Consider the following 56,423-nt stretch of genomic DNA (forward strand, 5'->3'; position numbering starts at 1 on the left):
AGCACTGTGGCGATGCCCCGCTCCTTGGCCACCGAGACCAGCGCGGCGGTGACCGCGCGGACCTGGGTCACCCCACCGGGCACCCCCTCGGTGCCGGTGGTCGAGATGGTCTGTACCGAGTCGAGCACCAACAGGCCCGGCTTGACCGCGTCCAGGTGACCGAGCACCGAGGCGAGGTCGCTCTCCGCGGCGAGGTAGAGCTGCTCGTGCAGGGTGCCCATCCGCTCGGCGCGCAGGCGCACCTGACTGACCGACTCTTCGCCGCTGACCACCAGCGAGGGGGTGCCGGCGCCGACAGCCCACTGCTGCGCCACATCCAGCAGGAGGGTCGACTTGCCCACGCCGGGCTCGCCGGCGAGCAACACCACGCCACCCGGGACCAGGCCCCCGCCGAGCACCCGGTCGAGCTCGCTCACCCCGGTGGGCACGGCGCGGGCCGGAGCGGCGCTGATGGTGGCGATCGGTCGGGCCGGCTCGGACGGCATCCGGGAGCTGACCACCCGACCGGAGACGGTCGGGCCGGTCACCGTGTGCTCGACCACCGCCCCCCACTCGCCGCACTCCGGGCAGCGCCCCACCCACTTGGGCGGCTGGTGCCCGCAGGCGTCGCACTGGTAGGCCGGACGCGGCTCGCGGGCGGCGGACCGACCACGGGCGGCACCGGCCGTGCCGCCACGCGGAGGGGTCGATCGGGAGGTGGTCACATCAGGACGCTAGCCCTCGCGTACGACGAAAACACCCCGGCGTGGTGGTCACCACGCCGGGGCGTTTGTCGATGTGCGGGTCGGGTCACTCGTGGGTGGTGCCGCCCTCGTTGCCCTCGTAGCCACCCTCGCGCTCGATGATCGGCGACGGAGGGGCCGCCGGGGTGAGCGGAACCGCGACCGGCGCCTGCCCGGTGACCGTGTTGCCGTTGCCGAAGTCGAAGGTCACGACGACGTTCTGGCCGGAGCGCAGCGCCTCGGTCAGGCCGATCAGCCGGAGCTGCGTGGTGGCCTCGGAGTTGAACTGGATGTAGCTCAGCGGCGCCAGCTCGATCCGGGCCGGCTGGCCCGGGGCGGAGGGGCTGGCCGAACCGGACGCCCGCGCCGACTCCGGGGCGGACGGGGTGGCCGAGGACGATCCGGTCTCGGAGGGCGTCACGGACGGGCTCGGCGAGCCGGACGTCGAGTTCGACGGGCTGGCCGAACCGGACGGCGACGGGCTCATGGAGGCGGACTCCGAGGCGGACGGCGACGGGCTCGCCGAGCCGCCGCTGATCACCACCTCGCGGGCGCTCTCCGTGGTGACGGTGACAGTCACCGTCTCCTTGGAGTCGTTGTAGATCACGGCGCCGAGCCCCGCGTCCTGGCCGGCCTGGTAGCCCTCGGTGCCCGGGAAGTCCACGAGCAGGCCCCGCACCGAGAAGGAACCGTTGCTGGTGGTGAGGCTGACGCCCTGGACCGACGGCTCCTTCAACGCGGTCTCGGCGATCTGACCGGTGCCGCATCCGGAAGCCAGCAGACTGGCCGCCGCAATCCCGGACAGCAACAGGGCCGCCCGCCCGGATCCCCTGATCGAGCGCGTCACGTCGGTCCTCCTCGTCACAATCCCACCCGGGCCGTACGCCGGGCACGGTGGCCATACCCGCGCAGACCGCGCTCCAGGGTAGTTGGGACTGATCGAGGCCCGCACGCGGACCCGGCAATGCCACCTGCCCGGGTGGCGTTCACACCACCCGACCGCTCGCCACCAGCAGAACCACGTCGATGAGGGCCACCAGCATCACCGCCCGGAAGGCCGCCACCGGCCGCCGGCCGGCCCGGATCGCCGAGCGCCCGGCGTACCAGCTCAGCGGCGGCACCACGGCGGCCGTGCCGACCGCCGCCCAGCCGACCGCCGACGGCGGCCCGGGTGGTCCGAGGACCAGTGTCGCGGTCGCCGCGAGGAGGAGACCCGCCGCGGCCACCCGGCTGCCGGCGGCGCCCAGCCGGTGGGGCAGGCCGCGCACGCCGGTGCGGGCGTCGTCGGCCAGGTCGGGCAGCACGTTGGCGAAGTGCGCGCCGGCGCCCAGACAGGCTGCCGCCGCCACCAGCCAGACCGGCGGGGCCGGCTGACCGGGCAGCGCCAGCACCACGAAGGCGGGCAACGCGCCGAACGACACGGCGTAGGGCAGCACCGAGAACGCGGTGGCCTTGAGCGGCCAGTCGTAGAGCAGGGCGGAGACCAGGGCGAGCGTCAGCCAGAACGCCGCCACCGGGTTCGTGGTCAGCGCCAGCAGCGGGCAGGCCACCGCGGCCGCCGCGGCGGCCCAGGCCGTGACGCGTCGACCGACCGCGCCACTGGCGACCGGTTTGTCGGTACGCCCCACAGTGGCGTCCCGCTCGGCGTCCAGCGCGTCGTTGGTCCAGCCGACGGCGAGCTGGCTGGCCAGCACGGCGAGCACCACCGAGACGATTCCGGCCGGCCGGTGGCCCACTCCCCAGGCCAGCAGACCGGCCACCGTGGTCACCGCCGCGGCCGGTTCCGGATGGCTTGCTCTGACCAGCCCTAACACCCTCGACGACATAACGGAAGTCTGGTCGTTACCGAGCAGTCGTGCCACGCTCGGTTCCATGCGAGACGTGGCTGCGGCCGGGGCGCCCACCGGTCCGAGGGTGCTGCCGCGAAACGATCCGCGTCAGTACGACGATCTGGCCGGTGAGTGGTGGCGGCCGGATGGAGCGTTCGCGATGCTGCACTGGCTGGCCGAGGCCCGGGCCGCGCTGGTGCCGCCGGCCACCCGTCCGGGCGCGGTGCTTGTCGATCTGGGTTGCGGCGCCGGCCTGCTCGCGCCGCACCTCGCCGGCAAGGGCTACCGCCACGTCGGGGTGGATCTGACCCGCTCGGCGCTCGTCCAGGCGGCCGAGCACGGGGTGCGGGTGGTCCAGGGTGATGCCACAGCGGTGCCGCTGCCCGACGGCTGCGCCGACGTGGTCTCGGCGGGTGAGTTGCTGGAGCACGTGCCGGCCTGGCCGCGCGCCGTGGCCGAGGCGTGTCGGCTGCTGCGCCCGGGTGGCGTGCTGGTGCTGGACACCCTCAACGACACGGCGCTGGCCCGGCTCGTCGCGGTCCGGATCGCCGAGCGGCTGCCGACGGTGCCCCGAGGCATCCACGATCCGCGGTTGTTCGTGGACTCCCGGGCGCTGGTCGCCGAGTGTGCCCGACACGGTGTCGATCTGAGCCTGCGGGGCATCCGTCCGCAGTTCGGCGGCATGCTCGCCTGGCTGCTGCGCCGCGTCCGCGCGAGCCGAACGGCCGGTGCGGTGCCCGCCGGCCGCGCCCCGCGCATCGTGCCGACCCGGTCCACCGCCGTGCTGTACCAGGGCCGGGGGGTCCGCAAAGGATAGTCGGGCCGTGGCGGGGTATGGAACGCCGAGGAGGAACGAGATGACGGTGCACGCGCTTGAGGCAGCACGCCGGTTGGCGCCGCGGTTCGCCGCGCGGGCGGCCGAGCACGACCGGGACGGTTCCTTCCCCGTGGACGACTTCGCCGACCTGCGCGAGGCCGGCCTGTTCGGGCTGATGGTGCCCCGGGCGCTCGGCGGTCTGGGCGCCACCTTCGCCGAGTACGCAGCGGTGGCCACTGAGCTTGCCCGGGGCAACGGTGCGACAGCCCTGGTGTTCAACATGCACGCCTCCGTGACCGGCGCGCTGGGCGCGGTCACCGAGGAGTTGGCCGAGGCGCTTGGCGTACCCGACGAGGCGCTGGCCGCCCGCGACCGGCTGCTCAGCGCGGCGGCGCAGGGCTCCTGGTACGCGGTCGCGATGAGCGAGCGTGGCGCGGGCGCGCGGCTGTCCCAGCTGACCACGGCGTACGAGCCGACCGACGGGGGCTGGCATCTCAAGGGCAGCAAGACCTTCTGCTCCGGCGCCGGGCACGCGGACGGTTACCTGGTGGCGGCGCGCAGCTCGGCCGACCAGTCGGTGGTCTCACAGTTCCTGGTGCCGGCCGGCGACGGGCTGACAGTGGAGCCGACCTGGGACTCGCTCGGCATGCGCGCCACCTCCTCCCACGACCTGCACCTGGACGTCACAGTGCCCGCCGATCGGCTGCTCGGTGGGGTGGAGGGGCTCGCGCTGGTGGTCGCCCAGTTGATGCCGCACTGGTTGGTGGCCAGCTACGCGGCCGTCTACGTGGGGGTCGCCCGTGCGGCGATCGACGCGGCGGCCGAGCACCTCAACGCCCGCAACCTGTCCGGTCTGCCGGCGGTGCGGGCCCGGCTGGGTCGGGCGGACGCGGCGACGGCCGCCGCGCAGTTGGTGGTGGCCGAGGCGGCCCGCCGGGTGGACGAGGCGCCCGGTGACGAGGAGACCAACCGTTGGGTGTGGCGGGCGAAGCTGCTCGCCGGCACCACTGCCGCCGAGGTGGCGGCGTCGGTGCTGGAGGCGGCGGGCACCTCGGCGACCCGCCGTGGACATCCGCTGGAGCGGCTCTACCGCGACGCCCGCTGCGGCTCGCTGCACCCGGCCACGTCGGACGTCTGCGCCGACTGGCTCGGCATCGCCGCGCTGGGCGGCGACCCGGATCGTGACGGATCGGCACCGCGTTGGTGAGCCCGCCGCACCGGGCTCGCACGGAGGAACGACCAGCCGAGGTGGCTGGTGGGACGGCCAGGGGGAGGACAGCATCTGACGAGAGGTGGGGATCGTGTTCGTACCAGTGATCGCGGGGCTCGGGACAGCGCAGCCGCCGTCCGCTTCGCAGGACGAGTTGTGGGAGGGTTTCTTCTCCCGGCACTTCTCCGGCACCACCCGGTCGTTGGCCCAGCGAATCTTCGCCAACTCGGGGGTGACCCGGCGGCAGGCCGCTGTCAATCCGCTGCTGGAGGACGTCTCGGACTGGCCGACCGAGCGTCGGATGCGCCGCTACCAGGTGGAGGCGCTGCCGCTGGGCAAGGAGGCGGTGGGTAGGGCGTTGACTGCCGCCGGACTGAGCGCCGGCGACATCGGGCTGTTCATCGTCTGCTCCTGCACCGGGTACGCCACCCCGGGGCTGGACATCCTGCTCGCCCGGGACCTGGGCATGGCCGCGGACACCCAGCGGATGTTCATCGGCCACATGGGCTGTTACGCGGCGTTGCCGGGGCTCGGCGCGGCGAGTGACTTCGTCACCGCGCGGGGGCGACCGGCGCTGCTGCTCTGCGCGGAGCTGACCAGCCTGCACATCCAGCCGTCCAGCGCCCGGGTGGACACCCAGCAGATCGTCTCCCACGCGCTCTTCTCGGACGCCGCGGTCGCCGCCGTGGTCGTGCCGGGCGGCTCGGGGTACGCGGTGCGCGAGGTCACCGCCGTCACCGACACCTCGACCGCCGACCACATGACCTGGGACGTCACCGACGCCGGGTTCCGGATGGGGTTGTCGCCCAAGGTGCCGCAGGTGCTGTCGAGGCACGTCCGGGGGCTGGTCGACGATCTGTTGGCCCGGCACGGCGTCACCAGCTCCGAGGTGGACGGTTGGGCGGTGCACCCGGGCGGGCCGCGGATCCTCAACGTGGTGGAGCGGGAGTTGGCGCTGCCCCCGCTGGGGCTGGCGGCGTCCCGGGCGACGCTGGACGAGCACGGCAACTGCTCGTCGCCGACCGTGTTGCTGATCCTGGACCGGTTGGGTCGGGCGACACCGGCGGCTCGGCGCATCGTCATGCTGGCCTTCGGCCCCGGCCTCACCCTGTACGCCGCCCTGCTCGATCGACAGGACTGAGGCTCCGGCCGGTACGCTCACGGGGTGGATGCGACGGCGGACGATCGGCTGCGCTCGGTGGTGCTGTTCGGCGCGGCGGTGGCCGTCCTGGTCGTCGGCGGCTGGTGGTGGCGTGCCGCCGCGCCCACGTCGACGGCAGGGACGGCTGTCCCTTCGGCGGCGGCGGTGCCATCCGTCGGGCCGAGCGTCAGCACCCCGCTGGAACGTCTCCTCGCGGCTGAGGAGCCCGATGAGCGGTTGACGGTGCGGATGGACCCGAACACCGGCGAGGTCCTCCGGGTGCGACGCGGCCCGCTGGCCGTGGTCGACCCGGCGACGGGCTCGATCACCGACATCGAGGGCGACCCCGGGGTGCTCTTCTCCGGGGGTGACCTGCCCCCGTTCCAGGAGACGATCTGGCGGGAGCAGCGGGACCTCGCCCCTGGCCAGGAAGTGACCCGGCAGGCCGGCAACCACGGTGCGCGCTACCTGCTCCAGTACCGGTGCACGCGCCCGGGCACGATGGTCGTGACGAGCACCGGGGCCGGAATCGTCGGCCGGCCGCGCATCGACTGCGACGGCATGATCGCCAATGCCGAGGTGCTGCCCGGTGGCGGGCCGTTCCAGGTGTCGCTGTCGGCCGTCGACCGGCCCATCGACATCGAGGCGCAGCTCGTCGCCCTGCCCCCTCGCTAGCAGGGCCGCTCAGGCGGCAAGGGCGCTCAGGTCGCTCCGGTAGGACTCGATCGTGCCCAGGTCGGGTAGCACCCGGGTCACCGTGCCGGCCCGGTCGACCAGCAGGGCTGTCGCGGTGCCGGGGCGGGCCGGCTGGCCCAGGAACGAACGCAGGCCTCCGGCGGGGTCGGCCAGGGCGCGAGGCTGCCGCTCGATGGTGGGCCCGGCTGGGGCCATCCGCCCGCCGGTGACGGTGACCACGGAGACGCCGGCGGGCGCGACCGCCAGGGCATCGGTGACCCGGTCCGGGCAGGGGCAGCCGTCCAACAGAATGATCATGGCGGGTAGCAGGCCGCGCAGTGGCACGGGTGCGTCGTCCGCGTCGACCAGGTCCAGTGCGGGCAGCGGCCGGCCGACGAGGGTCGCGGGTGGCGCGTAGGGGGCCGGGGTGGGCCGGTCGGCACCGCGGTTGGCGCGGGGCCAGGTGACCACCAGCAGGCCGGCCAGCGTGGTGAGGACCGCCACCAGCAGGACCGCCAGTGGCAGACCCAGGGCCCGGTGACCGCCCGGGAGGTCACTGGCCCGGCGCAGCTCACGGCGGACCTGAGCGGCCTCGGCGGCCAGCGCGGAGGCGTCGTCGGGAACCACCACGCGGCCCCATTCGGGCGGTAGGCCGGGCAGGCCGTCGGCTGGCCCGTGACCCTCTGCGTCCGGCTTGCCCATCGGACCTCCTGGAAGCGTCTCGAGAGCGGAGTGCGGCTCGGTCTCCAGGGTCCCGCACCAGGGGCTCCTCCCGCTACATCTGGGCGCGGTCCTGCTGGCCGGGCTACCATGGGAGGAGCGCATAGCCCTTGATCTCGACGTTCTGTTCACCCGTACCGGGCAGTCATTTGCGCGTTACGGAGCGTGTTCGAACCATCGGTTTGACCGCCTGTCAAGCTGAAGCAAGACCTCTCACAGGGCCCCTGAGCTGCGCCAACGGTCAGGACATCGGTGAGACATCGGTGCCTGAGCGTGTTACCCTAGACACAGCGAAAGGGGTTTCGAACCTATGGTTTTCAGTGTCGGCGAGACCGTTGTTTACCCCCACCACGGGGCCGCACTCATCGAGGCAATCGAGACTCGGGTCATCAAGGGCGAGCCTAAGCAATACCTCGTCCTGAGGGTCGCGCAGGGTGACCTGACGGTCCGGGTGCCGGCCGAGAACGCCGAGATCGTGGGCGTCCGCGAGGTGGTCGGCGAAGAGGGCCTCGGGAAGGTCTTCGACGTTCTGCGGGCTCCGCACACCGAGGAGCCGACCAACTGGTCGCGGCGTTACAAGGCCAATCTGGAAAAGCTGGCTTCCGGCAACCCGCTGAAGGTCGCCGAGGTCGTGCGTGACCTGTGGCGCCGGGAGCGGGAGCGGGGCCTCTCTGCGGGCGAGAAGCGGATGCTCGCCAAGGCCCGCGACATTCTCGTCGGCGAGGTCGCGCTGGCCGAGAAGAGCACCAAGGATGAGGCGGAGACGCTGCTCGACAAGGTCCTCACCGAGGCCTAGTCCGCACAGCATCGTCGTACCCACTTCGTAGTGAAGAAACCACCGAGGACCGCGACGTGACCGCGCAGCTCAATCCGCGCGGTGACGTCGCGGTCCTCGTGCCTGCGGCGGGTGCCGGCGTACGACTCGGCCCCGGCCGACCCAAGGCGCTGCGCCTGCTCGCCGGTGAGCCGCTGTTGGTGCACGCCGTGCGTCGACTGGCCGCCGCACCGTCGGTGCACACCATCGTGGTGGCCGCGCCGGCCACCGAGGTGCAGGCCGTCCGCGAGTTGTTGGCCCCGGTCGCCCCGGTGATCGTGGTGCCCGGCGGTGCCGAACGGCAGGCGTCGGTGGCCGCCGCGCTGGCCGCGGTGCCCGCCGGCCCGACGATCGTCCTGGTGCACGATGCCGCCCGAGCGCTCACCCCACCTGAGCTGGTCGAATCCGTTGCGGCGGCGGTGCGTGGCGGGCGTGACGCGGTGATCCCGGTCCTGCCGGTCGTCGACACGATCAAGGAAGTCGACGCCGACGAGGTGGTGCTCGGCACCGTCGACCGTTCCGCCCTGCGTGCGGTGCAGACCCCGCAGGGTTTCCGTCGGGCCGTGCTCAGCGCCGCCCACGCCGCCGCCGGTGACTCCCTCACCGACGACGCCGGGCTGGTCGAGAAGCAGGGCGTCGCGGTGAGCTGCGTGCCCGGCTCGGAGTACGCACTCAAAATCACCCGACCGTTCGACCTGGCTCTGGCCGAGCACCTGCTTGCCGCAGCCGGTTGACGCGTACCCTCTGATCATGATCGTTCCCCGGGTGGCCATCGGCACCGACGTGCACGCGTTCGAGCCGGGTCGGCCCTGCTGGGTGGCCGGGCTGCTCTGGCCCGACCAGGACGGCCTCGCCGGGCACTCGGACGCCGACGTGGCAGCGCACGCCGCCTGCAACGCGTTGCTCTCCGCCGCCGGTCTCGGTGATCTCGGTTCCGCCTTCGGGGTGGGCCAGCCGGAGTGGGCCGGCGCGTCCGGGGTGGCTCTGCTGACCGAGACCGCCCGTCGGGTGCGCGCCTCCGGCCTGGAGATCGGCAACGTGTCCGTGCAGGTCATCGGCAACCGCCCCAAGATCGGCCGCCGCCGCGCGGAGGCGCAGGAGGTCCTCTCCGCTGCTGTCGGCGCCCCGGTCACCGTCTCGGCGGCGACCACCGACGGGCTCGGCTTCGCCGGCCGTGAAGAAGGCTTGGCCGGGGTCGCTGTGGCCCTGGTGTACGACGCGCCGGCCGCCTAAGCTCGCCGCGATGTCCAGCGACCCCGCCCCCGACCAGTTCGCCGCCGACGGCTACGTCCAGCGGGCCCAACTCCTCGCCGAACTCGGCCGCTACGACGAGGCGGCCGGGGAGTTGGCCTACGGGTTGGCCCTCCAACCGGATGACGTCGACGCGCTCACCATGCTGGCCCGGGTGCACCTGGCCGCCGCCCGCCCGGCCGAGGCGCTCACCGCCGCCGACACGGCCGTGGCCGCCGCACCGGAGGCCCTGCCGCCGCTGGTCGCCAGGGGCATGGCCCTGGCCGACCTGGAGCGCTACGGCGAGTCGGCGGCCACCGCCGATCGGATCCTCACCCTCGGCCCGGCCGACGCGTACGCCCAGCGGAGCGCCGCGGCGATCCTGGCCGGCGCCCGCAACGGTCAGCCGGCGCTGAACGCGGCCTGGCGCGGTGTCGAGTTGGCCCCGCAGGAGCCCCAGGCGCACCTGGTGCTCAGCCTGGTCGCCGCCCGCCTGGACCTGTTCGACCTGGCCGAGCGGGCCTACCGGGAGGCGCTGCGGCTCGACCCGCGGATCGGCGAGGCCGGCCACGACGTGGGTGTCATGCGGCTGGAGGAGCGCCGCTGGTCGGAGGCGTTGGAGCACGTCGCCGAGGCGGTGACGGTCAGCCCGAGCCGGATCGACTCGCGCCGAACCCTCGCGTACGGGCTGCACCGCCTGGTGCTCTACGGCGCGGGCTGGTCGTTGGTGGCGGCGGTGCTTGTCGCGTTCGCGGCGTCGGCGGGTGACGGGTTCTCCCGCGTCCTGGCGGTGCTCGCCGCCCTGACCGGCGGGATCATCGTCTGGCAGCTCGCGGCCCGGCTGCCCGGGCTGACCCGAACCGTCCTGCCCGCCCTGCTGCACTCGGACCGGGCGATGGCCCTGGCCGTCTACGCTGTGGCCGCCGCGCCGCTGCTGCTGCTGGTGTACGCCATGGTCGGCTCCCCGTGGCCCCTGGTGCTGGCCATCGCCACCACGGCGGTAGCCGAGTTCGCGGTATTCACCAGAACCGCCATCCGCTAGCCGCGACGCGCCCAGGTCCAGGCGTACCCCTCGTCTTCGCAGGAGCTGGCGGCGTCGCAGAGATCCAGCGGGCGGAAGGTGTCGACCATGACGGCCAGCTCGTCGAAGTAGTCCGCGCCGATGGAACGCTCGGCGGCACCCGGCTGGGGGCCGTGGGTGAAACCGGACGGGTGCAGGGAGATCGAACCCTGCTCGATGCCGGAGCCGCGCCGCGCCTCGTAGTTGCCCCCGGTGTAGAAGAGCATCTCGTCGGAGTCGACGTTGTGGTGGTTGTACGGCACCGGGATCGACTGCGGGTGGTAGTCCACCTTGCGCGGCACGAACGAGCAGATGACGAAGTTGGGCCCCTGGAAGGTCTGGTGCACCGGCGGGGGCTGGTGGATGCGGCCGGTGATCGGCTCGAAGTCGTGGATGGAGAACGCCCACGGGTAGAGGTGCCCGTCCCAGCCGACCACGTCGAACGGGTGGTGGGCGTAGACGTAGCGCGTCCAGCCGCGCCGGTGCCGCACCAGCACCTCGACCTCCTCGCCGTCGACGAGCAGCGGGGCGTCGGGGCCGCGGACGTCCCGCTCGCAGTACGGCGAGTGCTCCAGGAACTGGCCGCGTACGGAGAGGTAGCGCTTGGGTGGGCCGATGTGCCCGGACGCCTCGACGGCGAGCAACCGGACGGGCTGGTCGCCGGTGGGCACCAGCCGGTGGATGGTCGAGGTGGGGATGACGACGTAGTCGCCGGCGACCGCGTCCAGCACCCCGAACGGGGACTCGACCCGCAGGGTGCCCGACTCGACGTAGAGGCAGTGGTCGCCGGTGGCGTCGCGGAACAGCGGTGAGGGTCGGTCGGCGAGGACGTAACCGATCCGTACGTCGTCGTTGGCGAGCAGGTACTGCCGGCCGAGGATGGGGTCGGAACCGCCGGTGCCCAGTTTGTGGGTGCGCAGGTGGCGGGGCTTGAGCGGCAGGTTCGGTGCCCGGGTGAACGCGGGCGGGGTGAACTCGTCGGCGGCCAGGATCGCGGTGGGCGCGTGCCGGTGGTAGAGCAGGGACGAGTCGGAGGAGAAGCCCTCCTGGCCCATCAGCTCCTCGGCGTAGAGACTGCCGTCGGGCTGCCGGAACTGGGTGTGGCGCTTGCGCGGCACCTCGCCGACGCTGCGGTAGTACGGCATCTCGCCTCCCGATATGTCCCGTTCACCGGCCGAAGGCGTCCGATAGTCGGACGCTGTTGTCCGTTCCTCGTAGCGTCCCGTACATTCTTGTTCCGTGTCAACGCAGGTGCCAGCACTCCTCCACGGCCTGGTGGACGACGCCGCCGTCTTCCCGCCGGGCAGCGCAGTGCTGCACGACGCCCTGGTCGCCCACCGCCAACACCGTTCCGCCTGGTACGCCGACCTGGTCGGCCCGCTGCTGATCCCCGCCTCGGACGTGGCCGCCGGTGAGCTGAGCGGTCTCGTCGACCCGGGTGAGGGCCTGGTGGTCGGCGTGATCGGTGACACCGGGATCGGGAACCTGCCGTTCGCGCTGTCGTTTCTCGCCCCCGACGGCGTCACCGCGCGTCAGATAGAGGTGGCGGTCGCCAAACGCGGCGAGGACCCGCTGCCCGGCATCGCCGAGTTGCTGCGGCTGACCGACGCGCTACCGGGCGTGGAGGCCATCTACGCCGAGCTGCCGCTGACCTTCGGGCTGATGGGCGCACTGGACGCGCTCGTCGTCGCGCGGGCCGGCGGGATGCCGATCGCTGCCAAGTTCCGCACCGGCGGCCTGGCCGCCGAACTCTTCCCCACCCCGACCGAACTGGCCACTGTGATCTGCGCCTGCCGGGACCGGGGCCTGCCGTTCAAGCTCACCGCCGGGCTGCACCAGGCGATCCGACACCTGGACCCGGAGACCGGGTTCACCCACCACGGCTACGCCAACGTGCTGGCCGCGACCCTGGCCGCCGCCGACGGTGACGGTGTGCGCTCCGTCGCCGAGCTGCTGACCGTGGTCGACCCGCGCCCCCTGGTGGAGCGCACGACTGCGCGGCTGGACGGGCCTCGTCCCCTGTGGGTGGGCTTCGGCTCGTGCAGCATCCTGGAACCACTGACCGATCTGATCCGGCTTGGGCTGGTGAACGGGGGCTACGACGCATGACCTGGGTGACCGGCGCCGACGGTTCGCCGTACGGGGTGACGAACCTGCCGTACGGGGTGTTCCGGCAGAACGGGGGTCCGTCGCGGATCGGCGTACGGATCGGGTCCTGGGTCTTCGACCTCGCGGCGGCCGAGGTCGCCGAGCTGGTGCTGGCCGCCGGCACGCTGTGCCGGCCCGTGCTCAACGACTTCATGGCCCTGGGTCGTCCGCAGTGGACGGCGGTACGGCAGCGGATCAGCGAGCTGCTCACCGACCCGGCGCACCGGGACGCGGTGGAGCCGCTGCTGGTGCCCCTCGACGAGGTGGAGCTGCTGCTCCCCATCGAGGTGGCCGACTACGTCGACTTCTACTCATCCGTTCACCACGCGTCGAACGTCGGGCAGATCTTCCGCCCCGGCCAGCCGCCGCTGCTGCCCAACTGGAAACACCTGCCGATCGGCTACCACGGGCGGGCCGGCACCGTGGTCGTCTCCGGCACGCCGGTGACCCGGCCGACCGGGCAACGGGCCTCCGCCGAGGGCCCGGTCACCGGCCCATCGGTACGCCTCGACATCGAGGCCGAGGTGGGCTTCGTGGTGGGCGTACCCAGCGCGTTGGGCGATCGGGTGTCCGTGGACGACTTCGCCGAGCACGTCTTCGGGGTGGTGCTGGTCAACGACTGGTCGGCCCGGGACATCCAGGCCTGGGAGTATCAGCCGCTCGGCCCGTTCCTCGGCAAGTCGTTCGCCACCTCGGTCTCGGCCTGGGTGACGCCGCTGGACGCCCTCGCCGACGCCTTTGTGCCGGCCCCCGACCAGGACCCGCCGGTGGTGGACTACCTGCGGGACGTGCCGCACCTGGGCCTTGACCTGCGCCTGGCGGTCGAGTGGAACGGCGACCAGGTCAGCGAGCCTCCGTTCGCCACCATGTACTGGACCCCCGCCCAGCAGTTGGCGCACCTCACCGTGAACGGGGCTTCGCTGCGGACCGGTGACCTGTACGCCTCGGGCACCGTCTCCGGCCCGGACCGAGGACAGGTCGGCTCCTTCCTGGAACTGACCTGGGGCGGGGCCGAGCCGGTCACTGTGGGCGGCGAGAGCCGTACCTTCCTCAGCGACGGCGACACGGTGACCATCACGGCCACCGCGCCCGGCCCGGACGGCACCACCATCGCCCTCGGTGAGGTATCCGGCACGGTTCGTCCGGCCCGCTGAGCGGGCACCCGCCATCCGTCTCGTGCACGGGACCCGTGATCGCACCGGCTGTGCGATCACCGGCCCTGGTTGATCCGTTGATCGTCCGGATTCCGTTGCTACACCGCGCAATCCGAGCCGGGCTCTGCCCGGCCACAGCGGTGGGGCAATCCCGACGCACACGGAGGTAACGACGATGCACGATCTTGCGGGCGCGGTCTGGCGTACCAGCAGCCGCTCAAACGACCAGGGGCTCTGCGTGGAAGTGGCGGACAACCTGGTCGACGTCCATGGTCTGGTCGGAGTCCGCGACTCCAAGGACCAGGCCGGTCCCACACTCGCGGTCAGCCCGCCGGGGTGGACAGCGTTCATCGGCGCGATTCGGGCCGGCCGCTTCGAGCGCTGACCGGCGCTTCGGCGCCGGTCGACGACGACCGGTGCCGAAGCGACCGCCCAATCGGACAGCGTGGCCCCCGGGTGGCGGAAATTCCGCTCCGGGGGCCCCGTCCGGCCCTTACTCCGCGTACCGTCGGGGACACGGGAGGGTGGCATGTCGACGGTGGCGATTACCGGGATCATCGAGGCGCACGCTGTCGACGTCTGGCGTCTGCTGACAGACCTGCCGGGCCGCGCGGCCCGGATGACCGCAGCCGGCCCGATCGAGGTGCTCACCCCGGGTTCGTTCGGGCCGGGCACCTCCTGGCGCGAGGAACGGGTCCAGCCGGGCGGCGGCACGCTGACCGAGGAGTTCCTGGTGGTCGAGGTGCTCGCACCGCAGCGACTGGTGCTGTGTTCGTCCGGCACCGGCGCGGACTACCGGATCACCTGGAGCCTGCGGCCGGTCCGCCGCCGCCGTCGGGGTTGCACGGCGGTCACCGTCACTCACGAGGCGGTGCCGACCGCCCCGTACGGTCGGGTGGTGGCGCTGCTGCTCGGCGGGCTGGCCGCACGGGCGGTCGAGGCGGCGCTCTGGCGTGATCTCGCCGACCTCGCCGTCGCGGCCGGTGCCACCGGCTCCGTCGAAGCCGCCTGAGCGCCAAGCGGGCAGCCCTCGCCGTGACCTGAACGGGGTCCGGCCTCCTCCGCTGGGTAGGGTGCCGGGCGGAGGTGCGGCATGAGGTTCCCGAGAGGCCGGCGACGGCTCGCGATCGTGGTCGCGGCGCTGCTCGCGACGGCGGCCGTCGTGGTCATCGTCCACCGGGTCCTCGCACCGGCAGAGGTGAGCACTGTGGCGCGGGCCGACTATCCGACCCCGGCCCGACCGGCTGCCGGAGTGATCGGTCGGTTGCCGGTCGCCCCGTTGATCGTCGACGGGAGACTGCGGGTGTACGCCGCACATCGCCAGGTCTATGCCGACCGGCCGGTCGACGGCCGGTACCGGACCAGCCCGTACTGGTCGTACCGGCGGTGGCCGGCGGAGCTGACCGGGGTGGTGGCCAGCGGCAGCACTGTCGTCAGCCGCTGGTCCGACGGGAAGCTCGTCGCGCTCGACGCCCGGACCGGCGCGGTGCTCTGGCGAACCGACGGCCCGGAGCCGGTCGAGAGCACGGCACCGGTGCGTCGTACCTGGGCGGCGACCGTCTGGGATGCGCCAGGGCTCCAGCTCACCGACCTTCCCGACGGGCGGATCGTGCTGGTGGTGACCGGGGATGCCCAGGCGCGCGGGGTCGAGCTGCCCGGCGGCCGGGAGTTGTGGCGGGTCGAGCTGCCCGGCAGGTGCCGCAGCGATGTCGGCACCAGCGCCACCGGGCAGTTGATCGGTCTGGACACCTGCGCCGGGCCGGCCACTGTCGAGTTCCGGGACGCGGCGACGGGCGAGGTACGGGAGCGTTGGCGACCGCCGGGCGGCCCTGACGGGTTTGTGGTGACGCCGCTCGGCTGTCGTACCGGCGGGTCGGGCTGTCTGGGGCTGCGGACCGCCGGGCCGGGTGACGAGGGCGGTCGGGGTTGGTTGTTGACTGCAGGCTCGCCGGTCGCCGCCCCCGCGTTGGACCCGGCCGGCGCGGCGCTGGTGGGTGAGCAGTCCGTCGCCGTGCTCGACGGCGTCGTGGTGGGTCGATCGGCGCGTACGGGCACCGAGTTGTGGCGGTCCACGGGCCTGGGCTCGGCCCGGGTGCTGGCCGGGCAACCTGGCCGGGTGCACCTGCTGACCGAGACGAACGACCTGGTGACGCTTGATCCGGTGACCGGGCGGCAGTTGTCCCGCTTCGCGCTCAACGTCGGCTCGGATGGGACCGGCTGGGCGCCGGGGGCGGTGACCGCCGAGGACGGGTTCGTCGCGGTCGAGCGGCTCCGCAAGCCGGTCGACCCGGCTGGCGACGACAGGCGCTATTACTACACCGGCGAGGCGGTGATCCTGGCCGCCACCTGATCGTGGCGTCTTCGACAGCGGAACGCCGAACCATTCCAATCCCTTTGTCGCAAAAGGGTATGTTTTTCATGGTTCAGGTTTCCGGTGGAAGGGGTCGGCGCATGGCCAGGACGGCAGCCAACTACCTCGTGGGCGGCGCACTCGCCGCCGCCGCGAGCCTGACGTTGGCGGTGTCGCCGGTGCTGGCCGCCGCGGACCCTGCCCCGGCGCGCGGGTTCGGCGCCGTCCGGGCCGAGCCGTCGGCGGGCGGCGTGACGTTCGAGATCCTCCCGGCGACGCCGACCCCGACCCAGCCGCCGCCCACGTCCACACCGACGGCACCGCCCCAACCCACACCCAGTCATGGCGGTGAGTTGCCGGTCACCGGGTCGGGCGGGTCGGCGCTGCTTCTCGCGATGCTGGGCGCAGCCCTGATCGTCGCCGGGTGGTTCGCCGTCCGCCGCCGCCGGCTGAGCTGACGGGCCCGGCCGGAGTCGGCCGGACTGACGGGCCCGGCCCGAGCCGGCGGTCGGACTGCCCCGCCCGAATCAATGCCCGGCCGGGGTGCGCTCCCTCGGGCGGCCGGCGGGAGGTCGACCGGACCGGCGGGAACGACGGCCCAGGATGGCGAGGCCGACCACCAGCAGCAGGCCCGCGACGGCCGCCGCCGCAGTCCACCCGGAGAAGATCCGGGAGACGACACTGCCCCGTTTCCCGACCTGACCAGCGTCTGGGAACGTGATCTGCGCGGTGATGCTCCGCTTCACCAGGCCGCTCTCCAGGTTCACCTCTGCCTTCCAGGGGCCGTTCGGCAGCGTGACCGGGAATCGGGCGATGACCTGCCCGGACGCGCCCGGCGCCAGTGTGACGCCCTGCCCGACCGGAAACGGGCCGGCCCGGCTGCCGGCCGGACCATCGCTCAGGCTGACCGCGCCGGTCAGGTCGATGGCACGGCCTCCGGTGTTGGTGACCTGGACGGTCAGCGACGGTTCGCCCTCGGGGCTGCGGGCCGGGCGTACCTCGCCGATCGAGAAGTCGGAGGCGGGTTCGCCGCCGGGGCCGATATCAAGGTATATCCGGACCCCGACCCGGTGGACCTGAGTGATCTCGCCGCCGGCCCGGGGAGTTGACGCGGTGGACGCCCAGACCACCCCGTACCGCTCGCCGCGGGAGGCGGGCGGCGGCACCGCGATGGTCGCCTGGACCCGAGCCTCGCCCCGCGGTCCCAGCTCCACGGAGCGCTCGTCGAGGCTGACCCAGGAGGTCAGCTCGTTCTCGGCGCGCCCCTCGCCGAAGCGGAACGCCCCACCCTCCAGGGTTGCGGCTGCCGGGTACACGTCGACCCGACGGGTCTGGTCGGTGCGGTTGACGATCAGCAGTTGTCGCTTGATGGTGGCGCCCGGCGGTAGGTGGTCGACGATGTAGCGCAGCGCCCTGGGGTCGGTGCGGCGCTCGGTCGGGGCTTCCAGCAACCGGATCCCGATGGTGCCGTCGTCCGATCCCGCTTCCGGTTCGACCGCGCCGGCCCGGGTCGACAGACCCGGACCGGCGAGGCAGAACAGGGCGAGCGCGACCGCGATGGTCGACCGCCCCCGGGGGCTACGCCACCGAATGTGTCACCGTGCCGGTGTAGACGCCCGCGATGCTGTCCAGCGGGACGTTGACGTCCAGGGTGGGGTTCCAGGCGGCGGTGTTGCCGCCGGTGCCGCCGGCGTGGGTGAACGCGGTGAGCGGGGTGACGCTGTCCAGCGGGTCGGCGTCGCCGGCGGTGGCCTGCCCCGGCGTGAAGGTGCCGTCACCGGTGGTCGCCGTCGCCGGGCCGGACCAGTAGTCGATCTCAGACGGAAGGACCGTCTCGGGTGGTGAGCCGCCGCCGGTCTGGAAGACGCTCGCGGTCACCGAGGCGACCCAGGAGGCGTCAGCGGAACCTCGGGAGTCGGTGACCGTCACGACGCCGAGTTGGCCGGTGATGACGCTACCGGGGGCACCGTCACCGAGGTCGGCGGTGGCCGGCGCGACGATGTCGAGGGTGCCGGCGAGCACCTCGAAGGTGGCCGTCGTGTCATCCGTGGGGGCGGCGGCGGCCGGTGCCGCGAGGAAGCCCACCATCGCCGCGGCGGCCGCCCCGGCAAGACAGATCTTGGCAGTACGCACTGTGTTTTACCCCGTTCTCGAAGTGAGCCGACGCGATCCTCGGCACGTCTGGCTACTTCGAAAGATAGGGCAAATCAGGCATAAAACCGGACAAAGACCGCAACCGTCACTACTTGGTCACAGGTGATCGATCAGTGCTCAGGTCAGCGCCGCCTCCGCAGCCGTCAGGAACGCGTCGTTCTCGGCCGGGGTGCCGATGGTGACCCGGACCCCGTCCCCGGCGAACGGCCGCACGATCACGCCGCGCGCCTCGCACGCCTTGCCGAACGCCACCGCCCGCTCGCCCAGCGGCAGCCAGACGAAGTTGGCCTGGCTCGTCGGCACCTCGGGCACGAACTTGCGCAGCGCCTCGGTGACCCGGTCCCGCTCGGCGACGACCAGGGCGCAGCGGCGCTCCATCTCCGCCACCTGGGTCAGCGCGGCGAGCGCCCCGGCCTGAGCTGCCGTGCTGCTGGAGAACGGGGTCGCCACCTTACGGATGGCGGCCGCCACCACCGGCTGGGCAACCAGCCAGCCCATCCGCAGCCCGGCGAGCCCCCACGCCTTCGACAGCGTGCGCAACACCGCGACGTTCGGCCGGTCCAGGTAGTCGAGACCGTCCGGCACCTCCGCGTCGGTGACGAACTCCCGGTACGCCTCGTCGATCACCACCAGCACGTCGTCCGGCACCGCGTCGAGGAACCGGTCCAGCTCGGCCCGGCGCAGTGCCGTACCCGTGGGGTTGTTCGGGTTGCAGACGAAAATCACCCGGGTCCGGTCGGTCACCGCCGCGGCCATCGCCGCCAGGTCGTGCCCGTGCCCGGCGTCGTTGGGCACCCGCACGCTGGTCGCGCCGCTGGTCGCCACGATGATCGGGTACGCCTCGAAGGACCGCCACGAGTAGAGCACCTCGTCGCCGGGCAGGCAGGTGGCACGCACGAGGTGCTCGGCCAGCGCCACCGAACCGCAGCCGGTGGCGATCCGATCGGCGTCCACCCCGTACCGCTGGGCCAGCGCGTCCCGCAGCGCGACCACACCCATGTCCGGGTAGCGGTGCGAGGTGGTGATCGCCTCGGTGACCGCCTCCACAACGCCGGGCAGTGGCCCGTACGGCACCTCGTTGCTGGCCAGCTTGATGGCCTCCGGCAGGCCCAACTCCCGGGCCAGGTCGGCGGGGCTGCGCCCCGGCACGTAGCTGGGCAGTGCGTCCAGGTCGACGCGGGTCAGCCGCAGCGCCGGCTGGTGACGTCCGGAGTCGGTCATGGGGTGTCTCCCGGGGGCTGGTTACGGTCGTTCGAGGGGGCGGTTTCGGTCTGGTGGGGGACTTCGACGACCACCGTCTGCGCGCGCTTGTCGTGCAGCGCCTGGCGCAGGGGGTGGTCGAAGAGGGGGGAGAGAGCGTCGACGAGTTGCAGCACCAGGCCGAGCCCGGCGCAGTACCAGAGCAGAGTCGGCAGGCCCAGCGTGCTCCACCGGCTCAGCGCCCGGCGGACGCCCAGCGGCTGGTCGGCGGCCATCGGCACCGCCCGGATCCGCATCACCCGCTTGCCGACGGTCTGCCCGCCGGAGGCCATTGTCGGCACCTCGTACGCCAGCCAGAGCGCGGTGGCGATCAGCAGGATCGCCACCAGCAGAGAACCGGCCTGCTCACCGGGCATCGGCAGACCGTCGGCGGAGGTGTCGCCCCGCGCCGCGCGCCGGAAGACCTCCTGCCAGTACGGCGCCCACTCCTGCGCCCAGCGCCAGACGAACCAGCCGTTGACAACCACGTTCAGTGCGAAGACGAGGCCGAAGTCGATCAGCCGGGCGACCAACCTGCGGCCGTAGCCGGCCAGCCTGAGGCCGTGCGGTCGCGGCTCCAGCGGTCGTCCGGGCCAGCCGGGGTGACCGGCCGGTGGCGCCCAGCCGGGAGGGGCACCCGGCGGGGTCCAGCCCGGCGGACCGCCCTGCGGACCCCAGCCGGGAGGGCCGGCCTGTGGTCCCCAGCCCGGGCCGTGTCCCGGTTGCGGGCCGTACCCAGGGGGTGGGCCCTGCTGGGGCGACCAGCCCGGCGCGCCAGTCGCCGAGTCGGGGGTCGTCGACGCCGCGGGCGCGGCCGGGGTGACCGGCGCGGGCGGTGGCTCGGGCGGCGGTGGGCCGTCCGGAGGGGTGGCGTCGACAGGAATGGGCGCACCCAGCCAGCCCTCGCCGTCCCAGTACCGTCGGGTCTCAGTGTCGGCGGGGTCGACATACCAGCCAGGTTGAACGCTCACGAAGACACCTTAACGACGACCGTCGCAGCGAACTTGTCATGGAGGCACTGCTGCCACGGCTTGTCCCAGAGCTGCCAGAACCCGTCGGCGTAGCTGAGCCCGGGTACCAGTGAAGCCGCCAGGTACTGCACGAGCCATCGCCGGCCAGCCATCCGCCGGTCCAGGGTGTGGGTCGGGTCGAACGGCACCACGCGCAGCTTCATCACCTTCTTGCCGAGCGTCTGACCGCCGCGCTTGAGGTACTCCACGTGGTAAAGCCAGTAGAACCCGAGCATCACGACGAGGAGCCCGAGATGGAGCAGCAGGATCGGCAGGAAGAAATCGACGAAGAAGGTGCCCGGCTCGGGTTCCACGAAAGTCCCGTCGGGGTTGGTCTGCGTCATCTCGGTGAACATCCGCCACCAGAGGATGAGGAAGAACGGGCTGAACAACGCAAGCGACACCGCGCTCGCCAGCGCCGTGTCGATCAGCCAGGCCAGCAGCCGGTCGGTGAAGCTGGCCAGCGGCTGACCACTCGGGCTCAGCTGCGGGGGCAGCGGGCCGGGTGGGCCAGCATGCCACTGCGGTGGGGCGTACCCGGGTGGGGCGTACTGCGGCGGCGCGGCGTACCCGTGGGGGTGTGGGCCGGGCTGCGGCGCGAAGCCGCCGGCGGTGGGTCGGGGCCCACCGGCCGGCGGCGTCGGGTACGACGGAGGTTGCGTCACGCTCGCAAGTGTTACAGGTTGCCGCGGGCTTCCTGCTCCCGCTCGATAGCCTGGAAGAGCGCCTTGAAGTTGCCCTTGCCGAAGCCCAGCGAGCCGTGCCGCTCGATCAGCTCGAAGAAGACAGTGGGACGGTCCTGCACCGGCTTGGTGAAGATCTGCAGCAGGTAGCCGTCCTCGTCCCGGTCGACCAGGATCTTGCGGGCCTTCAGCTCCTCGATCGGCACCCGCACCTTGCCGATCCGCTCGCGCAGCTCCGGGTCGTCGTAGTACGAGTCCGGGGTGTCCAGAAACTCCAGACCGGCAGCGCGCATCGCGTCGACGCTGGCAAGGATGTCGTTGGTGGCGACGGCGATGTGCTGCGCGCCCGGGCCCTGGTAGAACTCCAGGTACTCGTCGATCTGGGACTTCTTGCGGGCGATCGCCGGCTCGTTGAGCGGGAACTTCACCTTGCGGGTGCCGTTCGCCACGACCTTGCTCATCAGCGCCGAGTAGTCGGTGGCGATGTCGTCGCCGACGAACTCCGCCATGTTGGAGAAGCCCATGACCCGCTTGTAGAACTCGACCCACTCGTCCATCCGGCCCAGCTCCACGTTGCCGACCACGTGGTCGACGGCCTGGAAGAAGCGCTTCGGCTGGATGCCGGCGTCGATCATCGGCTGCCGGTCCACGATCGGGCCCCGGGCCACGAAGCCGGGCAGGAACGGGCCGCTGTAGCGGGACCGGTCGACCAGCGTGTGCCGGGTGTCGCCGTACGCGGCGATGGCGGCCATCCGGACGGTGCCGTGCTCGTCGGTCACCTCGTGCGGCTCGACGACGCTGGCGGCGCCCTGCGCGATGGCGTGCGCGTACGCGGTGTCCACGTTCGGGACCTCCAGCGCGATGTCGCTGATCCCGTCGCTGTGCCGGGCCACGTGCTCGGCGCCGTCGGCGTCCGGGCGCACCGCGCCGGTCAGCACGAACCGGGCCGAGCCGCTGGTCAGCACGTACTGGGCGTGGTCGCGGTAGCCCTGCTCGGGGCCGCGGTACGCCACGCAGGTCATGCCGAAGGCGGTGGAGTAGTAGTGGGCGGCCTGCTTGGCGTTGCCGACCAGGAAGTGCACGTGGTCGAGGCCCCGGACCGGGAACGGGTCGTGGCTGATGTCGTGGTCGACAGCGCCGACGAGCCGGTCGACGTCGACGTCCTCGGTCGACTGGGGTCGGTCGATCGCCTGGGTCATGGTGGGCTCCCTCGCGTACCGGCCGGCCTTGTGGGCCGCCGTGGTCGGTTCTTGTGGCGAGGATCGCTGCCCCGGCATCGAGTGGGCAACTGTTGGCAGAAATGCTGGTCAGGTTGCGCATTCGGTATGGTGTTCACTCATGAATGGTGAGCAGAATGTACAGCTCGACGTGCTCGACGTGCGCTTGATCGAACTGCTCGCCGAGGAGCCGCGGATCGGGGTGCTGGAGTGCTCCCGGCGGCTCGGGGTGGCCCGGGGCACCGTGCAGGCGAGGCTGGACAAGCTCGTCGAGCGGCGGGTCATCGAGGGCTTCGGCCCCGAGATCGCACCGGCCGCCATCGGGTTCGGGGTGACCAGCTTCGTCACCCTGGAGATCAGTCAGCGGCACGGCCACGACCCGGTCACCGCTCACCTCGCCGCCATCCCCGAGGTGTTGGAGGCGCACACCATCACCGGCTCCAGCGACCTGCTCTGCCGGATCGTGGCCCGTTCCAACACCGACCTGCAACGGGTCATCGACCAGATCGTCTCGTCCGCCGGCATCACCCGCGCCTCGACGATCATCGCGTTGGCCGAGCAGATTCCCTACCGCACGCTTCCGCTGGTGCGAAGCGCTGTTCGGGCCGAGGGAAGAGTGCTGTAACACCTCCGAGCGCAGAAAGCGCGGCGACACGGCGGCGCGGGCGTACGGAAGATCCGTGATCGTGGCTACGGTGTGCGGGTGGCGAAGGGGAGCGTGCGCGGTGGGCTGCTGCTCGGCCTCGCCGTGGTCGTCGCGCTCGCCGCCACCGGCGTGTGGAACCCGTTCCCCGGCCTGTGGGACTGGGTGGACCGCAGCGAACCCATCTCCGAGCCCGACGTGGTCTGGCAGCAACGGGTCGGCGGCACTCCGCGCAGCGTGACCATCGCCGGCGACGCCGTCGTGGTCGAGCAGCGCACCCGGGTCGAGGCTCGCAGCCTGGCCACCGGCGCCCAGCTCTGGGAGCGCAAGGCGGACTGGGCGGCGGTCGCCGGCGGCGACCGGGACCCGGTCGTGGCCGTGGGCAAGCTCCTGGTCAAGGGGTACGAACTGCTCGACCCGACGACCGGGGTGACCCGGCGGCGTGACGACGACGCGGTAGCCGTCTGGACGTACCGCAACCTGCTCCTCGACGCCAGGTGCACGGACGCCACCGACTGCACCCTGAGCGCCTGGGACCCGCGTGGCACGGCACCGCTCTGGACGGCCTTCCTGCCCGGGGTCCACAGCGGCCTGCTCGCCGACAATCCCGGCCTGCGCGGCACCCGCCGGCTCACCGCCACCCGGATCGACGACGGCGTGGTCGGGGCGGAGGCCGCGCCACCGCTGCTCGGCTTCCCGGTCGACGGTCGGGTCCACGTGGTCGACACCGCCACCGGCCGGGTGCTGCAGAACGTCGAGCCCGGCCGGGAGGAGCGGCTCTCCGTGGTGGGCGGTCGGCTGCTGCGGATCGCCGCCCGATCCCAGGACGGCACCTGTTACTTCGCCATCTCCGCCCGGGACTCGGCGACCGGGCAGGAGGCCTGGCAGCGGGCCGGCATCAACCTGCGTACCGCCGACTCCGCCGGCTGCGTGCAACGCGAGGACCCGCAGGGTGCGCGGAACGTGCTGATCGGCGTCGCCCCGGACGGCCGCGAGGCGGTCATCGACGGGTACGACGGCCGGCTGCTCTGGGTCGGTGAGCCGGGCACAAAGTTGATCGCGGTGGACGACCGTTCGGCGGTGTTCCGGGCCGCCGACAAACGCTCGGTCATCGCCCGTGAGCTGGGCACCGAGAAGGTGCTCTGGACGCGACAGGCCAGCGGCAAGGCCGGGGCCGCGCTCACCCCGTACGCGGCGGTGGTGGCCGACGAGAAGCCGTCCCGGCTGGCGGCGCTGGATCCGCGCACCGGCCGGGAGTTGGCCGTCCTGCGCACCTCGGCGAACGCCCTCGCCGTCGGGTCGCAGGGCATGATCATCGGTGAGGGGCGGGAGATCGGGTACGTCCGCTTCGGCGCGTCCGGAAGCTCGCCCACCCGACCCCCCAGCGACGGTGGGAATCCCGGGCCGGGCGGCCCCGGCCCGGGCGGGCCGAACGACGGCGACTGCGGGCCGAAGGGGGAACTCTGCCCCGACCCCGGCGGCGGCAAGGACGGCTGAGCGGGTGGTTCGCCAGATGATCCGGACGGCGGCCGGGCCCGGCGCGCCCGGTGGATGAGAGCGGCGTCCCAGGACCCGCCCGGCGGGTGGGAGTGATCGACCGGTCTGCCCTAGGCTTGCCGCTCATGAGCAGTGCCGCCGCATTCTCGTACGCCCCTCTGCTGCCGACCGGCCCCGACCAGACGGACTATCGCCTGGTCACCGACGAGGGCGTGGACGTCGTACACGGCCCGGGAGGCCGTCGGTTCCTCACCGTGGAGCCGGCCGCGCTCACCGCGCTGACCGCCGAGGCGATGCACGACATCGCGCACTTCCTGCGCCCCGCGCACCTGGCGCAGCTCCGGGCGATCATCGACGACCCGGCCGCCTCGCCGAACGACCGGTTCGTCGCGCTGGACCTGCTGCGCAACGCCAACATTGCCGCCGGCGGTGTCCTGCCCATGTGCCAGGACACCGGCACCGCCATCGTGATGGGCAAACGCGGTCGGCACGTGCTGACCGACGGTGCCGACGCGGAGGCCATCTCCCGGGGCGTCTACCAGGCGTACACCAAGCTCAATCTGCGCTACTCCCAGCTCGCCCCGTTGACCATGTGGGACGAGCGGAACACCGGCAGCAACCTGCCCGCCCAAGTGGACCTGTACGCCGAGGACCCGGACGGGCACCCCGACGCGTACAAGTTCCTCTTCATGGCCAAGGGCGGTGGCTCGGCAAACAAGTCGTACCTCTACCAGGAGACGAAGGCGCTGCTCAATCCAACCCGGATGATGCAGTTCCTGGAGGAGAAGCTGCGGCTGATCGGCACCGCCGCCTGCCCGCCGTACCACCTGGCCGTCGTCATCGGCGGCACCTCCGCCGAGTACGCGCTGAAGACCGCGAAGTACGCCAGCGCCAAGTATCTTGACGCGCTGCCGACCGCCGGTTCGATGAGCGCGCACGGCTTCCGCGACCTGGAGCTGGAGGCGGAGGTGCTGGAGCTGACCCGTAACTTCGGCATCGGCGCGCAGTTCGGTGGGCGGTACTTCTGCCACGACGTACGGGTGGTGCGGTTGCCCCGGCACGGTGCGTCCTGCCCGGTGGCGATCGCCGTCTCCTGCTCTGCGGACCGCCAGGCCGTCGCGAAGATCACCCCGTCGGGCGTGTGGCTGGAGCGGCTCGAAACCGACCCGGCGCGGTTCCTGCCCGACGTCACCGACGATTCGCTCGACGCCGAGCTGGTGGTCCGGGTCGACCTGAACCGACCGATGGACGAGATCCGCGCCGAGCTGTCGAAGTACCCGGTGAAGACGCGTCTCTCGCTCTCCGGGCCGCTCGTGGTCGCCCGGGACATCGCGCACGCCAAGATCGCCGAGCGGTTGGACGCCGGTGAGCCGATGCCGCAGTACCTGCGTGACCACGCGGTCTACTACGCCGGCCCGGCGAAGACCCCCGAGGGTTACGCGTCCGGCTCGTTCGGCCCGACCACCGCCGGCCGGATGGACGCCTACGTGGAGAAGTTCCAGGCCGCCGGCGGCTCCCAGGTGATGCTGGCCAAGGGCAACCGGTCGGGTCAGGTGACCCGCTCCTGCCAGCAGCACGGCGGCTTCTACCTCGGCTCGATCGGCGGCCCCGCGGCCCGCCTCGCCCAGGACTGCATCAAGCACGTCGAGGTGCTCGAATACGCGGAGCTGGGCATGGAGGCGGTCTGGAAGATCGAGGTGGAGGACTTCCCCGCCTTCATCGTGGTCGACGACAAGGGCAACGACTTCTTCGCCGAGGTCACCAAGCCGGTGCTCACCGTCGGCCGCCGCTGACCCCACAGGTACGCCAACGGGCGCCGGGCGAACTCGCCCGGCGCCCGCTCTGTCGCCCGTGCTCTGCCGACATCGGTACGCCCGCCCCCTGGGGTGGGACGGGCGCACCGCCCCCGTCGGATGCCGTCACCGACAACTCGCAATGAGTGTGCTGCGCACCGCTGTCGATCCGCTCTCAGATCACTATCGCCTGGCCGAGGCGGTCTGTTACCGCCGGACTACTCTGCTGGAAGTTGCACCACTGATGCGGGAGAGCAGATGCGGTTCGGGATCCTGGGGCCCCTGCGGGTGGGCGGTGGCGAGTCCACTGTCACCGCCGGGCGCGACCGGATCGTGCTCGCCATGCTCTTGTTGCGGGCCGGCCGGCTCGTGCCGCTCGACGAACTGGTCGACGCGGTGTGGGAGGACCGCCCGCCGGCCACCGCCCGGGCGCAGTTGCAGACCTGCGTGTCGCGGTTGCGTCGCCGGTTCACCGAACTCGAGCTGGCACCGGACCTCATCGTCACCGACCCGGCGGGGTACGGGCTGCGTACCGCACCGACCGACCTGGACGCCGAGGTCTTCACCCGGGGCGTGGAGGCTGCGCGAGCCGCCGCCACGGCCGGTCGCCTGGTCGACGCGCGTGCCGAATTCCGCGCCGCCCTGGCGTTGTGGCGCGGGCCGGCGCTGGGTGGAATCCCGAGCCGGAGCGTCCGCCGCCGGGCACAGGCACTCGACGAGCAGCGTCTCACCGCCCTGGAGGAGTGCGTCGACGTCGAGCTGCGCCTCGGGCGGGCCGCCGAGCTGATCGGCGAACTCGCCGAAAGCGTCGACCAGCACCCGGTGCGGGAGCGGCTGCGCGGACAACTGATGCTGGCACTGTCCTCGGTCGGACGGCAGGCCGACGCGCTCGCGGTCTACCGGGAGGGCCGGCGGACCTACGCCGACGAGCTGGGCATCGAGCCGGGCGCCGAGTTGCAGGAGCTGCACCAGCGGGTGCTCGCCGGTGACCTGGCCCTGGCCGGTCGGGAAGCGCGGCCGATCGCTCCGGTCCGCTCGCTGCCCCGGGCGATCGGCGACTTCACCGGCCGGCAGCAGACGCTGGCCCGCCTGGTCAAGGAGGTGGAGGCCGGGGCCCGGATCCAGCTCATCGACGGCATGGCGGGCAGCGGCAAGACCACCCTCGCGGTGCATCTCGCCACCGCTCTCGCGGACGACTACCCGGACGCCCAGCTCTACATCGACCTGCACGGGCACAGTGAGCGCACCCCGTTGACGCCGGCCGCGGCGGTCGCCACGCTCCTGCGGCAGCTCGGTGTGCCCGCCGAGAGGGTGCCGACGAGCCAGGACGACCGGTTGGCGCTCTGGCGTAGCGAGCTTGCCGGTCGACGGGCCCTGCTGGTGCTCGACAACGCGGCGACCGCCGACCAGGTGACACCGCTGCTGCCCAACGGCTCGCACTGCCTGATCCTGATCACCAGCCGCCGCCGGCTGGTCGGGGTGGACGAGGGGCGGCCCTCGTCGCTGCCCGTGCTCGACAGCGACGAGGCGGTCGAGTTGCTCGGGCAGGTCGTCGGCGTGGCCCGGGTGGCGGCGGAGCCGGAGGCGGCCACCGAGGTCGTCCGACGCTGCGGACACCTGCCGCTGGCCATCCGGCTGGCCGGTGCCCGACTGGCGCACCGAACCCGTTGGCGCATCGCCGACCTGGCCGAGCGGCTGAGCAGCCGGCCGGATCCGTTGGCCGAGTTCGAAGCGGGGGAGCGGTCGGTCGGTCGGGCCTTCGCCCTGTCGTACGCCCAGGTGTCCCCGGTCGCGCAGCGTGCGTTCCGGTTGCTGGGCCTGCACCCGGGAGTACGGTTCGACAACTCGGTCACCGCCGTACTGGCCGAGCTGTCCCTACCCGAGGCCCAGGACCTGCTGGACGAGTTGGTCGACGCGCACCTGGTGGAGGAGGCGGAGGCGGGCCGGTACCGGTTGCACGACCTGGTCCGGGAGTACGCGCGGACGCTGGTGGCCGAGCCGGAGCGGACGGTCGAGCGACGGGGCGGCATCGAGCGTCTGCTCGATCACCACCTGCACGTCGCCACGGCGATCGCCCGCGAGAGGGAACTCTCCGCGCTCCGCTCGCTGATCGTGGTGGGGGAGCCGCTCCGTCCTGACCTGGTCATGCTCGTCGCCGAGCAGGGTCGGGCCTGGCTCGACGAGAACCTGGCCGCATGGACAGCCCTGGTCCGGTTGGCGGAGACCGAGGGGTTTCTCCGCTACTGCTGGCAGTTGGCGAGGGCCTGCTGGCACGCGCAGTTCGAGGGCGGTCGACTGGATGAACTGATTGAGACACACACCATCGGCCTGCGCGCCGCCGAGGAGTTGGGTGACGACAGGGCGGTGGGGATGATGCTCAACTATCTCGCCTCGGCCCATTACCGGCTGGGTGATTTCCCCACGGCGATCCGGGTGATGGAGAGATCACTCGACATCTTCCGCCGCCTGGGTCTGCGCTACGAATACCGCAACACCCTGGGCAACCTGGGCACCGCGTACGCGGCCAACTTTCAGTTCCGCCGGGCTCGCGAGTCCTACGACGCTGCTCGGGCGCTGGCGACGCGGATGCGGGACACGACGGCGCTGGCGAACGAACTCAACAACCTGACGATCACCCTGCTGCTCTGGGGACGGCACGACGAGGCGCTGCGCACCGCTCGGCGGCACCTGGGGATCGCCCGCGAGGTCGGCGACACACGGCGGCTCGGCAATGCCCTCGGGCACCTCGGGATGGTCCGGCATCGGATGGGCGACGTGGTGCCGGCCGCACGGTTGCTGCGGGTGGCGCTGCGCTTCAAGCGCCAGATGGGCGCCCGGTTCGGTGAGGGTGAGGTGCTCAACGAGATCGGGATGATGGAACGGGAGGCCGGCCGTCCGGAAGAGGCCGCTGACCTGCACCGTGCGGCGCTGGTCGCGATGACCGAGGCGGGAGATCGCATCGGCCAGTGCGGCTCGCGCAACCTGCTGGCCCGAGCCATCCTGGATCAGGGGGATGTGAGCAGCGCGCTCGACCTGCATCGTCGGGTGCTCGTCGACGCCACCGGGCTGGGTTCCCTACACGAGCAGGGTCGGGCGCTGGAGGGCATCGCCCGCTGTTTGCTGGCGACCGATCCGGCGGCGGCGCGGGCGCACCTGACCCGGGCGCTGGCCCTGTTCCGGCAGATCGAGTCGCCGGACCAGCACGAGGTGGAACGGCTGCTCACCGAGTTGGGCTGACGGATCATCTGCGAGTCGGCCACGGGCGCGGCAGGATGGTACGCGTGACGACTCCAGAGGCGACCGGTTACCGCATCGAACGCGACTCGATGGGCGAGGTGGAGGTGCCCGCCGAGGCGCTGTGGCGGGCGCAGACCCAGCGCGCGGTGCAGAACTTCCCGATTTCCGGCCGGGGCCTCGAACCGGCCCAGATCAAGGCCCTCGCCCAGATCAAGGGCGCGGCGGCCGAGGTCAACGGCGAGCTGGGCGTGATCGACGCCAACGTGGCCGCCGCGATAGCCGCCGCCGCCGCGCACGTTGCCGACGGTGGTTACGACGACCAGTTCCCGGTGGACGTGTTCCAGACCGGCTCCGGCACCTCGTCGAACATGAACACCAACGAGGTGATCGCGACCCTGGCCAGCCGGGAGCTTGGCTCGCCGGTGCACCCGAACGACCACGTCAACGCCTCCCAGTCGAGCAACGACGTCTTCCCGTCCTCGATTCATCTGGCGGCCACCCAGTTCATCGTCGAAGACCTGCTGCCGTCGCTGGCCCACCTGGCGTCGGCGTTGGAGGCCAAGGCCGCCGAGTTCGAGACGGTGGTCAAGGCCGGGCGTACCCACCTGATGGACGCCACCCCGGTGACCCTCGGCCAGGAGTTCGGCGGGTACGCCGCCCAGGTCCGCTACGGGGTCGAACGGCTGGAGGGCGCGCTGCCCCGACTGGCCGAGCTGCCGCTGGGCGGCACCGCCGTCGGCACCGGGATCAACACCCCGCTCGGCTTCGCCGCCGCCGTGATCGAGAAGCTGCGCGAGTCGACCGGGTTGCCGCTGAGCGAGGCGCGTAACCACTTCGAGGCGCAGGGCGCGCGGGACGCGCTGGTGGAGACCTCCGGGCAGCTGCGAACCGTGGCGATCGGCCTCTACAAAATCGCCAACGACATCCGCTGGATGGGCTCCGGCCCTCGCGCCGGCCTGCGCGAGCTGCGCATCCCGGACCTCCAGCCCGGCTCGTCGATCATGCCGGGCAAGGTCAACCCTGTGGTCGCCGAGGCGATGCGGCAGGTCTGCGCCCAGGTGATCGGCAACGACGCGACCGTCGGCTTCGCCGGCTCCCAGGGCGACTTCGAGCTGAACGTGATGCTCCCGGTGATGGGCCGCAACCTGCTGGAGTCGATCCGGCTGCTCTCCGCGGTGAGCCGGCTCTTCGCCGACCGGCTGGTGGTCGGCCTGGTCGCGGACGCCGAGGTCTGCCTGGCGTACGCCGAGGGCTCACCGTCGATCGTCACCCCACTCAACCGCTACCTGGGGTACGACGAGGCCGCGTCGATCGCCAAGGAGGCGCTGGCCAAGCAGACCTCGATCCGCGAGGTCGTCATCTCCCGGGGCCACGTCGACTCCGGCAAGCTCACCGAGACCCAGCTGGACGAGACGTTGGACCTGCTCCGGATGACCCACCCCTGACCCGGCTCGCCCCGCCCCGCCCTGCCCGGCGTTGCCCGGCCTCGCCTTGCCGTGGGTTGCCCTGGTCAGGGTAGGTGTCGTGGTCTTGCCCAGCCGACGAAGCGGGCGAAGAGCGCGGCGGGGTCGGGGCCGTCGTGCGGGTTGAGTCGGTACAGGTCGGCAGCCGCCTCGTGCAGGACGGTGCACAGGTAGATGCTCAACCCGATCCGGTCGTGCGTGTACTCCTGGCGCAGGGTGAGTCGGGCGACCGGGCCCGGCCAGGGCGCTGCGCCGACCCGCGCCAAGATCGCGCTCGATCCTGGACCGCGCCGATCTTGCAGTTTCTGCTGTCGACATGGGTGGATATGCCCCTTGCGTCGGGGCAGAAAATGCAAGATCGCGGAGCAGAGTCAGGTCGCAGCGGTTCCGCCCAACGCGGCGGCGTTGTCCTGGATGTAACGGCTTCCGCAGGTCAGGGCCTGACTGTTTCCACGATCGAGCACGACCTTGCCTCGGGTCTCTCCCTGGCGGTGGCGGAGGTCGCTGCCGGCAGCGCCTCGGTCGTCCGGGGAGGCTGGCGTGTTCCGGGTCGGGGTGGGCGTCTCGGGTCGGGGTGGTGGGCGTGGTCGGAGGATGTCTTGGGCGGATGCTTTGGAGCTGACTCGTTTGTGGCATCACCTCCGCTGTTCCGAGGTGCACTCCCGCCGGGCTGGCTGGGAGGTGGGACCGCCCGGCACGGGGGAGCGGGCGGTCCCGTGCGGCGCCGGCAGATCCCGGGGGACGGGGAGCGGCGCCGCGCTTCACAGTCTGGTGATCAGGCAACTACGGTCGGAAGGGTTTGGCCGCGTCGTCATAGTCGCCCTGTTCTGGGTGGCAGCGTCGCTGGCGGCCGGCTGGAGATGATCGTCGGCGGGGTGGAGGGCGGGCACGGTACGGCCGATGGACAGATGACGGCGGCGGCGTTCCTGATTGCGGAGCTGCGGCGGGCGCGGGTCCGGCGCGGCTGGAGTCAGGACGAGCTGGCCAAGGCGGTCAACTACTCGGCGTCGATGGTCAGCGCCGTCGAGCTGGGGCAGCAGCCGCCCACCGCCAAGTACCTGGAACTCGTCGACCGCGCCCTGGACACCGGCGGCCTCTTCGGTCGGATGTCCACCGAACTGGTCAGCCTGGACCGGGCGCAGCCCTGGCTACGCGGCTGGCAGGCGATCCTCGCGGAGGCGCGGGCGCTGCGATGGTTCGACCCGCTGCATGTCCCGGGGCTGCTGCAGACCGAAGGCTATGCCCGTGCCATCTTCGAGTCGGACCGACTGCTCGACGCCGATGAGGTCGAGCGTCGGCTAACGGACCGGATGGACAGTCAGCGGGTTCTCTACGGGGATCGCCCACCGCACGTAGTTGCGGTGCTCGACGAGTCGGTACTGAGGCGACGCGTCGGCGGCCGGAAGGTCATGTGCGAGCAGTCTCTGCAGCTAGCGCGCCTGGCGACCGAGCATCCGCGGGTTCAGCTCCATGTGGTGCCTCGCTCGGCCGAGGAGTATCCCGGCCTGAACGGGCCATTCATCCTTGCCACCGTGGCCGACCACAGCGATCTTGCCTACCTTGGTGGCCAGATCGGCGGCCAAGAACTCGATCGGCCAGCGGATCTGTTGCGTCTACAACGGACCTGGGAAGCTACCCTCGGGCAGGCGTTGCCACCGCAGGAGTCGATCGAGTTGCTGAGGGAAGTGGCAGAGTCGTGGAGTTGACCCGAGCCCGGTGGCGTAAGAGCAGCCGGAGTGGTTCCAACGACCAGTGCGTCGAGGTGGCGACGAATCTTGGGGAGGTGGTCGGGGTGCGAGACAGCAAGGACTCGGACGGGCCCGTGCTCGTTGTCGACGCGTACTCCTGGCGGCTCTTCGTGGGCGCGCCTCCGCGCTGACCCGACCGCCTCGCCCGCGACGGCGGTCGGGGTTTTCGGTGCACCCGGCCCTGGTAAACGGCTCGACGGGGTCTTCGGCGGCGCGGATGATCCGGGCCATGGGTGACGATGGCGCGGGTGTGCCGGCGGGGACCGAGCGGCTGCGGTTGCGGCGACTGACGATGGCCGACGTGGACGCGCTGGTCGAGTTGGACAGCGACCCCGAGGTGATGCGTTTCCTCACCGGGGGCGTCGCGACCCCGCTGGCCACCGTGCGCGACGAGCAGTTGCCGAGGCTGCTGGGCCAGTACGACAGGTATCCCGGGCTGGGTCGGTGGGCGGCGCACGATCGGGAGTCCGGCGAGTTCCTGGGCTGGTTCGCGCTGGACCCGTCGGCGGACGGCACCGAGGCCGAGTTGGGCTATCGGCTGCGCCGCTCGACGTGGGGGCGCGGGCTGGCGACCGAGGGGTCGCGGGCGCTGGTCCGGTACGCCTTCGACACCGTCGGGGTGCGTCGGGTCTGGGCCGAGACGATGACTGTCAACGAGCGGTCCCGGCGGGTGATGGTGAAGGCCGGGCTGCACTACGTGCGGACCTTCCACCTCCAGTGGGACGACCCGATTCCGGGCACCGAGCAGGGCGAGGTGGAGTACGAGGTGCGGGCCGAGGAGTGGGCGAGCGTCGCTCAGGAGCGGCCGGCGGCCCGGCGGGCGCGGTAGGCGGTCACCGCGGCACGGTTGCCGCAGCCGGCCTCGCAGAACCGCCGGGACCGGTTGCGGGACAGGTCGACGACGACGTTGTCGCAGTCCGGGTATTCGCAGATCCGCAGTCGGCTCAGCTCGCCGGTACGGACGAGGTCGGCCATCGCCATGGCGGCCTCGACCGCGATCCGGGTGGCCAGCGGCGCGTCGCGGGGAACGGCGTGCAGGTGGTACGGCTCGTCGTCGTGCTCGATGAGCTGGGGCAGCGCCTTGTGTTCCAGCAGCAGGCCGTTTACCACCGCGACGATCTCGGGTGGTTCGGCGTACCAGATGCGGCGCAGTTGGGGCCGCAGCTCCCGTACGGCGCGCAGCTCGGCCTCGGTGTGCTCGTGCCGGCCGCTGTAGGAGTGGCGGACGTAGAACGCGTCCAGCGCAGCGATGTCGGGCAGCAACTCACCGTCTCGACCTGCGGTGTTGACCAGCGCCGCGGCGGCGATCAGCGAACACTCGGTGTCATGAGCGAATAGCAACTTGACTCCTGTCATGGCTTCCGCCTAGCGTCATCAGTACAAGGATAGTTTGCTCATGACACGGTGCCCATTGCGAGGAGCGCGACATGCACTCACGACCTGCTGCCGGCGTCGGACTTGCGCTGCTCTCCGCAGTCACCTTCGCCACCTCCGGCACCTTCGCGCGGTCGCTCATCGAGGCCGGCTGGTCAGCCGAGTCCGCGGTGATCGCCCGCGTCGGCGTGGCCGCCCTGGTGCTGGCGATCCCCGCCCTGCTGTCGCTGCGAGGCAAATGGGACGTGCTGCGAGGCAACGCCACCGCCATCGGGCTGTTCGGGCTCCTCGGGGTGGCGCTGGCCCAGGTGTGCTTCTTCAACGCCGTGCGCTACCTGCCCGTCGGTGTCGCGCTGCTGCTGGAATACCTGGGCATCATCCTCGTCGTGGTCTGGATGTGGCTGCGGCACGGGCAGCCGCCCCGCCGGCTCACCGTCGCCGGGTCGGTGGCCGCGCTGGCCGGGTTGGCGTTCGTGCTCGACCTCGCCGGCACCGCCGACTTCCACCCGGTGGGCGTGCTCTGGGGGCTGGGCGCGGCGTTCGGCCTGGCCGGATACTTCGTGCTCGCCGGCCGGGTCGACCCCCGGCTGCCCTCGGTCGCCATGGCCAGCGGTGGAATGGCCGTCGGTGCCGCCGTGCTGCTCCTCATCGGGCTCACCGGCCTGCTGCCGCTGCACGCCACCTTCGGTGAGGTCACCTTCGCCGGGCAGCCCACCAGCTGGTTGGTGCCCATCGCCGGGCTGTCGCTGGTGGCCGCCGTCATCGCGTACCTCACCGGCATCGCCGGCACCCGGATCCTCGGGCCCCGCCTGTCGTCGTTCGTCGGGCTGACCGAGGTGCTCTTCGCGGTGCTGATCGCCTGGCTGTTCCTGAACGAGCTGCCCACCGGCTGGCAGTTGTTCGGCGGTGCGCTGATCGTCGCGGGCGTCGCCCTGGTACGCCTCGACGAGCTGCGCGGGTCGCCCGCAACGCCCGCGCCGGCCATGCCCGAGCCCGAGCTGGCCCTTGACGGTCGGTGAGGGTTGGCGGTCGTGCGTGTGTCTGCGCGGCGTGTTTCTGTGCGGGGTGTGTCTGTGCGCGGCCGGGGTGCGGCTCGAACTGGCGGGATTCACGGCCATAACGGGCGCTCAACTGGCGTAATCCGGATCGTTGTTGTGTGATGACTGCCACGTCCCTCAACGAGAGGATCCGATGTGCTGAGCAAGCGCTTCACCGCCCGTACGGTCGCGACCGCGGCTGTGCTGGCACTTACGGCTACGGGGTTGGGTGTGCCGGCCAACGCCGGGCCGAGCAACTCCCGGACCTTCACCGTCGTCGCCGAGGATGGCGTCGCCACCGACACGGCTGTCGCCGCGATCCGGGCAGCCGGCGGCACTGTGGTGTCCCGGTCCGATGAGGTCGGCATGTTCCAGGTCAGCAGCGATCGGGCCGACTTCGCGGCCAGGGCGACCGCGGCCCCGACGCTGATCGGCGCCGCCGAGCAGAAGGCCATCGGTCGCAAGCCGAAGCTGGACCGGGTCGAGCAGGAGCACCTGCTGGCCGCCGCCGGTGCTCGTGCCGGTGCTGCCGGTGCTGCGAAGAAGGGTGCCAAGCTCGATCCGCTCGATGACAAGCTCTGGGGCCTGGAGATGATCCGGGCCGACAAGGCCCGCAAGATCGAGCCGGGCGACCGTCGGGTGACCGTCGGCGTACTGGACACCGGCGTCGACGCCAGCAACCCGGACATCGCGCCGAACTTCAACTGGTCGCTGTCGCGCAACTTCGCGCCCGACCTGGTCGATGTGGACGGCCCCTGCGAGGTGCCGAGCTGCCTCGACCCGGTCGGCACCGACGACGGCGGGCACGGCACCCACGTGGCCGGCACCATCGGCGCCGCAGCCAACGGCTTCGGTCTCTCCGGCGTCGCCCCGAACGTCTCGCTGGTCGAACTCAAGGGTGGCCAGGACTCCGGCTACTTCTTCCTCGACCCGGTCGTCAACGCCCTGGTCCACGCCGGCCGGTCCGGGATCGACGTGGTCAACATGTCGTTCTATGTCGACCCGTGGCTCTACAACTGCACCGCCAACCCGGCCGACTCCCCCGAGGACCAGGCCGAGCAGCGGGCCATCATCAAGGCGATGAAGCGGGCGCTGGTCTTCGCGCACAACAAGGGCGTGACCCTCGTCGGTGCGCTCGGCAACAACAACGAGGACCTGGGTGCACCGCGCACCGACGTCAGCAGCCCCGACTACGGTGCCGACCCGTACCCCCGACCGATCGACAACGAGAGCTGCTGGGACCTCCCCACCGAGGGCCCGCACGTGATCGGCGTGTCGTCGGTTGGCCCGTCCGGCAAGAAGTCGGACTTCTCCAACTACGGCACCGAGCAGATCTCGGTCGCCGCGCCGGGAGGCTGGTTCCGGGACGGCTTCGGCACCGACACCTTCCGTACCGACGCCAACATGATCCTTTCCACGTACCCGAAGCACGTGCTTCAGGAGGAAGAATCGGTCGATGCCGACGGCAACATCGTCCCCGGCTTCGAGAACTCGGTCTTCAAGCAGTGCAAGGCCAACGGTGAGTGCGGCTACTACACGTACCTCCAGGGCACTTCGATGGCGTCCCCGCACGCCGCCGGTGTCGCCGCGCTGATCGTCAGCCGGCACGGCAAGGCGCAGGGTCGGACTGGCTTCGGGATGTCGCCGGACCAGGTCGAGCAGCACCTCTACCGCACGGCCGCCGAGCACGCGTGCCCGGAGCCGCGCCTCCAGCAGTACCGCAACGAGGGCCGGGACGAGACCTACGACGCGTACTGCGCCGGTGGGGTCAACTTCAACGGCTTCTACGGCTACGGGATCGTCGACGCCTACGCGGCGGTGAAGACCCCGCTCAAGCCGAACGCCCGCCCGTAACGCACATCGCATTGCGGTGGCCCAACCGCCACCGTTCTCCGGGGCCCGGTCGACCTGTCGTCGACCGGGCCTCGGCTCGTCCAGGCATGTCGTCACCGGCCGTCGCCCGGCGCCAGTCATGATCGACTCGATTTCCTTGAATGCCCCGTGTTGGTGCCTGAACGATGGCGCGGTTTCCAGGAACCCGAGTTGATCCCGGTCATCTGGACGATCCCTGTCGCAAGCCGCGGCTGACCAGCGCCTCGCGTACCTCTCGAAGCACCGCCGGGAACTCGCCGTGCAGCCGGCGGCTGGTCACGTGCAGTACCAGCCAACCCGCGCCGACCAGCTGATTCAGCCGGCGGCGGTGTCGGTGCAGCTGCTCTACGTCGAGGTGCCACTTCCCGTCGTACTCCACCGCCACCCGATATTGCGGCCAGGCCAGATCGGGGTGCAGAACAACGCCGGTGGGCAGGCGTACCGGATGGTGAACCGCTGGGCAGGGCAGCCCACCCAGCACCAACCGCACGCGTAGGTGTGACTCCGGCGGAGACTCGGCTCCGCCGTCGGCCAGATCGAACACCCAGCGCGCTCGTCGCGCACCCGGCCGGTCAGCATTGCGGGCAGCCACGGCAGCCAGTGTCTCGCGATCGACCAGCCCCTGCCCGAGCAGCGAATCGACGATCGCTACCGCCCGGACCGGTTCGAGCCAGACGGCCGTCTCCCAGGCGGCCCGTCCGGGGTCGGATCGGGGGATTGGGAGGTCTTGCTCCCTGGACCTGGGCGGGCCGGCCGCCGCCCACCGATCATCTCGACCGCCCACCACCATGCCCGCCGCTCCGATGGACACCGCGGCCGGGTGCCGTGCTGGGCGTTGGGACATTCCGCCGGCAGGTGGGCGGCCCACTCCAGTAGGTCGCGTTGCATCACGTGGACTTCCAGCGCTCGACGGTCGGCCTGCGTCCGGCGGTCGGAGCGGGGTGATGGCGTTGACGTGCACGCGAAGGCCGCGCTGTGGGCCGATCCGCAGCGGTCGCGGCACGAGGACGTGCACATCGTCGGTAAAGCTCGCGGCGTGCTGGACGCCGTGCAGGTAGGCGGCCGACGGGCCGCCGACCACCACGCCGGGTGGGAGCCGAAGGAGGGCGGCGCGACACGCGAGGGCGTGATCATGGCCCAGCCGTGAGTCGGCGTAGATGTCGTGGCGCAACCGCACCCAGGCGGAGTTGCGCAACTGATGTTCGGTGAGCAGGCCGTCCCGGACAGCGTCGGAGCCGCGGAAGACCTGCCAGGCCAGGGCATCGGGGCGATGCGGACGTGGGGGCATGCCGGCAGCCTGCCGACCACCGACTGGCCACCGGAACCCCTGTGGACAACCCGGCCCGCGCATGCCGCCGGACCTGTGGACAACCATGAATCCGCCGGCCGATCGTGCTATGGGGCGCGAGGCGGGGCGGGAGGTGGGGCGCGGCGGTCGGGGTCAGCTGAGGGCGGTGGAGATGGCTCGGGCGGCGGCCAGCACCTGGGGGCCGATGGTGTCGACGTCCAGCGGGGCGAGCGCGACCACGCCGACGCTGGCCTCCAGGCCGGGTACGCCGAGCACCGGTGCCGCCACCCCGTACGCCCCGGCCTGCAACTCCCCGCTGCTACTCACCGGCTCGGCCGCCCCGGCCCGACCGGCCAGGATCGCCCGGCCGGCCGCGCCCCGGTCCAGTGGATGCCGTGCCCCGGACCGGTAGGCGACGTGGAACGACGTCCAGCTCGGCTCGACCACGGCCAGGGCGACGCCCTCGCCACCTTCGACGACGGTCAGGTGTGCGGTCGCGCCGGCCTGCTCGGCGAGGCGGCGTAGCGCGGGCAGCGCACCCTCGGCGAGCAGCGGCTGGGCCCGCCGGGCCAGGTGCAGCAACCCGGCACCGAGGCGCAGCCGACCGTCTCCGTCGCGACGCAGCATGCCGTGCCCGGTCAGCGCACTGACCAGTCGGTAGACGGCGGCCCGGCCGACGCCGAGCCGATTCGCGGCCTCGGTGACGGTCAGACCGCCAGAGGCGTCGGCGACCAGGTGCAGCAGCCGCAACCCCCGGTCCAGCGTCTGCGACGTCTCGGCGGGGGTGGTGGGCTTGGCTGGCGGGTCACCGGAGCCACCGGAGCGTGCGGTCGCATCCACGCCTGGCAGCGTACGACCCGGCACCGGCGGACCCGGACAGGCACGGACAGCTACCCTTGTACGGTGACGCTACGCCTGTATGACACCGCCACCCGATCGGTGCGGGACTTCGTCCCGCGGGAAGCCGGCAAGGTGGGGGTCTACCTGTGTGGTCTCACCCTTCAGGCCCCGCCGCACATCGGTCACCTTCGCTCCGGCGTCAACTATGACGTCCTGCGTCGTTGGCTGTTGGCCGCCGGCTACGAGGTCACCTTCATTCGCAATCTGACCGACATCGACGACAAGATCCTGGTCAAGGCGGGCGAGCAGGGTCGTCCGTTCTGGTCGATCGCGTACGCCAACGAGTTGCTGCTCGCCGAGTCGTACCGGTCGTTGAACGTGCTGGCGCCCAGCTACGAGCCGCGCGCCACCGGGCACATCCCCGAGATGCATGAGCTGATCACGAAGTTGATCGCCGACGGGCACGCGTACCCGGCGAGTGACGGCTCCGGCGACGTCTACTTCGACGTGGCGTCCTGGCCGGCGTACGGGTCGCTGTCGGGCCAGTCTCCGGATGCCATGCAGTCCGCCGGGGACGCCCCGGACCGGGGCAAGCGGGATCCGCGCGACTTCGCGCTGTGGAAGGGTGCCAAACCGGACGAGCCGGCGGACGCCTACTGGCCTTCGCCGTGGGGGCTGGGCCGTCCGGGCTGGCACATCGAGTGCTCGGCGATGTGCTGGCGCTATCTCGGCCCGGAGTTCGACATCCACGGCGGTGGCCTGGATCTGACGTTCCCGCACCACGAGAACGAGATCGCCCAGTCCCAGGCGGCCGGGTTGCCGTTCGCCCGCTACTGGGTGCACCACGGCCTGCTGAGCATCGGCGGAGCCAAGATGGGCAAGTCCGCCGGCAACGCGCTGGGCCTGGCGTACGTGGACTCGCTCGGAGTGCGGCCGGTGGAGCTGCGCTACTACTACGCCGCCGCGCACTACCGCTCGGTGATCGACTACTCGGAGGATTCGCTGCGCGACGCGGCCACCGCGTACCGGCGGATCGAAGGTTTCGTGCAGCGGGCCGCCGAGCGGGTCGGCGCCGGGCAGCTCGGTGAGCTGCCCGCCGGGTTCGTCGCGGCGATGGACGACGACCTCAACACGTCCGCCGCGCTGGCCGTGCTGCAACAGCACATTCGGGACGGCAACACCGCGCTGAGCGTCGGCGATGATGTGACCGTCCGCACCACGCTGGCCGTGGTGCGGGCAATGCTGGATATTCTCGGGATCGACCCCCTCGACCCGGCCTGGACCGGTGGCGGCCGATCGGACGACCTTCGTGCCGTGGTGGACTCCCTGATCGCGCTGGCCCTGGAGCAGCGCGCGCAGGCGCGGGGCCGCAAGGACTGGACCGCCGCGGACGCCGTGCGTGACCAGCTCAAGCTGGCCGGCGTGGTGGTCGAGGACACCCCCCAGGGCCCCCGTTGGACTATTGGAGAGCAGGACTGATGGCCGGCAACTCGCAGCGCCGTGGCCGGCGACTGACGTCGAAGGCAGGCGCCCCCAAGGGCACCGGCGGCAAGAACAAGGATTCGTTGGCCGGGCGGGGTCGCACCCTGCCCGCGGACGAGCGGCCGTGGCACAAGGGCTACTCGGGCACCGAGAAGCTGCCCCAGCGCACCGCCTGGAAGCAGGACAAGGAGCGCCGCGCCGCGGCCGAGGAGGGGCGCGCCCCCAAGATCGGTCAGCCCGGCAGCAAGGACACCACCTGGGGCCGGGGTGGCGGTCGGGGCGTACCGGTCGGCCGGGGTGCCGCCACCGGCGGACGGGGCGGCAAGCCCAGCGGCCGGTCCGGCCCCCGGGTCACGCCGGGGCGTAAGTCCAACCCGTCCAAGGACACCCCGGAGCTGCTTGTCGGGCGTAACCCGGTGCTGGAGGCGCTGCGCGCCAACGTGCCGGCGACGGCGCTCTACACGGCCCAGGGCATCGACATGGACGACCGGATCAACGAGATCATCCGGACCGCCGCCGACCGGGGCATCGCCAACCTGGAGATCAGCCGCGCCGAGTTGGACCGGATGACCGGCGGGGTGCTGCACCAGGGCGTCGGCTTGCAGGTGCCGCCCTTCGCGTACCAGCCGTTCGAGGACATGGTCGCCGCTGCCCTGGAGCAGCAGGCCCCGCTGCTGGTCGCGCTGGACGGTGTCACCGACCCGCGCAACCTGGGCGCCGTGATCCGGTCGGCTGCCGCGTTCGGTGCGCAGGGTGTCTTCGTACCCGAGCGTCGTGCCGCCGGGATCACCGCGACCGCCTGGCGGACCAGTGCCGGCGCGGCCGCGCGGGTGCCGGTCGCACAGGTGACCAACCTGACCCGGTCGCTGAAGGCGTGCCGCGACGCCGGCTTCATGGTCGTCGGCCTGGATGCCGACGGCGACACCGACCTCTACAACCTGGAGGCCGCTGTCGGTCCGCTGGTGGTGGTGGTCGGTTCCGAGGGGCGCGGTCTTTCCCGCCTGGTCGGGGAGACCTGCGACCTGACCGTCAGCATCCCGATGATCTCCGAGGTCGAGTCGCTCAACGCCAGCGTGGCGGCGGCGGTCGCCCTGGCCGAGGTCGCCCGCCGGCGCTCCGTCGAGCTGTAGCGCACGTCGAACGAAGGCCCCCTCCCGCCGAGCGCGGGAGGGGGCCTTCGTCGTCAGGTGCCCAGGCAGGGTGAGAAGCCAGTTTCGGTACGACGAAGGGGCGGCCCGCCGAAGCGGACCGCCCCTGTCGGTACGGCGTTACGTCAGATCCGGCCGCCGGTGGAGGCGTGGAAGACGTGGCTGCGACCCGCAACCGGCCTGACGAACACGGTGTCACCCATGTTCGGCATGTTGCGCCGGTCGGTGCGGACGACGAAGCGCTCCGAGTTGCCACCCAGCGCGGCGTGGCCGTAGACGTTGGCGTCCGAGCCGAGGTCCTCGACCAGCTCGACCACGACCGGCATGCCGCCCTCGGTCGGGCTGACCAGCTCGCAGTCCTCCGGGCGGAAGCCCACGGTGACCTTGCCGTCGCCACCCTCGGCGCGGGCCGCCTCGACCTGCTCGCGGGTCAGCGGGATCTGCAGCTCGGCGAACTCGGCGCCCCGCTCGTTCAGCGGAACGGTCTTGATGTTCATGGCGGGCGAGCCCATGAAGCCGGCGACGAACACGTTGGCCGGGGTGTCGTAGAGCGCCCGCGGGGTGTCCACCTGCTGCAGGACACCGTCGAGCAGCACCGCGACCCGGTGACCCATGGTCATGGCCTCGACCTGGTCGTGCGTGACGTAGACCGTGGTGACGCCCAGCTTGGCCTGCAGGGACGCGATCTGGGTACGGGTCTGCACGCGGAGCTTGGCGTCGAGGTTCGACAGCGGCTCGTCCATGAGGAAGACCTGCGGCTCGCGGACGATCGCCCGACCCATAGCGACACGCTGACGCTGACCACCGGAGAGCGCCTTCGGCTTACGGCTGAGGTACTCCTCCAGCTGGAGCAGCCCGGCCGCCTCCTTGACCCGCCGGTCGATCTCCGACTTGGAGGTCTTGCGCAGCTTGAGGGCGAACGCCATGTTCTCGTACACCGTCATGTGCGGGTAGAGGGCGTAGTTCTGGAAGACCATCGCGATGTCGCGGGCCTTCGGGGGAAGGTGGGTGACGTCACGCTGGTCGATGTAGATCGAACCGGCGTCCACGTCCTCCAGGCCGGCGAGCATCCGCAGGCTGGTGGACTTACCGCAACCGGAGGGGCCGACCAGGACGAGGAACTCCCCGTCGCCGATCTCGAGGTCCAGCTCGTTGACGGCGGGACGCTCTTGGCCCGGGTAGACCCGGGACGCCTTGGAATAGGTGACAGTAGCCATGGTGAAGCGCTTCCTTTCACCGGCAGGAACGTGCCGGACGATCCGAGTGAAGGAGCAACCGGCACGTGTCCGTGCCGGTTCAGCGGACGGCGGCGCGGTCGCGGGGGCGCCCGGTCGTCGTCCGTGTCAGTGAACCGTAAACGCGTTTACCTGTGCTGCCAAGGCGGGGGCCGCCCAGCCCACCAGGCGGGCTACGCATTCCGGTCACTCGGGCACGGTCAGACATCAATCGACGCGGTGTCAAACGAGTCTGCGTCGGGTTGTTGACGATTCCCGTGCTCGGGAGGCATCGCGATCGGGATTACCGGACGTCAGTCGCTATGCTGACCTCGACGCACGCGCCCCTGTAGCTCAGCTGGCCAGAGCACTCGCCTTGTAAGCGAGATGTCGCCGGTTCGATCCCGGCCGGGGGCTCCAATTACATCAGACCTATCCGAGCGGCACCGCTCTGCCTCTGCCGCGCCGTCCCCGACGTCCGCGGTGAGCTGGTCGCGGCAGCAAACAGCCACCGCGGCTGCTCCGGATTGAGCGGCGCGCCACCCGACCGGACGACGCAGTTTCCGGCGCTAACCTGGGGCCGGAGCAGCGCGGAGCGGGACGGGGGCAGATGAGTCGGGCGGTGGAGGAGTCGAACCGGGCGATGCTGCGCGCCCGGGACGCGATGGACCGGGCGTACGCCGAGCCTCTGGACATTCCCGCGTTGGCCCGGATCGCGCACGTCTCGCAGGCGCACTTCATCCGTACCTTCCGGGCCACCTTCGGTGAGACCCCGCACCGCTATCTGCAACGCCGTCGGGTGGAGCGGGCGATGTCGCTGCTGGTGGAGACCAACCGGGACGTGACGGACATCTGCTACGCCGTCGGCTTCGGTAGCCTGGGCACGTTCAGTCGGACGTTCCGGCAGATCGTCGGGGAGTCGCCCTCGGATTTCCGGCGTCAGCGCTTGGCGCCGGCCAACGTGCCGTCGTGCTTCACCAAAGCCTGGACCCGACCCAGCAGTTTTGGATAAGCCGCAGGTCACGGCCTACCTCTAGCGTCATGGGCATGACGATGAACGCGATCAGCCGCTCCCAGATCTACGTCCTCGACCAGGACGCCGCGCTTGACTTCTACGTCAACAAGCTCGGCATGGAGGTCAACACCGACCAGGACCTCGGCTTCATGCGGTGGCTCACTGTCAACCTGCCCGGCGACCCGGAGCGCGAGATCCTGTTGGAGAAGCCCGGCCCGCCGGCGCTGGACCCGGCCACCGCCGAGCAGGTCCGGGAGCTGCTCACCAAGGGTGCCCTCGGCGGGTACCTCTTCATGACCACTGACGACGCCCGCAAGACGCACGAGGATCTGGTGGCGAAGGGCGTCGAGATCACCGACGAGCCGACCGAGCGCCCGTACGGGATCGACTTCGGCATCCGGGACCCGTTCGGCAACCGGATCCGCATCGGCCAGATGTTCCCCGGGGCGTAGGGGGCGGGCGATGAGCCAGGCCGCGGCGTTTCCCGTGGTACGACCGACCGCCGTCGGTCGGGACCGCATGCTGTTGATCGGCGGGGTGTTCGCCGGTCCGATCTTCGTCGGCTCGGCGATCGCGCAGGCGGCTACCCGGGATGGCTTCGACTTCCGTCGCCACCCGGTCAGCGTCTTGAGCACCGGAGAGCTGGGTTGGATCCAGATCGTCACGTTCCTGGCCACCGGGGTGCTCTGCGTGCTGGCCGCCCAAGCGCTGCGCCGCCGTACCAGCGAAGGCGGCGGATCGGTCCGGCTGCCCCGACTGCTCGCGCTGTACGGCCTGGGCCTGGTCGGGGCGGCGATCTTCAGCGCCGACCCGGCCGACGGGTTCCCGGCCGGTACGCCTCGGGGCGCCGGTGAGATCAGTTGGCACGGGGGCCTGCACTTCCTGGTGGCGGCGGTCGCCTTCGTGTCGCTGATCGTGGCGACAGTGGTGGCAGCCCGTCGGGCCGCACGGCAGGGGGCGCGCGGTCGAGCCGCGTACAGCCTGGTGACCGGGATGTTCTTCGCGGCGGCCTGGGTGACGCTGATCGTCCGGCCGGCACCGGCCGTGATGGTGGCGTTCGGCCTGGCGGTGACGGCCGGCTGGCTGTGGGTGTCGGTCACCTTCGCGCGGGCGGCGTCCGGTCGGGCCGACTGAGCCGACGGCCGCAGGACCGGGAGGTGCGGGTCGAACTCGTACCTCCCGGTGTGTTGAGGTGGGGCATGGTGACCCGGTTGCTGTACCTGACCCGACACGCCGAGCAGGATCTCTCCGAGCCGAGTGGATCGGAGGCAGGCGAACCGGATACCGGCCTGTCGGAGCGCGGCCGGCGGCAGGCCACCCTGCTGGGCGAACGCCTGCGGGCCCGGCGGTTCGCCGCCGTCCACCACGGGCCGCTGCGCCGGGCCGCGCAGACCGCCGAGCTGGTCGCCAAGTCGCTGCCCGACGTTCCGGAGTACGAGACGGAGCTGGCCGGCGACCACCTCCCACACGACACGGATCCGGCTGGCCTGCCGCCCGCGTACGCCGAATTCCTGACGCAGTTCTCGGCGGCCGAGCGGGTCGACTGGCCGCGGGTGACGGCGGACGCGGTGCGGCGGTTCGCCGGCCCGGTCGCCGAGGGGCCCGCCGGCGGCGAACCGGTCCGCGAGCTGGTCGTGACGCACAGCTTCCTGATCGCCTGGCTGGTGCGGCATGCCCTCGACGCGCCGGAGTGGCGGTGGCTGGGCTTGAACACGCACAACGCGGGGCTGACAGTCATCCGGTACAGCGCGGCCGGCCCGGCGAATCTGGTCGCCGTCAACGACGTGGCCCACCTACCGCCGGAGCTGCGGGGCACTGGCCTGCCCCCGGACTATCTGGTGTGAGTGCCGGTGGTCCGCAGAAGCAGCTTGACCACCGCCTGGGTGGCCGGCGGCGGGGTGCCGTCGGCCGGGCAGTCGGCGTACCCGGTGTCGTTGCTGGCCACGGTGAGGCGATAGTTCATCGCGTCCGAGCAGTTGGTCGCGGTGGTCGGCCGCCGCGCCTCGGTGGCGAGCCGGGGGTCGGCGGCCAGCCCCGCCAGGATGCCCTGATCGGCAGGGGTGAGCCGGCCGAGGCTCCGGCTGCCGGCCCGGTCCGTCACGGTCCACTGGCCATCCGGCTCGACGACGATGGAGTCCCCGCGCCCGGCGAAGCCACCGGAGATTCGTAACGTCACTCGGGGGGCCACACCGCTGGCCCCGGCGCTGACAGTGGGGGCGGTCGTCGGCTGCGAGGTGCCGGTGGCCGGGGCGGTAGCGGTGGTGGCCGACGGCTGGGTCGGGGTGGTGGTGAGGGCTCGGTCGACGCTGGTGCAACCGGTCAGAAGCGCGGCCAGGAACGCGACCGTGACGGCGGTCGTCGATGCGAGTCTCATCTCCGTCGGACGCGCGACCCCAACCGATGGTTCCCCCCATCCGACCGGAAGCGGTCCGCGCCGTTCTGGCAATCTTGGACCCTCTGCGCTAACGAAAACTGTCCAAGATTGCTTCAGCAGTGCGCCTGCGCCGGGCCGGACTGATCGTCTTCGCTAGGGTCGCCGCACCCGACGCGCGACGTCGGCGACCAGATTGGCGGCGTCGCCCCTCGGGGGCGCGGGAAGGAGCGGACGTGTCGGACGCGGAGTTGACGGTCGAGGTGGCCGGGCCGGTCGCCACCGTGGTGATGCACAACCCGGCTCGGCGTAACGCGATGACCGCCGCCATGTGGCGTCAGCTCCCCGAACTGCTCGACCGGCTGGAACCCGACCCCGACGTACGGGCGTTGGTGCTCACCGGCGCCGGCGACGCCTTCTGCGCGGGCGCCGACCTCGGTGACCTGGCCGAGCTGTTGGACGCCGGTGACGCCAGCATCGCGGTGGCCGCCGAGGAACGGCTGGCCCGGTTCGCCAAGCCGACCGTCGCGGCCATCCGGGGCGCCTGCGTCGGCGGTGGGGCTCAGCTCGCTGTCGCCTGCGACCTGCGGATCGCCGCCGACGACGCCCGGTTCGGCGTACCGCCGGCCCGGCTCGGGCTGGTCTATCCGGCGCCGACGACGCGCCGGCTGGTCCGGTTGGTCGGCCCGTCCGCCGCCAAGCTTTTGCTGTTCACCGCAGAGCTGATCGACGCCGAGCGCGCCCTGCGGATCGGCCTGGTCGACGAGCTGCTGCCGGCCGACCGGCTCGCCGTACGGGTGGACGAGCTGACCGCGACCATCGCCCAGCGTTCGCCGCTGAGCATCGCCGCCGCGAAGGAGATCATCGACGAGCGGGCCGAGCCCGCACGGATCGCCTGGTGGCACCGGAAGGTGACGACGACCGGCGAGGCCAGGGAGGGGGTAGCGGCGATGACCGAACGCCGACAGCCCCGCTTCGCCTGGCGGCCACCGACCGAACACTGACCGCGTCTGGTCGCACCGCCGGCGGTTGGTTCGTCAGGCTGCTGCTCCGAGAAGCCCGCCGGGGGCGAGGCATTGCTGCGGGACCACCCGGATCTGAGCGGACGCTAGCTGAAGCCGGTCCTACTCATTGCGAGATTTCGATCCCGGGTATCCGGTTCTCAGGCCGGTACGGCAGGCTGTCCGTCGTGCAGCGTGATCAGTTGCTCGCGGGCCGCTACCGGCTCCTGGAGCGCCTCGGCAGTGGCGGCATGTCGGAGGTGTATCGGGCGTACGACGAGGTGCTCGAGCGGGACGTGGCGGTGAAGGTGCTCGTCGCCTCGGACACCAACGCCCGACAGCGGATCCGAGGCGAGGCCAAGGCCGCGGCTCGGTTGTCGCATCCCCACGTCACAAGCGTCTACGACTACGGCGAGTCGGCGCTGGACGGAGCCCAGGTCCCGTTCGTGGTGATGGAGTTGCTCGGCGGTCACACCCTCGAACACCGGTTGGTGGCCGGGCCGTTGCCGCCGCGCGCCGGTCTGCGGGTGTGCGCCGAGGTGGCCTCGGCCCTCACCGTCGCGCACGGGCAGGGGTTGGTGCACCGCGACATCAAGCCGAGCAACGTGATGCTCACGCCGTCCGGCGCGAAGGTGCTCGACTTTGGCATCGCGGCAGCCGCCGGCGCGCCAGAGATCGACTTCGAGGGGCGGCTGCTGGGCACGCCGGCGTACCTGGCGCCGGAACGGCTGCAGGCCGGCGAGGTGCTGCCCGCCAGCGACGTGTACGCCCTCGGCCTGCTGCTGTACCGGGTGCTCACCGGCCGGTTGCCGTGGCCCGCCGAGGCGCAGACCGGGATGCTCCGCGCGCACACGCACGTCGAACCGGACCCGCTGCCCCCGATCGACGGTATACCGCCCGAGGTGCACCGGCTCTACCGCTGGTGCCTGGCCGGCGACCCTGCCGACCGGCCGTCGGCCGCCGACACGGCCCGCATATTGCTCGCCGTCGCCAGCGGGGCCGCCCCCGAGGCGGCTGCCGGTGCCGCTGCCTCGGCGGCAAACGTCGCCGAGCAGGCCGGCCCCGAGCCGACTGGCCCCAAGCCGGCCGGCACCGAGGAGGCCGGCACCGAGCCGACCGGCGATTCGGTGGCGCGGATGAGGCGCGGGCCGTGGCGTCGGGGGCGAGCCATCCTGACGGTCGGCGGAGCCGTGATCGCCGCGGTGGCGCTCGCCGGGTCGCTCGGTGACTTCAGCAATCGTCGACAGGGACAGAGCGCCGCGCCGACCGGCAGTGGCCCGGGCACCACCACGGTGGGGATGCCCGGCATCGAGGACCCGACCGACCCGGTTGATGCCGGTCCGTCCGCCGCACCGCCGACCAGGAACACCGCGCCCGCTACCCGGATCAACCCCCCGTCCGGTCCGGGCGGGCCAGTGGTCCCGGGCCCGACGCCCGCCACCTCTGGCCCGACCCCGACCAGGGCTGCGCCGACTCCCACCGCCGGCGCCGGTGTGCCCGTCGAGGCGCACGGCGGGACGGTCACCGCTCGCTGCGTGGGAAATTCGGTCGAGGTGCTCGCTGTGGTGCTCGCGCCCGATTTCCGGGTCGAGGGGTACGACCCGGGGCCGGCGAAGCAGATCCTGGTCGAGCTGACCTCCGCGGAGCACCGCAGCGAGATCCGGGTGCAGTGCCCCAACGGCCAACTGAAGTCGAAGGTCAAGGAACGCGCGGCCTGATCGGGGGCCGGCGGGTGCCGCGTCCGGGACGTACCCGAAACGCGGCCCCCCGTTCCCGCCGGCCGGTCCGTCACCGCCCGGCGAGCGCCGCCCAGCCCGGGTTCACCGGCTCACGGCGCAGCGGCATGCCCGCCTCCGCCGGCGTCCGGTCCCCCTTGCGCTGGTTGCAGGCGTAGCAGGCGGCGGTGGTGTTTCGCCAGGTGTTCCGACCGCCGCGCGAGCGGGGCAGGATGTGGTCGATGGTGGAGGCCGGGCCGCCGCAGTACGCGCAGCACCTGTTGTCGCGCCGCAGCACACCGGCGCGCGACCAGGCCGGCCCGGAGTTGAATCTCCACCGGGTGACCACGAAGCGGACCAGCCGTACCACCCGGGGCATCGGGAAGACCCCGATCACCCGGTCCGGCTCGGCCTCGTGGATCTCGGCCACCCGGCGGCAGAGCATGCGGACGGCGTGTTGGACGGTGACCCGGTGCAGCGGGCCGAGGTCGGCGTTGATGACGAGGACGGCGTCCACCGGGACTCCTTTCCAGAGGTGACGGACAGCAAGAAGCCGCCCGGTCCGGCTGTCGGACGGGGCGGCTCAGCGCGTACGGAAACGCGTCAGTCGGGCCGGCCCGCCCGGGGACCTTCCGCTCGGTAACCGTCACCGGGCAGCGTCGACAGCACGGTGCTGACGTGCCACATCGTCATGAGCTGCTCCCGCGGTGGTGGTTGACCTTGCGCGCTCACGTTAGGTCGACGGGGGAGACAGGGGCAACGTATTTCGATCGGTCGGCCTCGTCGGGACGCCGCTGGCGGCGGGTGCGGGGAGCTGCCTTGGCCGAGACCTGGGCGGTGGTCAGCGGCCGGTTCAGCCGCAGGGCCATCCGTGCGGTGAGTTCGCTGTCCAGCAGCGGCCGGTTGACCTCACCGGCGACGGCCAGCGCGGGCCCGGAGACCGACCGCCAGATCGCGGCCAGCCCGGCGCCGAGGCCCACCAGGGCTACGGTGGCCCGGGTGGTCGGTGAGCCGGCGGCCGCGGCGGCACTCACCCCGACGACCGCGAAGAGCACCAACAGCAGGGGTACGAGCACCGGCCAGAAGATGCCTCGGGCCGCCTGCGCCACCAGTCGCCGGTCTCGGATGATCAGGTTCCGGGCGATCACCGCGTAGTCCTCCTCGTCGAGCAGGTCGCGCGGGTGCAGGCCACCGGTGAGCACGTCGCGCCAGAGGTCACCCTGGCCGCGCAGCGCCCGGCTCAGGGTGGCGGGCGTCGGCTCGGTCGGGTCCCCGTGGCCGGCGCTGTCGACAGCGCTCGCCCAGGCGGCCAGCGAGCGGCGCACCACCGCGGCCGAGTACGGCGGCAGCACACTGGCCAGCTCGTCCAACCACCTGCTGATCTGGACCTGCCGGCCGCCGAACTGGCGCAGCAACTGCGTGACGTCGCCGGCTCGGACGGTGTCGGCCACTGAACGGCCCAGTCGGTAGGCCAGCCCGACCCGGTGGTTGGCGGCCATCGCCCAGCGCAGCACCTCCACGTTGAGGTCGTCGAGGGCGAGCAGCAGCGGCACCGGGTCGGCGGGATCGGGCTGGCCCAGGTCGGGGAGCAGGGCTCGGGCGGCCGACGTGTCGGGCACCGGCCCGGTGTGCCGGGTGAGGTCGGCGATCTGGGCCAGGGCGACGTCGACCCCGTCGAGGTACATCCGCATTCGACGGTGGACGGACATCTCGGTGAGGTTGGAGAGTTTGGCCGGCGGTACGGCCGGGCGGGCCTCGACGAACGCGCGGGGCTCCGCGTGCTGCCCGTGGTGGTAGGCGTCCGCCATCCACCAACCCAGTCGGAGCGCGGTGACGATGCAGGCGCGCTCGTCACGGATCAGCGGGTACGCGTCGTCGCGGCCGATCTCGTCCATCGACGAACCGTTCTCCGCGCCGGCGCGGTGCAGTGGTGACATCTCCCGCTGCCCTCCCGCCCGGCCGATCGACGGTTGATCATTCGAGCGTACGGCAGCGTACGGTGGCTTATGTTGTATTTTGTCGATTTGGCCCGATGCGACCGGCCAGCAGCCCACGCGGTCGGATCGAGCGCACCGGCTCGGCCGCGCCACCCTCGGCGCGCAGGATGTGGTTCGCGGCGATGATCCCGGTCGCGGCCGAGCGTTCCATCAACGCGCTCGGGAAGCCCGTGGCGATGCCGTCGCCGGCCAGGTAGAGGCCGTTCGCGTCGGTGCGTACCCCCGGTCGCCAGGCGTGGCTGCCCGGCGTGAACGCCGGAGCCTGCGCCTCCACCCGGGCCCGCAGCTCGCGGACCCGCAGGTCGCCGGCCTCCGGCCAGAGCGCCACCAGCTCGCGGCGCATCCGCTCGGCCAGTTCCTCGGCCGGCACGCCGGGCTCGCAGGCGTACGCGTGCAACTCGACGACCGAGCCGCCGGTCTGCTGCGCCCAGCGCCGCGGCTCGTTCTCCAGCCGGTGGTAGAGCGTCACCGAGTCCAGTGTGGGCTGGCGGGACACACCGCTGAACACCGCCCGCTCGGCGGCCACGTCCCCGTCACACCAGTACCGCGCCACCGCGTACGGCGGGCCGGGGGTGCCGAAGGCCGGCATCCTTCCCGCCAGGTCGGGAGCCTGCTCGGCCAGGTCCGGGGAGGCCGCCACCAGCGCGGCGAGCGCCGGCGGGTCGACGGCGAGCACGACGTGCCCCGCCGGATGGCTGCCGCCGTCGGTGGTCGTCACCCGCCACCCCTCGGCGTCGCGGTGCACCCCGGTGGCGGCGCAACTGGTGAGGACCCGGCCGCCGTGCTTCTCCACGTGCCGGGTCAGCGGCTCCCAGATCGCCGTGGCGTAGTCCTCGTCGGGGCAGTCGAAGGCCAGCCCTTCCGGGTTGCCGAGCAGATAGAAGTGGAACTGGGCGACCATCTCGGCGGCCGACATCTCCGCCTCGTGGTTGAAGAACGAGTGCGAGAAGACCTCGAACAGCATCGCCCGCGCCCGATCCGGCAGTCGCAGCGACGCCAGCAACTCGTCGGCTGTGGTGTCGTCCAGGTCGGCGTAGGTGCGCACCGGGTCGTAGCTGAGCAGCGGCAGCGCCGCGTCCCGGTCCATCAGTCGCAGGTCGGCCAGGCGCAGGCTGGGGCTGCGCAGCAGCAGCGCCAGCAGGTTTGCCGGCGGCGCGGGTGGCAACCTGCCGAACTCCTCGGTCGGCCACTGCCCGCTGAGAATCGGGTAGCCCGGAATCGGCTTGAGGAAGCCCAGGTCAGGATCGATCCGGCGGAGGATGGACCGCCAGTTGTAGTACTGCCGGAAGAACGCGTGGAAGCCGTGCTCGTTCTGCTGGCTGCCGTCGGCGAGCGCCTCCGGCCAGGCGCCCAGTCGACCGCCGAGCGTCGGTGCCGCTTCCAGCACGGTGACCGCCACACCCCGTTCGGCCAGCACCACCGCCGCCGACATGCCGGCGATGCCGCCACCCACCACGAGCGCCGTGGTCGGTCGTGGCACCCGGTCGGCGCCACCACCGCCCGGGTCCACCTGGTGCTGCCGTACGCCGATCAGCCGACCTACCACTTGCGACAGCGCCATGGGGCCCAGTCTGCCCCACCTCGGATCAGTCGGCTGGCAAGCAACGGCGGGGACGGTCGGAGGCCGGCCAGACGTACTCCAGGTCCTCCGGCACGTCGTCGCCGAACAGCGGGCGGTAGTGCGTCGGGTCCTTGCGCAGCAGCGACGAGCGGTGACTCAGGTGCAGATCGTCGCGGCCCAGCCATGGTGGCAGCTCACCGGCTCGGGCCAGCTCGTCCTGGGTCCGTACGACGCCCGCACCGCAGGCGGCGGCGAGGTCGACGGCCATCGTGGTGGCGCAGGTGTCGGCCCGCCCCGGCTCGGTCCAGACCGCGCACATGTCCAACCCGTAGCGGACGAGCGCCTCCTCGTACCCGGCCCACATCTTCACCGCCGGGTGGTTGCGCCAGCCGTACCCGGGTCGGGTGAGCCCGCGCAGCACCTGGATGGCCTCCACCCGCTGCTTGCCCAGCCGCTTCTGGTCCAGCGTGCGGGCGCTGGCCAGAAAGCCCGGGTACGGGAGGAACGTCTGCATGTCGCTGCTCTACCCGGCACCGGAGCGGACATACCTGGTCACGGGATGATCCGGACGGGGTCGCCCACCGTGGCCGTGCTGATTACGATCCGGGCATGGCGGAGCCGTGGCGGGACCGGGCGCGACGGGCGGTCGAGTGGAACTGGCGGCTACGGTCCGTCGGTGATCCGCGCCCGCACTACGTGATCTGTGGCAAGGACGCGCTCGCCTACTACGTGGCCCGGGCGATGCTCGAATCCGAGCTGCCGGCGGGTGGGGCCCGGGTGACAGTCGTGGTGCCGGAGCGTTACCGCAGCAACGGGCCGGACGTGGCCGGGCTGCGCGGGGTCCGGGTGGTCCGCTCGGACCGGCTGGACGTGGCCACCTTCGAGGCCGCCGGTCTGGCCGGCGCGACCGGGCTGGCCCTGTTGCACCAGGACGACGTGGGCAACCTGCACGCCGCGCTCTGCGCCCAGGCTGTCGACCAGCGGGTCCGCCAGGTGCTGCGGATGTTCAACGGCACCCTTGCCGACGGCGTACGCAAGCTGCTCAAGGCCCCGGTCGAGGTGCTCTCCGACGCCGAGATGGCCGCGCCGGCCTTCGTGGCCGCCGCGCTCAACGAGGTCGACCCGAGTTCCTTCCAACACCGGGACAAGACGCTGCGGGTGGCGCGTCGGGCCGACGTCCGACAGCAGGACGTGGTCTGCGCGTTGGCGCACCTCAGCGAGGCGCAGGGGGTGGAGTTGCTGCCGGCCGAGCAGGCCGGAGCCGACCTGGTGCTCGCCGAGGCGACCGGTCAGCCACCGGGCACCGAGGTCGCCGCCCGCCGGTTGGTCCGGGCACGTCAGCGTCGTCGTCCGGTCGCCGTGGTGCTGGGGGCGGTCCGCGGCTTCGCCACCCGCAAGATCGGCGTTGCGGTGATGGCGGTGCTCGCGCTGATCGCGGTGCTGGGGGCGCTGATCTCCCGGGCCGAGGACGTCTCTCCGCTGGAGGCGCTGTACCTGACCCTGGTCACCACCCTCAGCGGCGCCGACCCGGACACCACCAAGGCGGCGGACGCCCAGATCATGCAGGTGGTGCTCAACCTGGCCGGGTTGGCGCTGATCCCGCTGATCACCGCCGTCGTGGTGGACGGCATCGTCAACGCCCGGCTGGCCCTGCACACCGGCCGCCTGCAACCCGCGCGGGTCGGGCACGTGGTGGTGATCGGCCTGGGCAACGTCGGCACCCGGGTGATGGCGCAGCTACGCGAGTACGACGTCGAGGTGGTGGCGATCGACAAGGATCCGGAGCCGCGCGGTGCCGCCCTGGCCCGCCAACTGGAGGTGCCGCTGATCGTCGGCGACGCCGCGTTGCCGGAGACACTTGTCGCCGCCTCGGTGGCCGACTGCCAGGCGCTGGTGGTGGCGTCCACCGACGACGTGGCCAACCTGGAGGCGGCGCTCGCTGCCCGCGACCTCCGCGCCGACCTGCGGGTGGTGCTACGGCTCTTCGACGGTGACTTCGCCGAACGGGTGGAGGAGACGTTCGCGCTGGGGGTGTCCCGCTCGGTCTCCTACCTGGCCGCCCCGGCCTTCATCGGGGCGCTCACCGAACGCGCCGTGATCACCACGATCCCGGTCGACCGGCACGCGTTGCCGGTCGCCGAGGTGCCGGTCGCCGCCGGCTCCGCGCTGGACGGCCGACCGCTGGGCGTGGTCAACCGGGACGGGCAGGTCCGGCTGATCGCCCGCACCCCGTCGGGCGGCGCCAAGACCATCTGGTGGAAGGACCTCGACCCCCGGCAGGTGATCTTCGCTGGTGACCGGCTGACGGTGGTCGCCCGGCGTCGCGGGTTGGACTGGCTGACGCGGCAGTGCGCCCCGCCGGCCCACCCCGTCCCGGTCCCCCGGCCGGCCGGGGCGGTCCACGGCGGGGTGCACACCCCGGCGGCGGCGTCTCCCTCGGTGCCGGGCCCGACGGACTCCGGGGTCGCCGCGTCCGCGCCCGGCGCGGCGCATCCCGTTCCCCCCGCCGAGGGTGCCTCTTCGACGACCAACGGCGGCCTAGCTGACGGATTCGAGCTGACCCGCCGGCATGACGGGACCGGCGAGGTGAGCTGACGCCACCCGGCGCGGCCAGAACCGGCCGGCGCTGAGCGACAATCCATGCCATGCGTTTCCGCATCCTGGGGCCGACCCAGGTGGTGCTGGCCGACGGGCGAGAGGTCCCCGTGGGCGGTCCGCGGCTGCGCGCCCTGCTGGCGCTCCTCCTGCTCGACGCCGGTCGGGTGGTCTCCGCGGAGCGCCTGATCGACGGCCTGTACGGGGAGCATCCGCCCCGGGGTGCTGCCAACGCGCTCCAGTCCCAGGTGTCGCGGCTGCGCCAGGCCCTGCCCGCCGGGCACGACCCGGTCGAGTTTCACCCGGCCGGTTACCGCCTGGCCGTGGACCCCGACGAAGTCGACGCGTACCGGTTCGAACGGCTCGCCGAGGCGGGGCACCGCGCGCTCGTCGACGGCGACTGGCCCCGGGCGGCGACGGTGTTGCGCGAGGCGCTGGAGCTGTGGCGTGGTCCCGCCCTGGCCGATGCCATCGGCGCCGCCGGCGCGTCCGCGCAGGCGGCTCGGCTGGACGAACTGCGGTTGGCCGCCATCGAGGATCGGGTCGAGGCGGACCTGGCGTTGGGCGTACAGAGCGCGCTGGTCGCGGAGTTGCGGGAGTTGGTCGTCACGCATCCCCTGCGGGAGCGTCCGCGGGGCCAGCTCATGCGTGCCCTGGCGGCACTGGGTCGGCCGGCGGAGGCGCTGGCCGAGTTCGAGGACGTCCGGCACACGCTGGCCGAGCAGCTCGGCGTCGACCCGTCGGCGGAGTTGGCGGCGGTTCACCTGGCGGTGCTGCGCGGTGAGGAACGCGGGTCGGTCGAACCGGTGCTGCCGAGTCAACTCACCACCTTCGTCGGGCGCGAGGAGGAACTCAAGCGCGTCGGCGACCTGCTCGGCGAGCGCCGGCTCGTCACCCTCACCGGCCCCGGTGGGGCGGGCAAGACGCGACTGGCGATCGAGGCCGCGGGCGGGGTCGACGGCGAGGTCCGTTTCGTCGAGCTGGCCGGGCTGGCCGACGGGTCGGACGTTCCGCAGGCGGTGCTGAGCGCGCTCGGCCTGCGCGACGCGGGCCTGCGTGCCCCGGCCGAGCCGGGCTGGCAGACCACCGACCGGTTGGTCGAGGCGCTCGCCGAGCGGCGACTGCTGCTGGTGCTCGACAACTGCGAGCACGTCCTCGTCGACGCGGCCCGGCTGGCGGCCCGGCTGCTGAGCGCGTGCCCGGCGTTGCGCGTCCTGGCCACCAGTCGGGAGCCGCTGGGGCTGGCCGGTGAGGCGCTGTGCCCGCTGTCCGGGCTCACCCTGCCACCGCTCGGCGCGTCCGCGCTGGACGCCGACGACTACGCGGCAGTTGGTCTCTTCGCCCAACGGGCCGCCGACG

56 protein-coding genes and 1 tRNA gene (2 of these 57 cut by a window edge) are annotated in these 56,423 nt (G+C 72.0%); 36 read left to right on the top strand and 21 right to left on the bottom strand.

The window, feature by feature from the left end; all coding sequences use genetic code 11:
- From radA to KBX08_RS02300, 3 genes are all read right to left on the bottom strand, one after another.
- On the bottom strand, positions 1-704 hold the 5' end (the start) of the coding sequence (gene radA, locus KBX08_RS02290; RefSeq protein ID WP_210780834.1) for a DNA repair protein RadA. 754 nt of this gene lie to the left of the window's left edge; only the first 704 of its 1,458 coding nucleotides appear in the window; the start codon lies at positions 702-704; its stop codon lies beyond the left edge, outside the window.
- Between the two features lie 85 nt (positions 705-789).
- Entirely contained in the window at positions 790-1,569 is a 780-nt protein-coding gene (locus tag KBX08_RS02295; protein WP_210780835.1) for a hypothetical protein, read from the bottom strand.
- A 139-nt stretch (positions 1,570-1,708) separates the two neighbouring features.
- Entirely contained in the window at positions 1,709-2,548 is an 840-nt protein-coding gene (locus KBX08_RS02300) for a UbiA family prenyltransferase (RefSeq protein ID WP_372494851.1), read from the bottom strand.
- A gap of 46 nt (positions 2,549-2,594) precedes the next feature.
- Between KBX08_RS02300 and KBX08_RS02305 the strand changes: the two genes are divergently transcribed.
- The 4 genes from KBX08_RS02305 to KBX08_RS02320 all read left to right on the top strand — a co-directional run bounded on the left by KBX08_RS02305 (position 2,595) and on the right by KBX08_RS02320 (position 6,394).
- Entirely contained in the window at positions 2,595-3,368 is a 774-nt protein-coding gene (locus KBX08_RS02305; RefSeq protein ID WP_210780837.1) for a bifunctional 2-polyprenyl-6-hydroxyphenol methylase/3-demethylubiquinol 3-O-methyltransferase UbiG, read from the top strand.
- Positions 3,369-3,408: 40 nt separating this feature from the next.
- Positions 3,409-4,575 carry an acyl-CoA dehydrogenase family protein gene (locus KBX08_RS02310; RefSeq protein ID WP_210780838.1) on the top strand — a complete coding sequence of 389 codons (1,167 nt, stop codon included), beginning with the start codon at positions 3,409-3,411 and terminating at the stop codon, positions 4,573-4,575.
- 85 nt (positions 4,576-4,660) lie between these two features.
- A complete protein-coding gene (locus KBX08_RS02315) occupies positions 4,661-5,719 on the top strand; it encodes a type III polyketide synthase (protein WP_372494846.1) in 1,059 nt (352 codons plus the stop codon).
- A 24-nt stretch (positions 5,720-5,743) separates the two neighbouring features.
- Positions 5,744-6,394 (top strand): hypothetical protein, encoded by a 651-nt coding sequence (locus KBX08_RS02320; RefSeq protein WP_210780840.1) that lies wholly within the window; start codon positions 5,744-5,746, stop codon positions 6,392-6,394.
- 9 nt (positions 6,395-6,403) lie between these two features.
- Here the strand turns inward: KBX08_RS02320 and KBX08_RS02325 are convergent, their stop codons facing one another.
- Positions 6,404-7,096 (bottom strand): hypothetical protein, encoded by a 693-nt coding sequence (locus tag KBX08_RS02325; protein WP_210780841.1) that lies wholly within the window; start codon positions 7,094-7,096, stop codon positions 6,404-6,406.
- A 328-nt stretch (positions 7,097-7,424) separates the two neighbouring features.
- On the opposite strand from KBX08_RS02325, the gene KBX08_RS02330 reads away from it, so the two are divergent.
- The 4 genes from KBX08_RS02330 to KBX08_RS02345 are packed head-to-tail and all read left to right on the top strand — an operon-like array spanning position 7,425 to position 10,200.
- Entirely contained in the window at positions 7,425-7,910 is a 486-nt protein-coding gene (locus tag KBX08_RS02330; RefSeq protein WP_007073334.1) for a CarD family transcriptional regulator, read from the top strand.
- Between the two features lie 56 nt (positions 7,911-7,966).
- Positions 7,967-8,662, top strand: coding sequence for a 2-C-methyl-D-erythritol 4-phosphate cytidylyltransferase (ispD, locus tag KBX08_RS02335; protein ID WP_210780842.1), 696 nt, complete (start codon positions 7,967-7,969; stop codon positions 8,660-8,662).
- 13 nt (positions 8,663-8,675) lie between these two features.
- Positions 8,676-9,161 (top strand): 2-C-methyl-D-erythritol 2,4-cyclodiphosphate synthase, encoded by a 486-nt coding sequence (ispF, locus tag KBX08_RS02340; protein WP_210780926.1) that lies wholly within the window; start codon positions 8,676-8,678, stop codon positions 9,159-9,161.
- A 10-nt stretch (positions 9,162-9,171) separates the two neighbouring features.
- Positions 9,172-10,200: a lipopolysaccharide assembly protein LapB gene (locus KBX08_RS02345; protein ID WP_210780843.1), complete on the top strand. Its 1,029-nt coding sequence runs from the start codon at positions 9,172-9,174 to the stop codon at positions 10,198-10,200.
- On the opposite strand, the gene KBX08_RS02350 is transcribed toward KBX08_RS02345, so the two are convergent.
- Complete coding sequence (locus KBX08_RS02350) at positions 10,197-11,363, bottom strand: homogentisate 1,2-dioxygenase (RefSeq protein WP_210780844.1); 1,167 nt, start codon at positions 11,361-11,363, stop codon at positions 10,197-10,199. The genes KBX08_RS02345 and KBX08_RS02350 overlap by 4 nt on opposite strands.
- Before the next feature lie 94 nt (positions 11,364-11,457).
- On the opposite strand from KBX08_RS02350, the gene KBX08_RS02355 reads away from it, so the two are divergent.
- The 6 genes from KBX08_RS02355 (at position 11,458) to KBX08_RS02380 (ending at position 16,328) form a co-directional block, all read left to right on the top strand.
- Positions 11,458-12,327, top strand: coding sequence for a hypothetical protein (locus KBX08_RS02355; protein ID WP_210780845.1), 870 nt, complete (start codon positions 11,458-11,460; stop codon positions 12,325-12,327).
- Complete coding sequence (gene fahA, locus KBX08_RS02360) at positions 12,324-13,520, top strand: fumarylacetoacetase (RefSeq protein WP_210780846.1); 1,197 nt, start codon at positions 12,324-12,326, stop codon at positions 13,518-13,520. The genes KBX08_RS02355 and fahA overlap by 4 nt, the downstream gene beginning before the upstream one ends.
- 175 nt (positions 13,521-13,695) lie before the next feature.
- Complete coding sequence (locus tag KBX08_RS02365) at positions 13,696-13,905, top strand: DUF397 domain-containing protein (protein WP_030327888.1); 210 nt, start codon at positions 13,696-13,698, stop codon at positions 13,903-13,905.
- 144 nt (positions 13,906-14,049) lie between these two features.
- Complete coding sequence (locus KBX08_RS02370) at positions 14,050-14,532, top strand: SRPBCC family protein (RefSeq protein WP_210780847.1); 483 nt, start codon at positions 14,050-14,052, stop codon at positions 14,530-14,532.
- Positions 14,533-14,613: 81 nt separating this feature from the next.
- Complete coding sequence (locus KBX08_RS02375; RefSeq protein ID WP_210780848.1) at positions 14,614-15,870, top strand: PQQ-binding-like beta-propeller repeat protein; 1,257 nt, start codon at positions 14,614-14,616, stop codon at positions 15,868-15,870.
- 101 nt (positions 15,871-15,971) lie between these two features.
- Positions 15,972-16,328, top strand: a complete 357-nt coding sequence (locus KBX08_RS02380; protein WP_238690447.1) for an LPXTG cell wall anchor domain-containing protein — start codon at positions 15,972-15,974, stop codon at positions 16,326-16,328.
- Positions 16,329-16,397: 69 nt separating this feature from the next.
- Here KBX08_RS02380 and KBX08_RS02385 read toward each other — a convergent pair whose 3' ends face one another.
- From KBX08_RS02385 to hppD, 6 genes are all read right to left on the bottom strand, one after another.
- Complete coding sequence (locus tag KBX08_RS02385) at positions 16,398-17,321, bottom strand: hypothetical protein (RefSeq protein WP_210780850.1); 924 nt, start codon at positions 17,319-17,321, stop codon at positions 16,398-16,400.
- A 127-nt stretch (positions 17,322-17,448) separates the two neighbouring features.
- Positions 17,449-18,003 carry a hypothetical protein gene (locus tag KBX08_RS02390; RefSeq protein WP_238690449.1) on the bottom strand — a complete coding sequence of 185 codons (555 nt, stop codon included), beginning with the start codon at positions 18,001-18,003 and terminating at the stop codon, positions 17,449-17,451.
- Positions 18,004-18,141: 138 nt separating this feature from the next.
- Positions 18,142-19,245, bottom strand: coding sequence for a histidinol-phosphate transaminase (gene hisC / locus KBX08_RS02395; protein WP_210780851.1), 1,104 nt, complete (start codon positions 19,243-19,245; stop codon positions 18,142-18,144).
- Positions 19,242-20,234, bottom strand: a complete 993-nt coding sequence (locus tag KBX08_RS02400; protein ID WP_210780852.1) for an RDD family protein — start codon at positions 20,232-20,234, stop codon at positions 19,242-19,244. Before KBX08_RS02400 ends, hisC begins: the two co-directional genes overlap by 4 nt.
- A complete protein-coding gene (locus KBX08_RS02405; protein WP_210780853.1) occupies positions 20,231-20,938 on the bottom strand; it encodes an RDD family protein in 708 nt (235 codons plus the stop codon). The genes KBX08_RS02400 and KBX08_RS02405 overlap by 4 nt, the downstream gene beginning before the upstream one ends.
- Before the next feature lie 11 nt (positions 20,939-20,949).
- Complete coding sequence (gene hppD / locus KBX08_RS02410; RefSeq protein ID WP_210780854.1) at positions 20,950-22,155, bottom strand: 4-hydroxyphenylpyruvate dioxygenase; 1,206 nt, start codon at positions 22,153-22,155, stop codon at positions 20,950-20,952.
- Positions 22,156-22,294: 139 nt separating this feature from the next.
- Here hppD and KBX08_RS02415 point away from each other — a divergent pair, with 139 nt between their 5' ends.
- From KBX08_RS02415 to KBX08_RS02435, 5 genes are all read left to right on the top strand, one after another.
- The gene (locus tag KBX08_RS02415) at positions 22,295-22,798 is read left to right on the top strand and encodes an Lrp/AsnC family transcriptional regulator (protein WP_210780855.1); all 504 of its coding nucleotides are present in this window, start codon (positions 22,295-22,297) and stop codon (positions 22,796-22,798) included.
- A gap of 72 nt (positions 22,799-22,870) precedes the next feature.
- Complete coding sequence (locus KBX08_RS02420; protein ID WP_372494847.1) at positions 22,871-24,313, top strand: PQQ-binding-like beta-propeller repeat protein; 1,443 nt, start codon at positions 22,871-22,873, stop codon at positions 24,311-24,313.
- A gap of 125 nt (positions 24,314-24,438) precedes the next feature.
- Positions 24,439-26,106 carry a fumarate hydratase gene (locus tag KBX08_RS02425; RefSeq protein ID WP_210780856.1) on the top strand — a complete coding sequence of 556 codons (1,668 nt, stop codon included), beginning with the start codon at positions 24,439-24,441 and terminating at the stop codon, positions 26,104-26,106.
- Positions 26,107-26,364: 258 nt separating this feature from the next.
- The gene (locus KBX08_RS02430; protein WP_210780857.1) at positions 26,365-29,343 is read left to right on the top strand and encodes an AfsR/SARP family transcriptional regulator; all 2,979 of its coding nucleotides are present in this window, start codon (positions 26,365-26,367) and stop codon (positions 29,341-29,343) included.
- Between the two features lie 35 nt (positions 29,344-29,378).
- Entirely contained in the window at positions 29,379-30,788 is a 1,410-nt protein-coding gene (locus tag KBX08_RS02435) for an aspartate ammonia-lyase (RefSeq protein ID WP_210780858.1), read from the top strand.
- A 65-nt stretch (positions 30,789-30,853) separates the two neighbouring features.
- On the opposite strand, the gene KBX08_RS02440 is transcribed toward KBX08_RS02435, so the two are convergent.
- Entirely contained in the window at positions 30,854-31,072 is a 219-nt protein-coding gene (locus tag KBX08_RS02440) for a hypothetical protein (RefSeq protein WP_374101925.1), read from the bottom strand.
- Between the two features lie 642 nt (positions 31,073-31,714).
- On the opposite strand from KBX08_RS02440, the gene KBX08_RS02445 reads away from it, so the two are divergent.
- From KBX08_RS02445 to KBX08_RS02455, 3 genes are all read left to right on the top strand, one after another.
- Complete coding sequence (locus KBX08_RS02445) at positions 31,715-32,512, top strand: helix-turn-helix transcriptional regulator (RefSeq protein WP_210780930.1); 798 nt, start codon at positions 31,715-31,717, stop codon at positions 32,510-32,512.
- Complete coding sequence (locus KBX08_RS02450; RefSeq protein WP_210780859.1) at positions 32,503-32,685, top strand: DUF397 domain-containing protein; 183 nt, start codon at positions 32,503-32,505, stop codon at positions 32,683-32,685. The genes KBX08_RS02445 and KBX08_RS02450 overlap by 10 nt, the downstream gene beginning before the upstream one ends.
- 98 nt (positions 32,686-32,783) lie before the next feature.
- Positions 32,784-33,383, top strand: coding sequence for a GNAT family N-acetyltransferase (locus tag KBX08_RS02455; protein ID WP_210780860.1), 600 nt, complete (start codon positions 32,784-32,786; stop codon positions 33,381-33,383).
- On the opposite strand, the gene KBX08_RS02460 is transcribed toward KBX08_RS02455, so the two are convergent.
- Positions 33,350-33,910 (bottom strand): CGNR zinc finger domain-containing protein, encoded by a 561-nt coding sequence (locus KBX08_RS02460; RefSeq protein ID WP_210780861.1) that lies wholly within the window; start codon positions 33,908-33,910, stop codon positions 33,350-33,352. The two genes, KBX08_RS02455 and KBX08_RS02460, sit on opposite strands and share 34 nt — an antisense overlap.
- Before the next feature lie 71 nt (positions 33,911-33,981).
- On the opposite strand from KBX08_RS02460, the gene KBX08_RS02465 reads away from it, so the two are divergent.
- Together KBX08_RS02465 and KBX08_RS02470 are read left to right on the top strand one after the other, a co-directional pair.
- Positions 33,982-34,947: a DMT family transporter gene (locus KBX08_RS02465; protein WP_210780862.1), complete on the top strand. Its 966-nt coding sequence runs from the start codon at positions 33,982-33,984 to the stop codon at positions 34,945-34,947.
- Positions 34,948-35,124: 177 nt separating this feature from the next.
- A complete protein-coding gene (locus KBX08_RS02470; protein WP_210780931.1) occupies positions 35,125-36,819 on the top strand; it encodes a S8 family serine peptidase in 1,695 nt (564 codons plus the stop codon).
- A 199-nt stretch (positions 36,820-37,018) separates the two neighbouring features.
- On the opposite strand, the gene KBX08_RS33510 is transcribed toward KBX08_RS02470, so the two are convergent.
- The gene (locus KBX08_RS33510; RefSeq protein ID WP_247668720.1) at positions 37,019-37,381 is read right to left on the bottom strand and encodes an endonuclease domain-containing protein; all 363 of its coding nucleotides are present in this window, start codon (positions 37,379-37,381) and stop codon (positions 37,019-37,021) included.
- Between the two features lie 411 nt (positions 37,382-37,792).
- Here KBX08_RS33510 and KBX08_RS33515 point away from each other — a divergent pair, with 411 nt between their 5' ends.
- Positions 37,793-37,984, top strand: coding sequence for a hypothetical protein (locus KBX08_RS33515; RefSeq protein WP_247668721.1), 192 nt, complete (start codon positions 37,793-37,795; stop codon positions 37,982-37,984).
- Between the two features lie 294 nt (positions 37,985-38,278).
- Here the strand turns inward: KBX08_RS33515 and KBX08_RS02480 are convergent, their stop codons facing one another.
- On the bottom strand, positions 38,279-38,965 hold the full coding sequence (locus tag KBX08_RS02480) for a helix-turn-helix domain-containing protein (RefSeq protein ID WP_210780864.1): 687 nt from the start codon (positions 38,963-38,965) through the stop codon (positions 38,279-38,281).
- 63 nt (positions 38,966-39,028) lie between these two features.
- On the opposite strand from KBX08_RS02480, the gene cysS reads away from it, so the two are divergent.
- Both cysS and rlmB read left to right on the top strand, forming a co-directional pair.
- Positions 39,029-40,444, top strand: coding sequence for a cysteine--tRNA ligase (gene cysS / locus KBX08_RS02485; protein ID WP_210780865.1), 1,416 nt, complete (start codon positions 39,029-39,031; stop codon positions 40,442-40,444).
- Positions 40,444-41,577, top strand: coding sequence for a 23S rRNA (guanosine(2251)-2'-O)-methyltransferase RlmB (gene rlmB, locus KBX08_RS02490; RefSeq protein ID WP_210780866.1), 1,134 nt, complete (start codon positions 40,444-40,446; stop codon positions 41,575-41,577). The genes cysS and rlmB overlap by 1 nt, the downstream gene beginning before the upstream one ends.
- A 143-nt stretch (positions 41,578-41,720) precedes the next feature.
- Here the strand turns inward: rlmB and KBX08_RS02495 are convergent, their stop codons facing one another.
- A complete protein-coding gene (locus KBX08_RS02495; protein ID WP_210780867.1) occupies positions 41,721-42,812 on the bottom strand; it encodes an ABC transporter ATP-binding protein in 1,092 nt (363 codons plus the stop codon).
- A gap of 340 nt (positions 42,813-43,152) precedes the next feature.
- Between KBX08_RS02495 and KBX08_RS02500 the strand changes: the two genes are divergently transcribed.
- The 5 genes from KBX08_RS02500 to KBX08_RS02520 all read left to right on the top strand — a co-directional run bounded on the left by KBX08_RS02500 (position 43,153) and on the right by KBX08_RS02520 (position 45,668).
- A tRNA-Thr gene (locus tag KBX08_RS02500) sits at positions 43,153-43,229 on the top strand.
- 190 nt (positions 43,230-43,419) lie between these two features.
- Positions 43,420-43,821 (top strand): helix-turn-helix domain-containing protein, encoded by a 402-nt coding sequence (locus KBX08_RS02505; protein ID WP_210780868.1) that lies wholly within the window; start codon positions 43,420-43,422, stop codon positions 43,819-43,821.
- 35 nt (positions 43,822-43,856) lie between these two features.
- Positions 43,857-44,276 carry a VOC family protein gene (locus KBX08_RS02510; RefSeq protein ID WP_210780869.1) on the top strand — a complete coding sequence of 140 codons (420 nt, stop codon included), beginning with the start codon at positions 43,857-43,859 and terminating at the stop codon, positions 44,274-44,276.
- A gap of 10 nt (positions 44,277-44,286) precedes the next feature.
- Positions 44,287-44,958 (top strand): DUF998 domain-containing protein, encoded by a 672-nt coding sequence (locus KBX08_RS02515; protein ID WP_210780870.1) that lies wholly within the window; start codon positions 44,287-44,289, stop codon positions 44,956-44,958.
- A 65-nt stretch (positions 44,959-45,023) separates the two neighbouring features.
- A complete protein-coding gene (locus tag KBX08_RS02520; RefSeq protein ID WP_210780871.1) occupies positions 45,024-45,668 on the top strand; it encodes a histidine phosphatase family protein in 645 nt (214 codons plus the stop codon).
- Here the strand turns inward: KBX08_RS02520 and KBX08_RS02525 are convergent.
- Positions 45,656-46,198 (bottom strand): hypothetical protein, encoded by a 543-nt coding sequence (locus KBX08_RS02525; protein WP_210780872.1) that lies wholly within the window; start codon positions 46,196-46,198, stop codon positions 45,656-45,658. The two genes, KBX08_RS02520 and KBX08_RS02525, sit on opposite strands and share 13 nt — an antisense overlap.
- Positions 46,199-46,431: 233 nt before the next feature.
- On the opposite strand from KBX08_RS02525, the gene KBX08_RS02530 reads away from it, so the two are divergent.
- Positions 46,432-47,199 (top strand): enoyl-CoA hydratase/isomerase family protein, encoded by a 768-nt coding sequence (locus KBX08_RS02530; protein WP_210780873.1) that lies wholly within the window; start codon positions 46,432-46,434, stop codon positions 47,197-47,199.
- 185 nt (positions 47,200-47,384) lie between these two features.
- Positions 47,385-48,914: a serine/threonine-protein kinase gene (locus tag KBX08_RS33520; protein ID WP_307850427.1), complete on the top strand. Its 1,530-nt coding sequence runs from the start codon at positions 47,385-47,387 to the stop codon at positions 48,912-48,914.
- Positions 48,915-48,984: 70 nt separating this feature from the next.
- Here the strand turns inward: KBX08_RS33520 and KBX08_RS02540 are convergent, their stop codons facing one another.
- From KBX08_RS02540 to KBX08_RS02555, 4 genes are all read right to left on the bottom strand, one after another.
- Entirely contained in the window at positions 48,985-49,428 is a 444-nt protein-coding gene (locus tag KBX08_RS02540) for an HNH endonuclease (protein ID WP_210780874.1), read from the bottom strand.
- A gap of 211 nt (positions 49,429-49,639) precedes the next feature.
- Positions 49,640-50,848 carry a hypothetical protein gene (locus tag KBX08_RS02545; protein ID WP_210780875.1) on the bottom strand — a complete coding sequence of 403 codons (1,209 nt, stop codon included), beginning with the start codon at positions 50,846-50,848 and terminating at the stop codon, positions 49,640-49,642.
- A gap of 67 nt (positions 50,849-50,915) precedes the next feature.
- Complete coding sequence (locus KBX08_RS02550) at positions 50,916-52,469, bottom strand: FAD-dependent oxidoreductase (protein ID WP_210780876.1); 1,554 nt, start codon at positions 52,467-52,469, stop codon at positions 50,916-50,918.
- Positions 52,470-52,494: 25 nt separating this feature from the next.
- Positions 52,495-52,983: an MSMEG_6728 family protein gene (locus tag KBX08_RS02555; RefSeq protein ID WP_210780877.1), complete on the bottom strand. Its 489-nt coding sequence runs from the start codon at positions 52,981-52,983 to the stop codon at positions 52,495-52,497.
- A 95-nt stretch (positions 52,984-53,078) separates the two neighbouring features.
- Between KBX08_RS02555 and KBX08_RS34335 the strand changes: the two genes are divergently transcribed.
- Entirely contained in the window at positions 53,079-55,064 is a 1,986-nt protein-coding gene (locus KBX08_RS34335) for a TrkA family potassium uptake protein (protein ID WP_282102771.1), read from the top strand.
- Between the two features lie 50 nt (positions 55,065-55,114).
- Positions 55,115-56,423, top strand: partial view of a BTAD domain-containing putative transcriptional regulator gene (locus tag KBX08_RS02565; protein ID WP_210780878.1) — the start only. The gene runs 1,544 nt beyond the window's last position; the window shows 1,309 of its 2,853 coding nt (coding positions 1-1,309); its start codon is at positions 55,115-55,117; its stop codon lies off the right edge, out of view.

This window comes from Micromonospora sp. H61 (assembly GCF_018070325.1).
GTDB classification, from domain to species: domain Bacteria; phylum Actinomycetota; class Actinomycetes; order Mycobacteriales; family Micromonosporaceae; genus Micromonospora; species Micromonospora salmantinae.

Coding starts and splice junctions, on each gene's coding strand:
- rlmB (WP_210780866.1), top strand. CDS start 40,444: ATGGCCGGCAACTCGCAGCGCCGTGGCCGGCGACTGACGTCGAAGGCA.
- hisC (WP_210780851.1), bottom strand. CDS start 19,245: ATGACCGACTCCGGACGTCACCAGCCGGCGCTGCGGCTGACCCGCGTC.
- KBX08_RS02380 (WP_238690447.1), top strand. CDS start 15,972: ATGGCCAGGACGGCAGCCAACTACCTCGTGGGCGGCGCACTCGCCGCC.
- KBX08_RS02435 (WP_210780858.1), top strand. CDS start 29,379: ATGGTACGCGTGACGACTCCAGAGGCGACCGGTTACCGCATCGAACGC.
- KBX08_RS02415 (WP_210780855.1), top strand. CDS start 22,295: ATGAATGGTGAGCAGAATGTACAGCTCGACGTGCTCGACGTGCGCTTG.
- KBX08_RS02525 (WP_210780872.1), bottom strand. CDS start 46,198: ATGAGACTCGCATCGACGACCGCCGTCACGGTCGCGTTCCTGGCCGCG.
- KBX08_RS02520 (WP_210780871.1), top strand. CDS start 45,024: ATGGTGACCCGGTTGCTGTACCTGACCCGACACGCCGAGCAGGATCTC.
- KBX08_RS02350 (WP_210780844.1), bottom strand. CDS start 11,363: ATGCCGTACTACCGCAGCGTCGGCGAGGTGCCGCGCAAGCGCCACACC.
- KBX08_RS02370 (WP_210780847.1), top strand. CDS start 14,050: ATGTCGACGGTGGCGATTACCGGGATCATCGAGGCGCACGCTGTCGAC.
- fahA (WP_210780846.1), top strand. CDS start 12,324: ATGACCTGGGTGACCGGCGCCGACGGTTCGCCGTACGGGGTGACGAAC.
- KBX08_RS02305 (WP_210780837.1), top strand. CDS start 2,595: ATGCGAGACGTGGCTGCGGCCGGGGCGCCCACCGGTCCGAGGGTGCTG.
- KBX08_RS02445 (WP_210780930.1), top strand. CDS start 31,715: ATGACGGCGGCGGCGTTCCTGATTGCGGAGCTGCGGCGGGCGCGGGTC.
- KBX08_RS02515 (WP_210780870.1), top strand. CDS start 44,287: ATGAGCCAGGCCGCGGCGTTTCCCGTGGTACGACCGACCGCCGTCGGT.
- KBX08_RS02365 (WP_030327888.1), top strand. CDS start 13,696: ATGCACGATCTTGCGGGCGCGGTCTGGCGTACCAGCAGCCGCTCAAAC.
- KBX08_RS02345 (WP_210780843.1), top strand. CDS start 9,172: ATGTCCAGCGACCCCGCCCCCGACCAGTTCGCCGCCGACGGCTACGTC.
- KBX08_RS02330 (WP_007073334.1), top strand. CDS start 7,425: ATGGTTTTCAGTGTCGGCGAGACCGTTGTTTACCCCCACCACGGGGCC.
- KBX08_RS02460 (WP_210780861.1), bottom strand. CDS start 33,910: ATGACAGGAGTCAAGTTGCTATTCGCTCATGACACCGAGTGTTCGCTG.
- KBX08_RS02495 (WP_210780867.1), bottom strand. CDS start 42,812: ATGGCTACTGTCACCTATTCCAAGGCGTCCCGGGTCTACCCGGGCCAA.
- KBX08_RS02505 (WP_210780868.1), top strand. CDS start 43,420: ATGAGTCGGGCGGTGGAGGAGTCGAACCGGGCGATGCTGCGCGCCCGG.
- hppD (WP_210780854.1), bottom strand. CDS start 22,155: ATGACCCAGGCGATCGACCGACCCCAGTCGACCGAGGACGTCGACGTC.
- KBX08_RS02550 (WP_210780876.1), bottom strand. CDS start 52,469: ATGGCGCTGTCGCAAGTGGTAGGTCGGCTGATCGGCGTACGGCAGCAC.
- KBX08_RS02545 (WP_210780875.1), bottom strand. CDS start 50,848: ATGTCACCACTGCACCGCGCCGGCGCGGAGAACGGTTCGTCGATGGAC.
- KBX08_RS02555 (WP_210780877.1), bottom strand. CDS start 52,983: ATGCAGACGTTCCTCCCGTACCCGGGCTTTCTGGCCAGCGCCCGCACG.
- KBX08_RS02425 (WP_210780856.1), top strand. CDS start 24,439: ATGAGCAGTGCCGCCGCATTCTCGTACGCCCCTCTGCTGCCGACCGGC.
- KBX08_RS02465 (WP_210780862.1), top strand. CDS start 33,982: ATGCACTCACGACCTGCTGCCGGCGTCGGACTTGCGCTGCTCTCCGCA.
- KBX08_RS02455 (WP_210780860.1), top strand. CDS start 32,784: ATGGGTGACGATGGCGCGGGTGTGCCGGCGGGGACCGAGCGGCTGCGG.
- KBX08_RS02310 (WP_210780838.1), top strand. CDS start 3,409: ATGACGGTGCACGCGCTTGAGGCAGCACGCCGGTTGGCGCCGCGGTTC.
- KBX08_RS02510 (WP_210780869.1), top strand. CDS start 43,857: ATGACGATGAACGCGATCAGCCGCTCCCAGATCTACGTCCTCGACCAG.
- KBX08_RS02430 (WP_210780857.1), top strand. CDS start 26,365: ATGCGGTTCGGGATCCTGGGGCCCCTGCGGGTGGGCGGTGGCGAGTCC.
- KBX08_RS02375 (WP_210780848.1), top strand. CDS start 14,614: ATGAGGTTCCCGAGAGGCCGGCGACGGCTCGCGATCGTGGTCGCGGCG.
- KBX08_RS02325 (WP_210780841.1), bottom strand. CDS start 7,096: ATGGGCAAGCCGGACGCAGAGGGTCACGGGCCAGCCGACGGCCTGCCC.
- KBX08_RS02300 (WP_372494851.1), bottom strand. CDS start 2,548: ATGTCGTCGAGGGTGTTAGGGCTGGTCAGAGCAAGCCATCCGGAACCG.
- KBX08_RS34335 (WP_282102771.1), top strand. CDS start 53,079: ATGGCGGAGCCGTGGCGGGACCGGGCGCGACGGGCGGTCGAGTGGAAC.